Consider the following 56,716-nt stretch of genomic DNA (forward strand, 5'->3'; position numbering starts at 1 on the left):
GCCACCTCCGCCCGGTCCGCCCTCACGGCGCCCACCACTCCAGCGGGCCCCGGCCGCGCTGGCTCCCGGCTCCGGACCACTGAGCCACCCGGTTCCCGGGTTCCCGGCCTGCCGAGCCCACCCGGCCCCCGGTCCACCAGGCTCACCCAGTCCCCGGCTGACCGGTTCCACCCGGCCCCGGCCCGCCGAGTCGATCCGGCCCCGGGGCCACCGAGTCCACCTGGTCCCGGGCCGCTGGCCGGCCGGTCTCCGGCTCACCGCCTCCGCCCGGTCCGCCCTCACGGCGCCCACCACTCCAGCGGGCCCCGGCCGCGCCGGCTCCCGGCTCCGGACCACTGAGCCACCCGGTTCCCGGGTTCCCGGCCTGCCGAGCCCACCCGGCCCCCGGTCCACCAGGCTCACCCAGTCCCCGGCTGACCGGTTCCACCCGGCCCCGGCCCGCCGAGCCCACCCGGCCCCCGGTCCACCAAGCCCACTTGGCCCCAGGGACCCACCCGGCCCCCAGCCCCCCCCGAGCCCCCGGTCGCCGCTCTCCCAGACCCCACCCCCAACCCCCTCCCCACCCCCTTTGGAGAAAGCTCCGACAAACCCGGGACCCGGGCTTCGGTGACCTTGCCATTAGGCTGACCCCCGTGAAGGTCCTCGTCATCGGCGGCGGCGCCCGCGAACACGCCCTGTGCCGCTCCCTGTCCCTCGACCCCGACGTCACCGCGCTGTACTGCGCCCCCGGCAACGCCGGCATCGCCGAGGTGGCCGAGCTGCACCAGGTCGACGCGCTCGACGGTGCCGCCGTGGCCGGACTGGCCACCCGCCTCGGTGCCGAGCTGGTCGTCGTCGGCCCGGAGGCCCCGCTGGTCGCCGGTGTGGCCGACGCCGTCCGCGCGGCCGGCATCCCGGTGTTCGGCCCCTCCGGGGAGGCCGCCCGGATCGAGGGGTCCAAGGCCTTCGCCAAGGACGTCATGGCGGCGGCCGGGGTGCCGACCGCCCGCTCCTACGTCTGCACCAGCGCCGAGGAGGTCGCCGAGGCCCTGGACGCCTTCGGTGCCCCCTACGTCGTCAAGGACGACGGTCTCGCCGCCGGCAAGGGCGTGGTCGTCACCTCCGACATCGAGGCCGCCAAGGCGCACGCCGCCGGATGCGACCGGGTGGTGATCGAGGAGTTCCTGGACGGCCCCGAGGTGTCCCTCTTCGCCATCACCGACGGCGAGACGGTCGTACCGCTCCAGCCCGCCCAGGACTTCAAGCGCGCCCTGGACGGCGACGAGGGCCCCAACACCGGCGGCATGGGCGCGTACTCGCCGCTGCCGTGGGCCGACCCGAAGCTGGTCGACGAGGTGCTGCAGACCGTGCTCCAGCCGACGGTGGACGAGATGCACCGCCGCGGCACGCCCTTCTCCGGGCTGCTCTACGCCGGCCTCGCGATCACCTCGCGCGGGGTCCGGGTCATCGAGTTCAACGCCCGCTTCGGCGACCCCGAGACCCAGGTCGTGCTGGCCCGCCTGAAGACGCCGCTGGCCGGCGTGCTGATGGCCGCCGCCACCGGGCACCTGGCCGATCTGGCGCCGCTGCGCTGGAGCGAGGACGCGGCCGTCACCGTCGTCGTCGCCTCGCACAACTACCCCGGCACCCCCCGCACCGGCGACCCGATCACCGGGCTGGACGCGGTGGCCGCCGAGGACGCCCCGCACGCGTACGTGCTGCACGCCGGTACGACCCGGCAGGGCGACGCGGTCGTCAGCGCCGGCGGACGCGTGCTGTCCGTCACGGCCACCGGCAAGGACCTGGCCGAGGCGCGCGAGCGGGCCTACCGGGCGGTGGGCCGGATCGGCCTTGACGGCTCGCAGCACCGTACCGACATCGCGGCGAAGGCGGCGCAGTCCCCGGGCGACTGAGCCCGTAACCTTCTGACCTGCACGTATGCCACCCAGGCCCCGGATCCATAATCCGGGGCCTGATCTTTGCTGTCTGTCACCCAGCTCTGACCAAAGCCATTCCATCGAGTGAGCAATCGGCTATCCGGCTGACGGGGGACCAGGCCCCAACTAGGGTGCCGCGCAAGCGTTCCGGCACTTGGCCCACCGGCATTGCGATGTCAGTGGCGGGTGCCACAGTGGGGGAGTGGGCAACACCAGGACAGCACGCGAGCGGCAGGGAGGGGGCGAGATCGGCACGTGACCGGAATCGGTGTGGAGGCGGGCGCGCAGGCCGCGCGCTCCCGGGCCCTCGCCGTGCTGCGGGTCCGGAGCCGGGCGCTGGCCGTGGCGGTGCTGCCCGCGGGCGCCGCGGTGATCCTGCTGACCGGCGCCTCCACCGGCCATCTCGTCGGCCGGGGCTGGGACGCCGCCCGCTGGGCCGTGGGCGTGCCGGCGGTGCTGGTGCTGCTGGCCGCGGCCGGGGTCGGCCTGGTCGTGGCCCGGGCCCGCCCCGCCACCAGCCCCACGGTGCCGGTCCCGGAGGAGTCCGCCCCCGATCTGTACCGGATGGTGCGCGACCTGGCCGACCGCCTGGAGGTTCCGGCCCCGTCGGCCATAGCGCTCACCCCGGACTGCGACAGCTGGCTGGAGGACCGGGCGCACTCGGCGCACGGCCCGCCGCCACGCCCGGCATCCGGCGGGTCGGCGCGCCCGGCCCGCCCCCGGACCCCGACCCCGCCGGTCCTCGTCATCGGCTCGCCCTTCCTGTGGTGGATGCGCGTGGGCGAGCTGCGCGCGGTCCTCGCCCCGGTCGTCGCGGGTACGGGGCCCTCGGCGCACCCGGACATAGCGGCCGCCCGCCGCTTCGTGCGCGGGCTGGACGCGGCCGTGGCCGTCGCCTCCGCACCGGGCCGCCGGCCGCCGGTCCGCGGGCTGTGCGCGGCCGTCGGCTGGGTGGCCCGGCTGCTGCTGCGCGGCTGCCGGGAGCACGCGACGCAGATGGAGCGCGGGGTCGCGGCGGCGGCGGCCGAGCGCGCGCAGGCGGTCGACTACGGCCTGCGGATCGTCGCCCAGGAACAGGTCGGACTCGCCTACGCCGGCTGGGACCGGCTGCTGACCAGGGTCGCGCTGCCCGCCTGGCGCATGGGCCGGTGGCCGTCCCGGCTGGACGCGGGCGTGGTGGCGGCGCTCACCGAGCTGTCCCGCCGCGACCGGCTGGCCGAGGGCTTCACCTCCCGGCTCGGCGAGCGCCCGGCCTGCGATCTGCTGGAGGAGCCCGGCGCGGTGGACGAGGCCGCGTCCCTGCTCGCCGCCCGCCTCTTCCACGGCGGCCCCGCGACGCCGTGCTCCGACTGGGCGCCGGTGGACTGGCAGGCGTATCCGGAGGAGGTCGTGGACCGCACCTGGCGCGTCGACGCGGCCCGCCTGCACCGCGCCCTCGACGCGCTGGGCGTCCGCCCCTCCCGCCACTCCGGCACCCCCGATCCGGGCGGCCCCACCCTGGCCCGGGTCCTGGACCACCTCACCACCGCCGGCCCGGCCCCGGCCGGGCCCGCCCACCCGCACGAGCCCCTCCGGCAGGCCCCCGCCCCCCGAGCCTCCGACGACGGCGGGTACTCCCCGCAGGGGCCACCACCGTCCGACGACGTCACTCGCGCGGGTGGTGTGGGTGGGCGTGACATGGACGCCGACGGCGAGGCCGAGGCGGAGCCCGGCACCGACCGCAGCGTCGCCCTGGCCGCCCGTCTCACCGCCGAGCTGGCCCGCGAGGAGGCCCGCACCCAACGGGCCCGTACAGGCGCCGCCACCGCCCACCAGAGCCCCGACAGCGTGGCCTGGGCCCCCGGTGACTACGGCCTGCCGCCCTTCCCGCTCCAGCCCCACCGCACGGCCCGTGAGCTGCTCGCCGACCACGTCACGGCGATGGTGTGCTGCGCGGCCGTCGACACCGCGGGCGCGGTCCCCGCCCTGGACTGGCTGGACGGCCCCTCCCTGCTGCTGGGCGGCGAACGGGCCGCCGATCTCGCGCCCAAGGTGCTCACCCTGATCGAGGACGGGGACCCGGGCCCGCTGCGCGACTGGCTGACCGCCTTCGGCATACGCCCCGAGAAGCCCGTACGACTGGTGTGACGCCGCGGCGAAGGCCGTAAGCCAAGGCGTCACCGCGCGGCCGTCGGCGCCCAGCTCAGGGGCGTCGGCGCCGTACCCCCGCAGGCCGCTCCCGTAACGGAAAGGCGACTTCCACTTCAGGTCAATTCGCAACGAGTAGTGACCGGCCCCGTGCGTAATGTGATGTGCTGGGACCGACCACGCCTTTGGCAAGGGCGCGCGACATACGACAGCGCGGCCGAACACGGCGGAGCCACCGCACAGCGAGCCCAGACACGGGGGGATGAGGGAGGGGAGCGTCCATGGCCTCGGACCGCATTCGCCGCTGGGAGTCCGGAGCGCTCGCGCATGGCGTCACTGACCCCTTCGGCCAGGGCCCGGTGCCCTGGCTGCGTGGCAGTGAGCCGTACATCGACGACTTCGGCAAGGTGATGCCCTGGTACGTCGACGCCTGCCCGCAGGTGTCCGGGGGGACCGGCCGCCGTGCCACGGCCGCACGCGCCTCCTCCCCCGGGCCCCGCTCCGCCGACGACGTGCGCCTCCAGATCAAGGGCTTCACCTCCACCGGCGCGGTCGCGCCCGGCGAGGCGATCGACTTCCACATCACGGTCGACCCGCCGCAGGAGTTCGTCGTGGACATCTACCGCATCGGCCACTACGGCGGCGACGGCGCGGCGAAGATCACCACCAGCCCCCGGCTCTCCGGCATCGTCCAGCCCCCGCCGCTGACCGCCGACCGCACGGTCTCCTGCCACCACTGGTGGCTGTCCTGGCGCCTCCAGGTGCCCTCCTACTGGAGCATCGGCGCCTATGTGGCCGTCCTGACCACGCACGACGGCTACCGCTCCCACGTGCCCTTCACGGTCCGCGACAGCCACCCCGCCGATCTGCTCCTGCTGCTGCCCGACGTGACCTGGCAGGCGTACAACCTCTACCCGGAGGACGGCCACACCGGCGCCAGCCTCTACCACGCCTGGGACGAGGACGGCCGCCTCCTCGGCGAGGCCGACGCCGCCACCACCATCTCCTTCGACCGGCCGTACGCGGGCGCGGGCCTGCCCCTGCACGTCGGCCACGCCTACGACTTCATCCGCTGGGCCGAGCGCTACGGCTACGACCTCGCCTACGCCGACGCCCGCGACCTGCACGCCGGCCGGATCGACCCCACCCGCTACCGGGGCCTGGTCTTCCCGGGCCACGACGAGTACTGGTCGGCGCCGATGCGCCGGGCCGTCGAGGATGCCCGGGACCGGGGCACCTCGCTGGTCTTCCTCTCCGCCAACACCATGTACTGGCAGGTGGAGCTGGCGCCGTCCCCGTCCGGTGTCCCGGACCGGCTGCTGACCTGCCGCAAGCGCAAGGGCCCGGGGCGGCCGGTGCTCTGGCGCGAGATCGACCGGCCGGAACAGGAACTGATCGGCATCCAGTACGCGGGCCAGGTGCCCGAGCCGCACCCGCTGATCGTCCGCAACGGCGGCCACTGGCTGTGGGAGGCGACCGGCGCGCACGAGGGCGACGAGATCAAGGGCCTGGTCGCCGGCGAGGCGGACCGCTACTTCCCGCGCACCGCGCTGCCCGAGCACGACGAGCGGATCCTGCTCGCCCACTCCCCCTACACCGACGCCGACGGCGTCCGCCGGCACCAGGAGACATCCCTCTACCGCGCCCCCTCCGGCGCCTGGGTGTTCGCCTCCGGGACCTTCGCCTGGTCCCCGGCCCTGGACCGCCCCGGCCACGTGGACGCCCGGATCCAGCGGGCCACGGCGAACCTGCTGGACCGCATCTGCAAACGCGACTGACCCCCGGGCGCGCCCGTCCGGCCCCGTACGGGAGAATCGGGGCATTGGACAGAGCCACGGGGAGGAACCGTGTCCGGATTCGTAGAAAAGCCCGAGCCGATCCAGGTTCCGGGCCTGGTGCACCTGCACACCGGAAAGGTGCGCGACCTGTACCAGAACGAGGCGGGCGACCTCGTGATGGTCGCCAGCGACCGCATGTCCGCCTACGACTGGGTGCTGCCCACCGAGATCCCCGACAAGGGCCGGGTCCTCACCCAGCTCTCCCTGTGGTGGTTCGACCAGCTCCGCGACCTCGCCGAGAACCACGTCATCGGCACCGAGCTGCCCGAGGGCGCCCCGGCCGACTGGGCGGGCCGGACGCTGGTGTGCAAGTCCCTGAGGATGGTCCCGGTGGAGTGCGTGGCCCGCGGCTACCTCACCGGCTCCGGCCTCGCCGAGTACCAGCAGTCCCGTACGGTCTGCGGGCTCGCCCTCCCCGAGGGCCTCGTCGACGGCTCCGAGCTGCCCGCCCCGATCTTCACCCCGGCCACCAAGGCCGAGGTCGGCGAGCACGACGAGAACGTCTCCTACGAGGAGGTGGCCCGCCAGGTCGGCGCGGAGACCGCCGCCCAGCTGCGCCAGGCCACGCTCGCCGTGTACTCCCGGGCCCGGGACATCGCGAAGGACCGGGGGATCATCCTGGCCGACACCAAGTTCGAGTTCGGCTTCGACGGCGACACGCTCGTCCTCGCCGACGAGGTCCTCACCCCGGACAGCTCCCGCTTCTGGCCGGCCGACACCTGGCAGCCGGGCCGCGCCCAGCCGTCGTACGACAAGCAGTTCGTGCGCGACTGGCTGACCTCGCCGGCGTCCGGCTGGGACCGCCGGAGCGAGCAGCCCCCGCCGCCGCTGCCCGAGGAGGTCGTGGCCGCGACCCGGCAGAAGTACGTGGAGGCGTACGAGCGGCTGACCGGCACCCCCTGGTCGTAGCCCGGATACCCCCGGCGGAAGCCGGGGGTACGGAAGAAGCCCCCGGTGGGAACCGGGGGCTTCTGCATGGAGCGGACGACGAGGCTCGAACTCGCGACCTCAACCTTGGCAAGGTTGCGCTCTACCAACTGAGCTACGTCCGCGTTGCGCCGTGGCGCGAGAGCAACTATACCCAACCTCGCTCCCGTGCGAGACGCACCGCCGCATGCCGGTTCTCGGCGCCGAGTTTGGTGACGGCCGAGGAGAGGTAGTTCCGCACGGTCCCCGGCGACAGCGCGGCCCGCTCGGCGATCTCCGCGACCGGCGCCCCGTCGGCGGCCAGCTCCAGCACCTCGGCCTCCCGCGCGGTCAGCGGGGAGTCTCCGGCGGAGATCGCGTCGGCGGCCAACTCGGGGTCGACGTAACGGTTTCCCGCGTGCACGGTCCGGATGATCTCGGCGAGCCGCTGGGCGCTGACGGTCTTCGGGACGAACCCGCGCACACCGGCCGCGAGGGCCCGTTTCAGATGTCCGGGGCGGCCGTGCCCGGTGACGATCAGCACCCGGCAGCCGGGCAGTTCGGTGCGCAGGGATGTGGCGACCTTCACACCGTCGGCGCCCGGCATCTGCAGATCCAGGACGGCCACGTCGGGGGCGTGCGCCCGTGCCATGGCCAGCGCCTCGGGCCCGCTCGCCGCCTCCGCGACGACCATCAGGTCGACCTCCAGGGACAGCAGCGCGGCCAGGGCGCCCCGGATCAGATGCTCGTCGTCGGCCAGCAACAGCCGTACCGGTGCGCTCACGAGGTGACTCCTCTCACAGTGGTCAGGGGTATGTCCGCGACCAGCCGGAACCGGTCCCGGTCCGGGCCGGCGTGGCCCGCCTCCAAGGTCCCGCCCACGGCGGCCAGCCGTTCCCGCAGTCCGGCCAGTCCCGAGCCACTGCCGCTGCCGTCGGCCGACACGGCTCCGTCGTTCTCCACCGTCAGCACCGCCCGCCCCTCACGCACCGTCAGCCCCACCTGACACCGGCTCGCGTCCCCGTGCCGCAGCACGTTGGTGGCCGCCTCGCGCACCACCCAGCCGAGCGCGGACCGCACCTCGGCGGGCAGTCCGCCGGTCTCCGCGCGGACCTGGCAGTCGATCCCGGCCGCCGCCAGCACGCCCTGGGCCCCGGCGAGTTCGGCGGCGAGGTCGGCCTCCCGGTAGCCGCGCACGACGGCCCGCACCTCCCGCTGGGTCTCCTGCGCGATCCGCTGCACCTCGATCATCTGCTCCACCGCCTCCGGCCGCCCGCGCCGGGCCAGTTGCACGGCCAGCTCGCTCTTGAGGGAGATCACCGACAGGTTCCGGCCCACGACGTCGTGCAGGTCCCGGCCGAACCGCAGCCGCTCCTCGGCGACCGCGAGCCGGGCCTCCGTCTCGCGGGCGCGCTCCGCCTCCCACAGCACGGACAGGGTCCAGGAGCCGCACCGGTAGGCGAGCAGCGCGAACACCGCCATGAAGGCGGTGACCGCGGCGGTTCCCACCAGCCCGGCGACGGACCGGTCGGCGACCCCCACGACGGCCATGAGCAGTGCCGTGAGCACCGCCGCGTGCCGCAGGTACACCCGCACCGGGACGGTGAGGCCGTAGAGCATCCCGTACGGCAGCAGGGTGGCGCCGAGTGCCAGCCGGAGCGTCGGCCGGTCGGCTCCGCGTACGGCGGCGAGGGCCACGATCAGCGCCACGGCGAGGCCCAGCAGGACGGCCGGGACGCGGTGGGCGCCGGCCGGCAGCCGGGAACGCCCCAGATAGTGGTCGAGGGCGGGCCGGGTGAGCCGGTTCGCGGCGGCGCACTGCGCGGCGGCCACCAGCATCAGCGGGACGCCGAGGAGGAGGGTCGCGGGCCGGCCGTGGACGAGTGAGGGGGTCAGCGGCAGCATCAGCCAGCTCAGGATGAAGAACCAGGTGGTGACGTACCAGGTGACCACCGTGTACAGCTCCACCCGGTCCGCCTTGCCGCGCTCCCGCCAGTGCCGTTGCTGCCACCGCCGTATCGGCCCCACCACACGCCCCCGTTCCTCAGCGCCGGGGCTCCCACCGGAACCACCGCCGGACAGCGACCACCGCCACCACGGTCCAGGCCAGCGCGGTCGCGAGCGCGCCCAGTGCCTCGTAGGCGCTCAACTGGCCGGTCCAGCCGCCCCGGACGAGCCGGATGGCGGGGGACAGCGGGAGCAGCTCGCAGACGGAGGCGAGCGGTTCCGGCATGACCTCGGTGGGCACCATGATCCCCGAGCCGAGCATCGAACCGAACACCAAGGGCAGCGCGGTGACCTGACCGCTCTCCACGGTCCGGGTGACGGTGGCGGTGAGGGCGGCCAGCGCGGCGCTCAGCACCAGCCCGGCCACCAGCCCCAGCAGGGTCAGGTACGGCGCCTCGGGGGCCCCGGCGTCCAGCAGCGCCGCGCATCCGGCGCACAGCACCAGGGACTGCGCGAGGCCCACGGTCAGGGTGGGCAGGGCGGTGCCGACGAGGATCTCGGTGTCGGTCGGTTCGCCGGTGCGCAGCCGCTTCAGGACGAGTTCCTCGCGGCGGGCCACGTAGGCGTTGACGAGCGCGCTGTAGACGGCGAAGAGGAACGAGAAGCCGATCCCGGCGGTGAGCATGGCGGAGCCGATGCTGATGCCCTGCTTCTCCAGGTCCACGTGGTCCAGGGCCGGCCGCATGCTGAACGGCAGCAGGAGCGGCACCAGGAGCGCGGTGACGACGACCCCGCGGTTGCGGCCGAGCAGGGTCAGTTCGGCCCGGGCCAGCGCCCGCAGCCGGCGCACGGTGGGCGCGGTGAGGGGCGTGCTCATGCCGCCGCCACCTCCTCCCGCTTACCGGCGATCCCGAGGAACGCCTCCTCCAGGGAGGCCGAGCGCACGTCCAGCGCGCCCAGTTCGACCCCGGCCCGCTCGGCCCAGGTGAGGACGGCGGTGGCGGTCCGCTGGAGTTCGCGGGTGCGCAGCCGGACGGTCCGGCCGTCGTACTCGTGGTCCAGGACGCCGAGGGCGGCGAGCGGCGGCAGATCGCCGGGGAAGTAGCCGGGGGGAAGTTCGAAGGACATCCGGGAGGGGCGGCCGGCGGTGACCTCGGCCGGTGTGCCGGAGGCGGCGATCCGGCCCTCGTGCAGGATGGCGAGCCGGTCGGCCAGGTCCTCGGCCTCCTCCAGGTAGTGCGTGGTGAGCAGCACGGTGGTGCCCTGGTCGCGCAGTTCGCGCACCAGCGCCCAGGTGTCCCGGCGGCCCTCGGCGTCGAGTCCGGTGGTCGGCTCGTCGAGGAAGAGCACCTCCGGGTCGCCGAGCAGCGCCAGGGCCAGGTCGAGGCGGCGGCGCTCCCCGCCGGAGAGCTGCTTGACCCGTACGCCGTGCTTGTCCGCGAGCCCCACCCGTTCCAGCACCTCGGCCTCCGGCCGGGCCCCGGTGGTGCAGCCGGCCCACATCCGGGCGGTCTCCGCGACGGTCAGTTCGGCGGGGAAGCCGCCTTCCTGGAGCATCACGCCGGTGCGGGGCCGTACGGCGGCCCGCTCGCGGTAGGGGTCGTGGCCGAGCACCCGGATCCGGCCGCCCGCCGGTTCGGCCAGCCCCTCCAGCAGTTCGACCGTCGAGGTCTTCCCGGCGCCGTTGGTGCCGAGCAGGGCGAAGATCTCCCCGCGCGCCACGGAGAACCCGATTCCGCGTACGGCTTCGAACCCGCCCCCGTAGACACGCCTGAGGTCGGTGACCTCGATCACGTGCTCGTGTCCGTCGATGTTCATGACACCAGCGTCCGCGGGCCGCACCCGCGTCGGCAGTGCGCGATGTCATCGCCGCGCATGACAAATGTCAGCACCGGGCCGGAGCACGAAAAGACCCCGGTCCAGTGGACCGGGGTCTCATTCCCGAGCGGACGACGAGGCTCGAACTCGCGACCTCAACCTTGGCAAGGTTGCGCTCTACCAACTGAGCTACGTCCGCACTGCTCCCGATCGGCTCTCACCGACCGGTGCGAGCACCAGCCTACCTGATCCACCACAGTGGTCGTGTCGGCGGTGCGGAGCGGGTGACAGGAATCGCACACTGCGCCTTCCCCCTGGAAGGGGGATGTTCTGCTACTGAACTACACCCGCGTGTCCTCGGGATCCGGCCTGTCGGCCTCGCCCCTCGGCGTGACCCAGACATTAGCCGATCATCGGGGGGGTAGCGCAAGTCGGCTCCCTCCCGGTCCCGTTTGTCCCAAGTGTACGGCTTCCAGGGCCCGCTGACGGACCCTGGGAGCCGCCCCTTCGCGGGCTCACTGCGCGGCGGTGAACGCCTCGTAGACCTTCTTCGGGATGCGTCCCCGGGCCGGGACGTCCATCTTGTTGGCCTGGGCCCAGGCGCGGACGGCCGCCGGGTCGGGGGCGACCTCCGTCTGCTTGTACGCCTTGCCGGACCGCGACCGCTTGCGGCCGGCCTCGACGTACGGCGCGAGCGCCTTGCGCAGTTTCTTGGCGTTGGTTTCGTTCAGGTCGATCTCGTACGACTTGCCGTCGAGTCCGAAGGCGATCGTTTCCGCCGCTTCCGAGCCGTCGATGTCGTCAAAGAGAGTGACCACGACCTTTTGCGCCACGAATATCGGTCCCTTCGTGCGGCACGTCGTTACAGCTCAACGCCGATGACGTGCCGAGTATCGGCTATTGCCAATTCATTTGTACAGTGCCCGGCAATGAAATGTGAAGCCCGACTAAATCCGTCCGCGTGTCCGGGCGCAATAGGGGGCGGGCGGGCGACTGTGGAACTTTCCCAGAACTTTTCGCGGGTACGTGGCTTCGACACCCGATCGTGATGCGCCTCACGTACTTTCCTCCAACTCTACCCGCGTAGAAATTTTGTGCGGGTAGTCTGAAGGAACCTGCTCAGCACCACACACCGGGAGTGCCAGTGGCACGCGTCGTAGTCGACGTCATGCTCAAGCCGGAGATCCTCGACCCCCAGGGCCAGGCGGTCCAGCGTGCGCTGCCCCGCCTGGGATTCGAAGGGATCTCGGACGTACGTCAGGGAAAGCGTTTCGAACTGGAAGTTGACGGGCCGGTCGACGAGGCCGCCCTCGCCCGCATCCGCGATCTTGCGGAATCCTTCCTCGCCAACACCGTGATCGAGGACTTCACGGTCCGCGTCGACGAAGTCGCGGAGGCGGCCAAGTGACCGCTCGTATTGGCGTCGTCACTTTCCCGGGCAGCCTGGACGACCGGGACACCCAGCGCGCGATCCGCCTCGCGGGCGCCGAACCGGTCGCCCTGTGGCACAAGGACAAGGACCTCAAGCAGGTCGACGCCGTGGTGCTGCCCGGCGGCTTCTCCTACGGCGACTATCTGCGGGCCGGGGCCATCTCCCGGTTCTCGCCGGTGATGGACACCGTGATCGAGCAGGCGAAGGCCGGGCTGCCGGTCCTCGGCATCTGCAACGGCTTCCAGGTCCTCACCGAGGCCCACCTCCTCCCGGGCGCGATGCTCGGCAACGACCACCTCCACTTCATCTGCCGCGACCAGAAGCTGCGGGTGGAGAACGCGGAGACGGCCTGGACCGGCGACTACCGCGCCGGGCAGGAGATCCACATCCCGCTGAAGAACATGGACGGCCGGTACGTCGCCGACGAGTACACGCTCGACAAGCTGGAGGCGGAGGGCCGGGTCGTCTTCCGTTACTTGGACTTCAATCCGAACGGCTCGCTGCGGGACATCGCCGGCATCACCAACGAGGCCGGGAACGTCGTCGGCCTCATGCCGCACCCCGAGCACGCCGTCGAGCCGCTGATCGGTACCGGCCGTACCGACGGGCTCCCGTTCTTCACCTCGATCCTCAAGAAGCTGGTCAACGCATGAGCCGGACGCCTCTGGACACGGTCGAGCACGCGGCCGCGACCCCCGACGTCGAGCTGCCCTGGGCCGAACTCGGCCTGAAGAAGGACGAGTACGAGCGGGTGGTGGAGATCCTCGGCCGCCGCCCGACCGGCGCCGAACTCGCCATGTACTCGGTCATGTGGTCCGAGCACTGCTCGTACAAGTCCTCCAAGGTCCACCTGCGCCAGTTCGGCGAGAAGGCGCCCCAGTCGGACGCGCTGCTCGTCGGCATCGGCGAGAACGCGGGCGTGGTCGACGTCGGCCAGGGTTACGCCGTGACCTTCAAGGTCGAGTCGCACAACCACCCGTCGTACGTCGAGCCCTACCAGGGCGCGGCCACCGGTGTCGGCGGCATCGTCCGCGACATCATCGCGATGGGCGCCCGCCCGGTCGCGGTCGTGGACCCGCTGCGCTTCGGCGCCGCCGACCACCCCGACACCAAGCGCGTCCTGCCGGGCGTGGTCGCGGGCATCGGCGGCTACGGCAACTGCCTGGGCCTGCCCAACATCGGCGGCGAGGTCGTCTTCGACGCCTGCTACCAGGGCAACCCGCTGGTCAACGCCGGTGCCATCGGTGTGATGCGGCACGAGGACATCCACCTCGCCAAGGCCTCCGGCGCGGGCAACAAGGTCATCCTCTACGGCGCCCGGACCGGCGGCGACGGCATCGGCGGCGCGTCCATCCTCGCCTCCGAGACCTTCGACGACGCCAAGCCCTCCAAGCGCCCCGCCGTCCAGGTCGGCGACCCCTTCCAGGAGAAGCTCCTCATCGAGTGCACCCTGGAGGCGTTCAAGGAGAAGCTGGTCGTCGGCATCCAGGACCTCGGCGCGGCGGGCCTGTCCTGCGCGACGAGCGAGCTGGCGTCCAACGGCTCCGGCGGCATGCGCGTGACGCTGGACGACGTGCCGCTGCGCGACTCGACCCTGTCTCCTGAGGAGATCCTCATGAGCGAGTCGCAGGAGCGCATGTGCGCGGTCGTGGAGCCCGAGAAGGTCGGCCGCTTCCTGGAGATCTGCGAGAAGTGGGACGTCATCGCCACCGTCATCGGTGAGGTGACCGACGGCGACCGGCTGGAGATCTTCTGGCACGGCGAGAAGATCGTGGACGTCGACCCGCGCACGGTCGCGCACGACGGCCCGGTCTACGAGCGCCCGTACGCCCGCCCCGACTGGCAGGACGCCCTCCAGGCCGACGACGCGAACAAGCTGCCCCGCCCGGAGACGAGCGAGGAGCTGAAGGACCAGGTCCTGAAGCTGGTGGCGTCGCCGAACCAGGCGTCGAAGAAGTGGATCACGCAGCAGTACGACCACTTCGTGCAGGGCAACACCGTGCTGGCGCAGCCGGAGGACTCCGGCATGATCCGCGTCGACGAGGAGAGCGGTCTCGGCGTCGCGATCGCGACGGACGGCAACGGCCGCTATGCCAAGCTCGACCCGTACACGGGCGCGCAGCTGGCCCTCGCCGAGGCCTACCGGAACGTGGCCACCACGGGCGCCAAGCCGCTGGCCGTCTCCGACTGCCTGAACTTCGGCTCGCCCGAGGACCCGGCCGTGATGTGGCAGTTCGCCGAGGCGGTACGCGGTCTCGCCGACGGATGTCAGCAACTGGGTACCCCGGTGACCGGCGGCAACGTCTCGCTGTACAACCAGACCGGCGAGGCGGCGATCCACCCGACCCCGGTCGTGGCCGTCCTCGGCGTGATCGACGACGTGGCCCGCCGCACCCCGGTCGCCTTCCAGGAGGAGGGCCAGCTGATCTACCTCCTCGGCGACACCCGCGAGGAGTTCGGCGGCTCGGCCTGGTCCCAGGTGGTCCACGACCACCTCGGCGGCCTGCCCCCGGCGGTGGACCTGGAGCGGGAGCGGCTGCTGGCCGAGATCCTGATCTCCGCCTCCCGCGACGGCATGATCGACTCCGCGCACGACCTGTCCGACGGCGGTCTGATCCAGGCGGTCGTGGAGTCCGCGCTGCTCGGCGGCATCGGCGCCCGCCTGGTCGTCCCCGACGGCCTGGACGCCTTCACCTTCCTCCTCTCGGAGTCGGCCGGCCGCGCCATCGTCGCCGTCCCGCGCTCGGAGGAGATCCGCTTCACCGACATGTGCGGTGCCCGCGGTCTGCCGGCCACCCGCATCGGCGTGGTGGACGGCGACACGGTGGAGATCCAGGGCGAGTTCTCCCTCAGCCTGGAGGAACTCCGCAAGGCCCACGAGGAGACGATCCCGGCGCTGCTGGCGTAAGCGGCCGTCCGTCGGAAGGGTCCCGCCCGGACGAGCGCGTCCGGGCGGGACCCCGTCGGCTCAGCGCACGTAGTTCTCGAGGATCTCCGTGTCCAGCTCGATGCCCATCGGGCCGGGCAGGGCCACCTTCTCGCCGAACTTCGAGGTGTGGACGTCGCGGTAGCCGCCGATCCGCCGATCCGGCCCGCTGTGCACGGTGAGCGTGCAGGAGTCCCGGTCGATCAGGAGGTAGAGCGGGATCCCCGCCTGACCGTACGCGGTCGGCTTCTCGTGCCGGTCCCGCCGGTCGGTGTCCGAGTCGTACGAGGTGACCTCGACGGCCATCAGCACACCGGCCGGGTCGGCCCACTCGCCGGCCACCTTCTTGACTCCGATCCGTCCGTTGATGAACTCCAACGTGACGGTCTCGGGAGCGGTGGAGGCGATCTTCTCGAACTCCTGCACCGACATCTGAGACGTGCGCTCGGCCATAACCGTCATGTTCCACCCCCTTCCAGGCGCAGGCCAGTGTTGTCCGGTCCCGGCCTCGCCGAGGCGGGTTCCGACGTCGGCCACCCGCACGAGTGATCGACGGCAGAGACCCGCATAGGCTCGCCCCATGCCGACAGCCAGGAAACGTGCGCGTAGTTACGACCCCGCCAAGACCCGGGCCGCCGTGCTCGCTCAGCTCGGTCATGTGCGGGAGGCCGTGCGCGGGCTGGACGAGGAGCGGCTCGGGCTGCCCACCCGGCTCGGGGAGTGGACCGTGCGGGAGCTGGTCGCACACATCGGCATGGGCGTCACCGCCGTGCTGCGGGCCGCCGCCCGGCCGGCGCCGCCGAAGCAGGACGCCCAGCCGGCCGACTGGGTCTTCGCGGCGGCCGCCGACTCGGCCCCCATCGACGACGGCACGCGCCGGCTCGCCGTGGAGCGCCCGGACCTCGACGCCTACCTCGCCGAGGCCGAGGACGGTCTGCGCGCCCTGCTGGCCGGGCACCCCGCCGGCCGGCTGCTGGAGACCAGCGTGGGCGCCATGCGGCTGGACGACTACCTCGTCACCTCTACCGTCGAACTCGTCACCCACACCGACGACCTGAACGCCGCCGTCCCGGACCTCGCCGTGCCGTACGACCGGCAGGCCCTGGCCGCCGCCACCCGGCTGCTCGCCGACGCGCTGGCCGTCAAGGCGCCCGGCGGCTCCACCGAGGTGCGCGTGCCGCCGTACGCCGTCGTGCAGTGCGTGGAAGGGCCCCGGCACACCCGCGGCACCCCGCCCAACGTCGTGGAGACCGACCCGCTGACCTGGATCCGGCTCGCCACCGGCCGGCTGTCCTGGACGGACGCCGTGGCCGCGGCGCAGGTCAGCGCCAGCGGGGAGCGGGCCGACCTCGGAGGGCTGCTGCCGCTGCTCGGATAGCGGAACCGACAACCCTCCGGGTGCGTCGAAACGGTATGAAACGGCACAAGCAGTGGCTCGGTGCGGCGGCGATCCCCCTGGTGGTGGCCTGTGCCGCCGGGAAGGCGGACAGTGCTGCCATGGGCGCGAGCGAACCGGTGACCGGGGTGGAGTGGCGGGTCGAACGGGTCACCGTCGGCGGTGAGGACCTCACCGCTCCCGCCACCGGCTCCCCGCACCTGCGGATCGGCACCGACGGCAGCGCGGCCGGGAACCTCGGCTGCAACCGGTTCAGCGCCCGCGTCGGCGTGCACGGGGACCGGATCACCTTCGGGGCGCTGCGCACCACCAAGATGGCCTGTGACCCCGACCGGATGAGCTTCGAGCGGGCGCTCGCCAAGGCGCTCGACGGCCAGACCCTCACCGGCGCGGCCGAACACGGCGAACTCACCCTCACCACCGGTCACGGAGACCGCGTGCACCTCACCCGTGGCACTCCCGAATGATGTGCGACACCTCACTCATCGCGGCGGCGAATCGTTCGTAATCGCCTGACAGTGGCCGGGCCCGGGATCCGCCGACTCGTCGCCGCATACGGGATGACCTGCGGAAACGCGAAAACCGCCAACCTGATCGGGGTGGCCGGGCCGGTGGAGGGCACGTATCCCCAATTCGGACCAGTGGACGACCTCGCCTACACTCGGTGGCGTGCCACGTGGTGACGGTCGACTCAATCACGATCTGCTTCCCGGCGAAAAGGGCCCCCAGGACGCTTGCGGCGTCTTCGGCGTCTGGGCTCCGGGTGAAGAGGTCGCAAAGCTCACGTACTTCGGGCTCTACGCCCTCCAGCACCGGGGTCAGGAATCCGCGGGAATCGCGGTCAGCAATGGCTCCCAGATCCTCGTCTTCAAGGACATGGGCCTGGTCTCCCAGGTCTTCGACGAAACCTCGCTCGGTTCGCTCCAGGGTCACATCGCGGTCGGACACGCCCGCTACTCGACCACCGGCGCCTCCGTGTGGGAGAACGCCCAGCCGACGTTCCGTGCCACCGCGCACGGCTCCATCGCGCTCGGTCACAACGGCAACCTGGTCAACACGGCGCAGCTCGCCGAGATGGTCGCCGCCCTGCCCAACGACAACAACAGCCGCTCCACCCGGGTCGCGGCCACCAACGACACCGACCTGCTGACGGCCCTGCTGGCCGCCCAGGTCGACGAGGACGGCAAGCCGCTCACCGTCGAGGAAGCCGCCCACGCGGTGCTCCCGAAGGCGCGCGGTGCCTTCTCGCTCGTCTTCATGGACGAGCACACCCTCTACGCCGCCCGTGACCCGCAGGGCATCCGCCCGCTGGTCCTCGGCCGCCTGGAGCGCGGCTGGGTGGTCGCCTCCGAGACCGCCGCCCTGGACATCACCGGCGCCAGCTTCGTGCGCGAGATCGAGCCGGGCGAGTTCGTCGCCATCGACGAGAACGGCCTGCGCAGCTCGCGATTCGCGGAAGCGAAGCCCAAGGGCTGTGTCTTCGAGTATGTGTACCTGGCCCGCCCGGACACCGACATCGCCGGCCGCAACGTGTACCTCTCCCGGGTGGAGATGGGCCGCCGGCTGGCCAAGGAAGCCCCGGTCGAGGCCGACCTGGTCATAGCGACCCCGGAGTCCGGCACCCCGGCCGCCATCGGCTACGCGGAGGCATCCGGCATCCCCTTCGGTGCCGGCCTGGTCAAGAACGCCTACGTCGGCCGGACCTTCATCCAGCCCTCGCAGACCATCCGCCAGCTGGGCATCAGGCTGAAGCTGAACCCGCTGAAGGAAGTCATCAAGGGCAAGCGCCTGGTCGTCGTCGACGACTCGATCGTGCGCGGCAACACCCAGCGCGCCCTGGTCCGCATGCTCCGCGAGGCGGGCGCCGCCGAGGTCCACATCCGGATCTCCTCGCCGCCCGTGAAGTGGCCCTGCTTCTTCGGCATCGACTTCGCCACCCGCGCGGAGCTGATCGCCAACGGCATGAGCATCGAGGAGATCGGCACCAGCCTCGGCGCCGACTCCCTCGCCTACATCTCCCTCGACGGCATGATCGAGGCGACCACGATCGCCAAGCCGAACCTGTGCCGCGCCTGCTTCGACGGCGAGTACCCGATGGAGCTGCCGGACCCGGAGCTGCTCGGCAAGCAGCTGCTGGAGACCGAGCTGGCCGCCGGTCCCGCCGCCACGGCCGCGGCCGACGCGATCCGCCGCCCGTAACACCCCCCGCAGTACGACACGAAAGCTCTCACAGCCATGTCTGAGACAACTGGTGCCAGCTACGCAGCGGCGGGCGTCGACATCGAGGCGGGCGACCGCGCCGTCGAGCTCATGAAGGAATGGGTGAAGAAGACCCGGCGCCCCGAGGTGCTGGGCGGCCTCGGCGGCTTCGCCGGGCTCTTCGACGCCTCCGCCCTCAAGCGCTACGAACGCCCCCTGCTGGCCTCCGCCACGGACGGCGTCGGCACGAAGGTCGACATCGCCCGCCGCATGGGCGTCTACGACACCATCGGCCACGACCTGGTCGCCATGGTCATGGACGACATCGTGGTGTGCGGTGCCGAGCCGCTGTTCATGACCGACTACATCTGCGTCGGCAAGGTCCACCCCGAGCGGGTCGCGGCCATCGTCAAGGGCATCGCGGAGGGCTGCGTGCTGGCCGGCTGCGCCCTGGTGGGCGGCGAGACGGCCGAACACCCGGGTCTGCTGGGCGAGGACGACTTCGACGTCGCCGGGGCCGGTACGGGCGTTGTGGAGGCCGACCGGCTGCTGGGCGCCGATCGCATCCGCACGGGTGACGCGGTGATCGCGATGGCGTCCTCCGGGCTTCACTCGAACGGGTACTCCCTGGTCCGGCACGTCCTGCTGGACCGCGCCGGGCTGTCCCTGGAGTCGGAGATCGCGGAGCTGGGCCGCAGCCTCGGCGAGGAGCTGCTGGAGCCGACGAAGATCTACTCGCTGGACTGTCTGGCCCTCACCCGCACCGCCGAGGTGCACGCCTTCAGCCACATCACCGGCGGCGGGCTCGCGGCGAACCTGGCCCGGGTGATCCCGGACGGGCTGCACGCGGTGGTCGACCGCTCCACCTGGACCCCCGGCGCGATCTTCGACCTGGTCCAGAAGACCGGCAGCGTCGAGCGCCTGGAGCTGGAGAAGACCCTCAACATGGGCGTCGGCATGATGGCGATCGTCCCGCAGGAGTCGGCCGAGGTGGCCCTCGCGACCCTGGCCGACCGCGGTGTCGACGCCTGGGTGGCCGGCGAGATCACCGAGCGCGGCGAGAAGACGTCGGGCGCCGAACTGATCGGTGACTACGCGTAAGGCCGGGAGGCGGGGCCCCGGCCTCGCCACGGCAGCACAAAACCCGGTCCGGTGCTACGGCCCCGGACCGGGAAAGTGCGGTGAAGCCCGCTGCAAGCGTTACGCGCCGCGACGGTGCTGCTGAGGACCTTCGTCCTCGTCGTCGTCGTCCTCATAGAGGTCGGCGTACCGTGCATACAGGTCGTCGTCGTGCTCATCGTCCTCGAAACGGTCGCCGTTCGGCGACTGGTTCGACGTCGATGCGCCCAGCTCCTCGGCCAGGCGTGAGAGGTCCGTCCCACCGCTGTTGTACTTCAGCTGGCGGGCGACCTTCGTCTGCTTGGCCTTGGCCCGGCCGCGCCCCATGGCTCGACCCCCTCAACGACGGGGCTCGACGGCCCCAGAGTCTGACACGCGTTCATGTTCTGGAACGGACTCTCCGTGGAGAGGCCGGTCCGTAGGGCTTCCACGGTACCTGAGCCCGCGCCCATACGGTACGTCGCCCGCAGCACGCGCGTGTGCACAGGACCTTCGAGGCGCCCCGTCCTCGCTGGTCAGTGGCGATTTTAACCACTTATCGGGGAACGACCCGCCGGGGGAAGTGAGAGTTCTCTCGAAGTTCCCGCCGACGGGTACCGCTCATGTGTGCGAAACCGCTAGCGCGCGGTGCGGCCCACGCGGGCGTCGGCCATCCGCTGCTCGGCGATCCGGTCGGCCGCGGCGGCCGGCGGAATCCCGTCTTCCTTCGCACGTGCGAATATGGCCAGCGTGGTGTCGAAGATCTTCGACGCCTTCTCCTTGCACCGGTCGAAGTCGAACCCGTGCAGCTCGTCGGCCACCTGGATGACCCCGCCGGCGTTCACCACGTAGTCCGGCGCGTAGAGGATCCCGCGGTCGGCGAGGTCCTTCTCCACGCCCGGGTGGGCGAGCTGGTTGTTGGCCGCGCCGCACACCACCTTGGCGGTGAGCACCGGCACGGTGAGGTCGTTCAGCGCGCCGCCGAGCGCGCACGGCGCGTAGATGTCGAGGCCCTCGACCCGGATCAGCGCCTCGGTGCCGGCGACGGCCGTCACGCCCTCGGGGTGCTCGTCGAGGATCCGCCGGACGGCGTCCTCGCGCACATCGGTGATCACGACCTCGGCGCCCTCGTCCCGCAGGTGCCGCACCAGGTGGTGGCCGACCTTGCCGACGCCGGCGACGCCGATCTTGCGGCCGCGCAGCGAGGGGTCGCCCCACAGGTGCTGGGCGGAGGCGCGCATGCCCTGGTAGACGCCGAAGGCGGTGAGCACCGAGGAGTCGCCGGCCCCGCCGTTCTCGGGGGAGCGGCCGGTGGTCCAGCGGCACTCGCGGGCCACGACGTCCATGTCCGCGACGTAGGTGCCGACATCGCAGGCGGTGACGTAGCGCCCGCCGAGGGAGGCGACCATGCGCCCGTAGGCGAGCAGCAGGTCCTCGGTCTTGTCGCGCTCCGGGTCGCCGATGATCACGGCCTTGCCGCCGCCGTGGTCCAGACCGGCCATGGCGTTCTTGTACGACATCCCGCGCGCGAGGTTCAGTGCGTCGGCGACGGCCTCGGCCTCGTTCGCGTACGGGTAGAAGCGCGTGCCGCCGAGGGCGGGGCCCAGGGCGGTGGAGTGGATGGCGATCACGGCCTTGAGGCCGCTGGCGCGGTCCTGGCAGAGCACGACCTGCTCATGGCCGCCCTGGTCCGAGTGGAACAGGGTGTGCAGGACATCGGCAGGCGCGCCGGTTACGTCGGTCACTGTGGTGACTCCTGTGTACTAGCGGCGAGTGGGGTGGGTCCCCGTACGGGTGGCGGGGAGCCGTGGCATGAGCGTAGAGCCTCGGCCCCGTCACCATCCGCTCAGTGTTCAGGATCACTCTCCCGGGCCCGCCGCGCACGCATGTCCGTGGCACGATTTGCAGTGGTTTCGAGCCGGGCCCGATGGGGAGGGAGCAGGCGTGCCCAAGGTGTCCTCCGTGGTCGTCCCCTATGCCGCGTATCTGCGTGTGTACGAGCCGCTGGGCGCCTTCCCGGAGCCGGAGCGCGGCCACTGGGCGCGCTACGCCCGCCGCCCCGACCGCCCCTCCTACCAGGACGAACTGCGGCGCTCCCTGGCGGACTTGGTGGCTACCCCGCCGATCGCGGTGCCGGTGCACGAGAGCGGCGACGCCTTCGTGCTGGAGGTCGACGGGGTCGTCTGTGTGTGCCCCTGGCGGACCCGGCTGCGCGGCTGGCAGGCCCTGGACGACCTCGCGGAGGAGCTGCCCCCGCCGGTGCTGGACGCGGTGCTGCCGCCCCTGGTGCGCCGGCAGGCGGCCCAGGACTACGAGCGCTGGCTCGCCCGCAACCCCGACGCCCGCCCGTGGATCCGCACGGCGACCTGGCAGGTGCCGCTGAACTGGTTCGTGCTGGTCGCGGACGAGGAGCGGCGGTACGACAAGGGGACCGCCGACGTGCCGCCGGTGCTGCGCTACCGCACGCCGATGGTGCAGGCCCGGCGCCGGGTGGCACGGGCGCTGCGCACCCTGCGGGACACCGTCGAGGAGGGGCCGCTGGTCGACGGTGTGGTGGACGTCGGCCGCTGGCTGGAGGAGTTCCACCCGCGCTCGCTGGTGGAGCTGGACTACGGCGGGCTGGTGCACGTGCTGCCGGCGGGCGAGCTGGAGGACGACCACTCGGCGGCGGACGTCGCGACCGGCATCGAGGCGCTGCGTCGGGGGGACGAGGTGGCCGCCGGGGAGGCGTACGGGCGGCTGGTGGAGCGCTGGCGGGCGGTCAGGGACCTGCGTTCCGCGAACTGAGTGGCGTGCGTCACAGTCAAACCGGCACCGGAAGACGTACGTTCTACCTCGCTTGACCATCTGACGGGACGTTGGACTCGATCTGGACTTTTGTCCCAAGGGTGATGGACTGCACTTACAAGGCCCTTGCCCTGGATGCCACCCCTCGTGCCAAAATAGGACAAGGAGTCCGGGGAGGGCTCCGTCCGTCCAACTATGCTCCACTATGGCCGGAATCTCAGCATTGCACGCTTTGGGGGGTCCGGTGACTCCTGAACGCCACTGTGACTGATCGTCACAGTGGAGTGACTGTCCGCTATGGCATGGTCCATCGGCTTCCGTCGCTGATGAACACCTGGGAGGGCAATTCCATCGGTTTGGCCGACGCGGCTGGACAGATGGTGTAGTTGTAGTGCCGAGGACAAGCCGTTCGTCCTATAACCGACTCGACTCGCGTCCGCCATTTCGGGCAACGCGGGTCAAGGTGCAGAATTTAGAGGAAAGAACCGAGAAGGTTCGGTTCTCCCGAGGAGGCCGCTCATGACCGCTCGCACCCCTGATGCCGAGCCGCTGCTGACCCCCGCTGAGGTCGCCACCATGTTCCGCGTCGACCCCAAGACGGTCACGCGGTGGGCGAAGGCCGGCAAGCTCACGTCCATCCGCACGCTCGGTGGGCACCGCCGCTACCGCGAGGCGGAGGTCCGGGCGCTGCTGGCGGGCATCCCGCAGCAGCGCAGCGAGGCCTGAACAACCGCATAACCGGGCAAGACGGACGGTCCCCCAACTGTCCGAGGCGCCCGAAACCCTAGCTCCAAGCGACGCGGGTCCTGCCCCAACAGGCCCACGCCCAAGCCGATGAGAACGCCGTAGGCATACGGCACAGGGTGCGTCGTCGATCGCGCTGGACTCCGCCGGGTCCAGCGCGATCTTTTTTGTGCGCGGGCCGGGGCCGGGGACGGCGCTGGTGAGCGTCCTTGTCGGACTCTGGGGAGGCCTGTCGGAACGGCTGTGCGCGAGGTCGGGGCCGAGTGCAATTGCACATATTAAATTGACCCGTTGTAGGGAGGGGGTAAGTTCCCCTGTTTCCCAAACTCGTGCGGTGACTCCCGTCACACTGCGGGGCGCTTGCCGCTCGCGGTCCGCATGGGTTAAAGGGAAGCTCCGGTTCCAGATTCCCACGTCTGTACGGGTGTTGGGCCCGGCGGGGTCACCCGCGGCGGCGCCCCTCGCCCTCGGCGGTCTCCCGCTCGCCCTCCCGGCCCCGCGGGCCGGCGGCCATCGCCAGCCGCAGCAGGTGGTGGCAGACGGGACAGTGGCGGGTCAGATGCCGGTAGGACGAGGCGGCCGACAGGTGGGCCCTCAGAAGCGCCCGCGTCTCGTGCCTGACCGACGCCGCCATACGCCACCTCCAGGGGCCGCACAGGAGGAACGGGCCCTGCTCCCTGGGTACCGGCGGAATGACACGCCGTCAAGGCCGCACGCCGACACGGCAGAAGCGCACGCCGACGGGCAAAAGCGAAAGGGCCCCCTCGCGGGGGCCCTTCTCTTATGCGGTCCTGACGGGATTTGAACCCGCGGCCTCCACCTTGACAGGGTGGCGAGCACTCCAAACTGCTCCACAGGACCTTGCTCGCGGCGCTTGTTCGTGCGTTGCGCTGCGAGAAGGACTGTACAGGAGGGTGAGGGCTCCGGTCGAACTCACCCTCCGTGCCCGGGGCGCTACGGGGCCGCCGCGTCGATCGCCTTCACGATCCGCTTGTCCGAGACCGGGTACGCCGTGCCCAGCGCGTGGGCGAAATAGCTGACCCGCAGCTCCTCGATCATCCAGCGGATGTCCAGCACCTGCTGCGGCACCGGGCGGCCCTGCGGGAGCTGTTCCAGCAGCCAGGCGTACTCGTCCTGCATCTCGTGCACCTTCTCCATGCGCGTGGTGTCCCGCTGCACGTTCGTCGGCATCTGCTGCAGGCGCCGGTCGGCGGCCACCAGATAGCGCATCAGGTCGGGCAGGCGCCGTATGCCCGCCCAGGTGACGAAGCCGGGCTTCACGAGGGCGTCCAGCTGCTTGCGGACGTCCGTCAGGTTGGCGAGCAGCGCGGGGCTGCGTACGGCCTTCAGGCGCCGTTCACAGGCCTGCCAGGCGGCCAGCACCTGCTGCACCTGGGCGACCGTGCGGACCGTGGTGTCCACGATCTCCGCGCGCACCTTGTCGTACAGCTTCCGGTACGACTCCTCGTCCCACACCGGGCCGCCGAAGTCCGCGATCAGTTTGTCCGCCGCCGCCATCGCGCAGTCGTCGAACAGGGCCTGGATGGAGCCGTGCGGATTCGCGGACAGGGCCAGCTTCTGCTGGTTCGTCAGCTTCGCGGACGCGAACTTCGCCGGGTTCACCGGGATGTTGCGCAGGATCAGCCGGCGGGTGCCCTTCCACATGGCCTCCGCCTGCTCCGCCTCGGTGTCGAAGAGCCGCACCGAGACCGTGTCGCCGTCGTCCACCAGCGCCGGGTACGCCCGCACCGGCTGCCCGGCCCGGCGGGTCTCGAAGACCCGGTTGAGGGTGCCGATCGTCCAGTCGGTGAGGCCCTTGCGCTCCAGGGACTCGCCACCCTCGCGGGAGGCGGTCGCCGCCGCGGCCTGGGACAGGGCCTTGCGTGCCTTCGGCTTCAGCCGGAGCTTCAGCGCCTCGAGGTCCTTGTCCTCGGCGAGTTTGCGACGCCGCTCGTCGACGATCCGGAACGTGATCTTCAAATGGTCGGGGACCCTCGACCAGTCGAAGTCGTCCGCCTCGAAGGGCACGCCGACCATCCGCTTCAGCTCGCGGGCCATGGTGACGGTCAGCGGCTCCTGGAGGGGCACCGCCCGCTCCAGGAACGCCTTGGCGTAGTTCGGCGCCGGCACGTAGTTGCGGCGGATCGGCTTGGGCAGCGAGCGGATCAGCTCCGTCACCACCTCCTCGCGCAGGCCCGGGATCTGCCAGTCGAAGCCCTCGTCCGTGACCTGGTTGAGCACCTGGAGCGGGATGTGCACCGTCACGCCGTCGGCGTCCGCGCCCGGCTCGAACTGGTAGGTGACCCTGAACTTCAGGTTGCCCTGGCGCCAGGTGTCCGGGTAGTCGGCCTTGGTGACCGCCTCCGCCGACTCCCGGATGAGCATCTCCCGCTCGAAGTCCAGGAAGTCCGGCTGCTCGTGCCGCTTGTGCTTCCACCAGGAGTCGAAGTGCGCGCCGGACACGACGTGTTCGGGCACCCGCTGGTCGTAGAAGTCGAAGAGCGTGTCGTCGTCGACCACGATGTCCCGGCGCCGGGCGCGGTGTTCCAGCTCCTCGACCTCGCTGAGCAGCTTGCGGTTGTCGGCGAAGAACTTGTGGTGCGTGCGCCAGTCGCCCTCCACCAGCGCATTGCGGATGAACAGCTCGCGGGAGACCTCGGGGTCGATCCGGCCGTAGTTCACCTTCCGCTGTGCGACGATCGGCACGCCGTACAGCGTGACCTTCTCGTACGCCATCACGGCCGCCTGGTCCTTCTCCCAGTGCGGTTCGCTGTACGTCCGCTTCAGCAGGTGCCCGGCGAGGGGTTCGACCCACTCCGGCTCGATCTTGGCGTTGACCCGGGCCCAGAGCCTGGACGTCTCCACCAGCTCGGCGGACATCACGAACTTGGGCTGCTTCCTGAACAGCGCCGAGCCCGGGAAGATCGCGAACTTGGCGTTGCGGGCGCCCAGGTACTCGTTCTTGTTGCCGTCCTTGACGTCCTTCATCCCGATGTGGGACAGCAGGCCGGCCAGGAGGGAGACATGGACCCGGTCGGCCGGGGCGTCGTCCTCGTTGAGGTGGATGCCCATCTGCTTGGCGACCGTGCGCAGCTGGGTGTAGATGTCCTGCCATTCGCGGATGCGCAGGAAGTTCAGGTACTCCTGCTTGCACATCCGCCGGAAGGAGCTGGAGCCGCGCTCCTTCTGCTGTTCGCGGATGTAACGCCACAGGTTCAGATAGGCGAGGAAGTCGCTGGTCTCGTCCTTGAAGCGGGCGTGCTGCTGGTCGGCCTGGGCCTGCTTGTCGGCCGGGCGCTCGCGCGGGTCCTGGATGGACAGCGCGGCGGCGATCACCATGACCTCGCGGACGCAGCCGTTCTTGTCGGCCTCCAGGACCATCCGGGCCAGCCGCGGGTCGACCGGCAGCTGGGCCAGCTTGCGGCCGGTGTCCGTGAGCCGCTTGCGGGGGTCCTTCTGGGCCGGGTCCAGCGCGCCCAGCTCCTGGAGCAGCTGCACGCCGTCGCGGATGTTGCGGTGGTCCGGCGGGTCGATGAAGGGGAACTTCTCGATGTCGCCGAGGCCGGCCGCGGTCATCTGGAGGATGACGGAGGCGAGGTTCGTCCGCAGGATCTCGGCGTCCGTGAACTCCGGGCGGGCGAGGAAGTCCTCCTCGGAGTACAGCCGGATGCAGATGCCGTCGGACGTACGGCCGCAGCGGCCCTTGCGCTGGTTGGCGCTGGCCTGGCTGATCGGCTCGATGGGCAGCCGCTGGACCTTGGTGCGGTGGCTGTAGCGGCTGATCCGGGCGAAGCCGGGGTCGATGACGTACTTGATGCCCGGGACGGTGAGGGAGGTCTCGGCCACGTTGGTGGCCAGGACGATCCTGCGTCCGGTGTGCTGCTGGAAGACGCGGTGCTGCTCGGCGTGGGACAGCCGGGCGTACAGCGGCAGGACCTCGGTGAACCGGTACTTCTTCTTCTCCAGCGCGTCCGCCGTGTCCCGGATCTCCCGCTCGCCGGAGAGGAAGACCAGGATGTCGCCCGGTCCCTCGGCCATCAGCTCCTCGACGGCGTCGGTGATGGCGGTGATCTGGTCGCGGTCGGCGTCCTCGGACTCCTCCTCCAGCAGCGGCCGGTAGCGCACCTCCACGGGGTACGTCCGCCCGCTCACCTCGATGATCGGGGCGTCGCCGAAGTGCCGGGAGAAGCGCTCGGGGTCGATGGTCGCCGAGGTGATGACGACCTTCAGGTCCGGGCGCCTGGGCAGCAGCTGGGCCAGGTAGCCCAGCAGGAAGTCGATGTTGAGGGACCGCTCGTGGGCCTCGTCGATGATGATCGTGTCGTAGGCGCGCAGCTCGCGGTCGGTCTGGATCTCGGCGAGCAGGATGCCGTCCGTCATCAGCTTGACGAAGGTGGCGTCCGGGTTCACCTGGTCGGTGAAGCGGACCTTCCAGCCGACGGCCTCGCCGAGCGGGGTCCTCAGCTCCTCCGCGACCCGCTCGGCGACCGTCCGGGCGGCGATCCGGCGCGGCTGGGTGTGCCCGATCATGCCGCGCACGCCCCGGCCCAGCTCCATGCAGATCTTGGGGATCTGCGTGGTCTTGCCGGAGCCGGTCTCACCGGCCACGATCACGACCTGGTGGTCGCGGATGGCGTCCGCGATCGCGTCCTTCTTCTGGCTGACCGGCAGCTGCTCGGGGTAGGTGACGGCAGGCACGCGCGAGCGGCGTTCGGCCATCCGCTGCGCGGCGCGGTCGATCTCGGTCTCGATCTCGGCGATGACGGCGGCGCGGGCCTCCGGCTTGCGGATCTTGCGCGCGCCCTCCAGCCGCCGCCCGAGCCGGTGCGCGTCGCGCAGCGACAACTCGGTCAGACGGGGGGCGAGGGTGCCGAGGGCGGGGGCAGGATGCGTAGACATACGCGATCCAGGATCTCACCCGGGGCGAAAAACACGCGAACGATTTGACGGGGGCCGGTGTACGGGCCGGTTCATCGGGAGGCACCTCCCCCGACGGGATGCCAAAGTAACCGTTATGCCCGATTCGCAACGCTGGGTGGCGTTCCGGGAGTCCCCCTTCCTTCCCGCCACGGTCCTCGTCCTCATCCTCGCCGCCGCGGCCGGCCTCTTCGCCGGTTCGTACACGTACGCCATGGCCAACCCGACCCCGCACGGCATCCCCACGGCGGTCACCGGCCACTATGACGAACCTGCCGCCCGGCGGTTCATCGACGGCATGGAGGAGGCGCTGGACGCCTCGATGCGGCTGCACCCGTACGACAGCCGGGACGACGCGGTACGGGCCGTGGACGAGCAGAAGGTGTTCGCGGTGCTGGACGCGCCCGCCGGCGGCCGGACGATCACCCTGGACGTGTCCGGGGCGTCCGGCGCGACGGTCGCCCAGGTGCTCGGTCAGGCGGCGCGGCAGGTCGGCAAGGCCACCGGGACCACCGTGGCGGTCCGTGACCTCAAGCCCTTGCAGCCGGGCGACCCGCGCGGGCTGGCCATCTTCTACATCACCCTCGCCGCCGTGATCATCGGCTTCGTCGGCGCCATCCAGCTCAGCGTGCACGCGCGGGAGCTGAACCCGCTGGAGCGGATCGCCTACACCGTCGCCTACTCCGTGCTCGGCGGGTTCACGATCGCCGCGGTGACCGACTGGTGGCTGGGCGCGGTGCGGCTGCCGTTCGTCGAGTCGTGGGCCATCCTCGCCTACACGATGTTCACCTCCGGCATGGTGTTCACGATGTTCAACACCCTGTTCGGCCGGTGGGCCATGCTGCCGACCTGGGGCCTGATGGTGCTGCTGGGCAACCCGTCGTCCGGCGGCGCCGTCTCCTGGCCGCTGCTGCCGTCCCTGCTCGGCACGATCGGCCGCTGGCTGCCGCCCGGCGCCTCGGTGAACGCCCAGCACACCGCCGTGTACTTCCGGGGCCACCAGCACGCGTTCCCGTTCCTGGTGCTGGCGGGCTGGGCCGCGGTCTCCTGCGCGGTCTTCCTGATCTGGCGCCACCGCCACCCGGGCGGGCGCCCGGTCGGGCCGGCCGCGCGGGAGGACGGCGGGGCTTAGGAGGCGCCCTGGGCGGGCGGGGCCGCCGGGGTGGCTTCGGGGTTCCTGCGGGCCGCGCCGTCGCCCAGCGCGATCGCCTGGGCGGTGTTGGAGACCGCCTTGATGCCCAGGTAGGCCGTGGTCAGGCTGCTCACGGCGGTGAACGCGGCGGTGAGGATGCCGATGATCACTCCCTTGTCCCCGTCGAGCTGCCAGACGCCCACGATCGCGACCGTGGCGATCGCGAGATTGCTGACGATGACCGCGAACAGCCCGTACCGGGCCCGGATCTTCTCCAGGTCGGTGTCCCGTCCGGCTCTGTCCTCGTTCCGGCTCATGTTCTCTCCCCCCGTTCCCGCGCACCACGCGCGACGAGGCCGAACGTAGCGCCGGGCGGGCGCGGTGCCAAGGCGGTCACGGCGGGACGCCGGCCGGCCCGGGTCAGGGCCTTCCGGGCGGCCGGTGCCCGTCCGTGCCGTCGTCCAGGAGCGCGGCGACGGCACGGGGCGACCAGTGGCCTTCGGCGCCCGGGCAGGAGGCGACGTAGGAGGCGACCGCCTCGGTGTCCCACGCCCCGGCCGAGAGCAGCCCCGCGGCCAGGAAGCGGACGTAGGCGGCGGAGGGCGCGAGCCACGGCACGTCGTTCATCCCCCACGGCGCGGTGAACGTGAGCACCGGCAGGCCGTCCACCTGTCCGGCGCAGACGAGGGTTTCGTAGCGCCCGTCACCGAGGACGGCGCGCCCGCGGGTGAGCACCTCCACGAGGTCCAGGTCCCCGGCCGGCAATCGGTACATCTCCTGCGCCGCGATGTCGGCGAACTGCCCGCTCGTCACCAGATGCGCCCTGGCCAGCACCCGGCCGTCCGCATCCGGGTCGTAGAAGGCGCGCCCACCGCCCCAGACGGCGGACTCGGTGGCGAAGTACATCGCGCCGGTCAGCTCCACCGGGACCGACCGGGCCGGCATGGCGGGGTCGCGGCACCCCGGGTACTCCCTGCCCGCACCGGGCGGACGCCCGCCCTTGATGTAGGCGGCGAGCCGGTCCAGGTGGGTGTTGGAGCCGTACGAGGTGTACCAGACCCGCTCGGGAAACCGGTCGGGCGGCAGCGTGGGATCAATGCTCGGTAAGGCCTTCACCGTGGCGGGCTCCATGGGCGTACCGGGGGCATGGCGGGTCGGGCATGGCGGGTACGAAAGAGCCCCTCTCCGTGAACGGGGAGGGGCTCTGCCCTGGTCAGGGCGGTTGTGGCTGGGGCCGGGGTCGAACCGGCGACCTTCCGCTTTTCAGGCGGACGCTCGTACCAACTGAGCTACCCAGCCACGGTGTTTCACGTGAAACACCAGCGGTCCTGACGGGATTTGAACCCGCGGCCTCCACCTTGACAGGGTGGCGAGCACTCCAAACTGCTCCACAGGACCAAGCGTTGTGTGCAACAGTGTCGCACACGGTAATGCGTGCCCCCAACGGGATTCGAACCCGTGCTACCGCCTTGAAAGGGCGGCGTCCTAGGCCGCTAGACGATGAGGGCTATCGGCCCGCCTGGGCGCTTCTCAGCGCGTCGGGGACGTGAGAAGCATATGGGATGGCGAGGGGTATCGCCAAAACGGTTTACGGAGAGGTGCTGGGAGAGGCGTGCGAGGGGGAGCTTGAGGGAGCGGTGGCGCCGGGCTGGTTCTCGTCCACCAGATGGCGGCTGACCTCGGCCGTCGTCAGGCCCAGCCCCCCGAGTTCGATCGCGTCCCACGCCTGGAGCCGGCGGCTGTCCCGGTCGAAGTAGAGGATCGATGCCTGGATCGGGGCGGGGTGCTCGCGCTCCACCGCCCGCAGCCCGCTGCCGCCGGTGGAGCCCTCCCGCCGCAGCCGGGTGCCGTACGGCAGCATCTGCGTCCCCTCGTGGTGCAGATGCCCGCAGAGCACCAGCGGCACCTGGCCGTCGGTCTCCTTGGCGGCCGTCGGCTCGTGCGCCACCGCCACGTCCACCGGCGTCCCGGCCGCCTGCTGGTCGCGCAGGGCGCTGGCCAGCCGGGCGCCCGCCAGACGCTCGGCCGCCTCGCCGCCGGGCGCCGCCGAGCGGTCGGGGGTGAACTGCGGATCCCCCATGCCCGCGAACCGCAGGCCGCCCACCGTCACGGCCCGGCCGTCGTCCAGCACGCGCACGTTGCGCATGCGCTCCAGATAGCGCTGGGTGGTCCGGGAGTCGTGGTTGCCGCGCACCCACACATACGGCACGCCCAGGTCCCGGACCGGGTCCAGGAAGCCGTTCTCCGCCGCGGTGCCGTGATCCATCGTGTCCCCGGAGTCCACGATCACGTTCACCTGGTACTGCTTCACGAGCGAGCCGATGATCTTCCAGCTCGCCGGGTTGAGGTGGATGTCCGACACATGCAGGACCCGGATGGTGGTCGGGTCCGGGCGGTAGGCCGGAAGGGTGGACGTGGCGTCGTACAGCTTCGTCACGTTCGTCACCAGGCGCGCCAGCTCGTGCTGGTAGACGTCGAACTCCGTGACGATGCTGCGGGCGTTGCCGACCACGGACGGCGCCGAGGAGAGCAGTCCGGAGAACCTCGGCTCCAGGACCGACTTCGGGTTCCAGGTGGCGTACGCCGACGCGCCCGAGGCGGCCAGCAGCGCCAGGGCCAGCCCGCCGGCCGCCAGGGCCCGGCGCGGCCGGCGGTAGACGGCGAGACCGAGTGCGGTGGCCCCGAGGACCACGGCGACGCAGGAGCGCAGGGCCAGGTCCCGGGTGCCGTGCTCGACGCCCCGGACGATCTCGTCCTGGAGCCCGGAGATCCGCTCCGGGTGGTCGACCAGCGCCTGGGAGCGGGGTGGGTCCAGCCGGTCGACGTTCACGTCCAGGCGCAGCGGGGCCGCATGGCTGTCCAGGGAGAGCGCGCCCAGCGGGGACACGTCGATCCGCGTGCCGCCGGTGAGGGAGGGCCGCAGCGCCATCGTCGTGTCCACCGGGCCGACCGGGACCCGGACGGCGCCGACGACCAGCAGGCCGAGCCAGGCACCGGCCAGCACGACCGCGGCCAGGCCGAGGGCGTGCGCCCAGGGGCGGGGGCGGGCGGCGAGTTCGAGACGGGGGAGGGGTCGGGGGCGTACGCGGGGCGGTGTCCGGTTCGGCATGCTGCTCGGGGCTGCGACGGGGACGCGGGCTATTGATGCCGTATGCCCACGTCAAGGGGTGGATATGCGGCCGGGTTCCCGGACAATGGCACTGTGCTGGAGATGACGCGCGAGGAGTTCGAGGAACTGGTCGCCGAGGCGCTGGACCGGATCCCGCCGGAGCTGACGCGGCTGATGGACAACGTCGCGGTGTTCGTGGAGGACGAACCGCCCGCCGACGATCCCGAGCTGCTCGGGCTCTACGAGGGGACACCGCTGACCGAGCGCGGCGAGTGGTACGCGGGTGTCCTGCCGGACCGGATCACCGTCTACCGCGGGCCGACGCTCAGGATGTGCGCCAGCCGCGAGGACGTGATCGCGGAGACCGAGGTGACGGTGGTGCACGAGATCGCCCACCACTTCGGCATCGACGACGACCGGCTGCACGCCCTCGGGTACGGGTGAGCCGCGCGCCGCGCCGGGTGGCCGGCGGAGCGCGGGGCGCCCGGCGCGGGTGAACGTGGGGCGGCGGGTGCCGCCGTGCGCCCGGGGCGTGCGCGTGTCCTCTTGCGGGCGGCGGGAGTTGGGGAGGTTGACTTCCGTCCCCCGCCCCCGGAGGTGGCCGCCGTGCGCCCCTTGTCCGTACCCGTCCGTCTGGCCGCCACGGCACTGGCCGTCACCGCCGCCGCCGGCTGTGTGAACGTGGGCGACGGCGCGGGCCGGGCCCGCCCCTCCCACTCGGCGGGGCAGCCCGCCGGCGAGGCACCCGACGGCGGCCCGGCACAGGGCGTGGGCGGACCCGTCGAGGCGGGCGGGACCGGTGGCGGCGAACACGGTCACGGCGGCAGGGCGAAGCCGGGGGAGTCCGGCCCGGCGTCGCCCACCCCGTCGGGCAAGGGCAGCGCCTCGGGCGCACCGGACAAGCCGGGGAAACCGGGGAAGCGCGGCGAGCCGGAGGAGCCGGGAGGGACCGGCGCGCCCGGCGGCCCGGCGCCCACCAAGGCGCCGCCCACGCCCCCGGCCAGCTCCGCCCCGCCCCCGCCGCCGGCCACCACCGAGCCGCCGCCCGCCACGGAGCCGCCGTCGGCCGAGCCGTCCTCGTCGGCGCACGAGGAGACCGGGCCGCAGCTGGTCCAGCGGGAACCGGCGCCCGCGGCGGGCGTGGCGGTGTGACGCCTTCCGCTCCGCCGGTACCGGGCGAACCGCTGTGACGTGCGTCTACACCACTCGGTTTGCCTTCACGGGGGGTAGGTGCGTATGGTGGTAGATCGTTTGATCCCATTTGCCCGGCGCCACCACAGAGCGCGCCGTGTGGCGCGTACTCTCCTTTGCCGTGGCGGACCGCATCGAGGCGGTCGTGAGCGAATCACGGAGTTGACGGGCGCGTGCCGACGAGACTCCGGAAGGTTTCGCATTCGCATGTCCGTGTCCAGTACCGACCAGATCGTCATGTCCGAGAACGAGAACGAACTCGACGTGACGAACGAGGTCACCGAGGCCCCCGAGGCCGCTGACACCACCCCCCAGACCACCTTCGCCGACCTCGGCCTCCCCGAGGGCATCGTGCGCAAGCTCGCGCAGAACGGCGTGACGACCCCCTTCCCGATCCAGGCCGCGACCATCCCGGACGCCCTGGCCGGCAAGGACATCCTCGGCCGTGGCCGCACCGGCTCCGGCAAGACCCTCTCCTTCGGTCTGCCGACCCTGGCCCTGCTGGCCGAGGGCCGCACCGAGAAGAAGCGGCCCCGCGCCGTCATCCTCACCCCGACCCGCGAACTGGCCATGCAGGTCGCCGACGCCCTCCAGCCCTACGGCGACGTCCTCGGCCTGAAGATGAAGGTCGTCTGCGGCGGCACGTCCATGGGCAACCAGATCTACGCCCTCGAGCGCGGCGTGGACATCCTGGTCGCCACCCCGGGCCGGCTGCGCGACATCATCAACCGCGGCGCCTGCTCCCTGGAGGACGTGCGGATCGCCGTCCTCGACGAGGCCGACCAGATGTCCGACCTGGGCTTCCTGCCCGAGGTCACCGAGCTGCTCGACCAGGTCCCGGCCGGCGGCCAGCGCATGCTCTTCTCCGCCACGATGGAGAACGAGATCAAGACCCTGGTCGACCGCTACCTGACCGAGCCCGTCCTCCACGAGGTGGACGCGGCCCAGGGCGCGGTGACGACCATGTCGCACCACATCCTCATCGTGAAGCCCAAGGACAAGGCGCCGGTCACCGCCGCGATCGCCTCCCGCAAGGGCCGCACGATCATCTTCGTCCGCACCCAGCTGGGCGCCGACCGCGTCGCCGAGCAGCTGCGCGACGCCGGGGTGAAGGCCGACGCGCTGCACGGCGGCATGACCCAGGGCGCCCGCACGCGGACCCTGGCGGACTTCAAGGACGGGTACGTGAACGTGCTCGTCGCCACCGACGTCGCCGCCCGCGGCATCCACGTCGACGGCATCGACCTGGTCCTGAACGTGGACCCGGCCGGCGACCACAAGGACTACCTGCACCGGGCCGGCCGTACCGCCCGCGCGGGCCGTACCGGCACGGTCGTCTCGCTCTCCCTGCCGCACCAGCGGCGCCAGATCTTCCGCCTCATGGAGGACGCCGGCGTCGACGCGGCCCGCCACATCATCCAGGGCGGCGCCGCCTTCGACCCGGAGGTCGCCGAGATCACCGGCGCCCGCTCCATGACCGAGGTCCAGGCCGAGTCCGCCGCCAACGCCGCCCAGCAGGCCGAGCGCGAGGTCGCCCAGCTCACCAAGCAGCTGGAGCGCGCCCAGCGCCGCGCCACCGAGCTGCGCGAGGAGGCCGACCGGCTGGTGGCCCGGGTCGCCCGCGAGCGCGGCGAGGACCCGGAGACGGCGGTGGCCGAGGCCCAGGCGACGGCCGCGGAGCAGCTCGCCGTGGCCGAGGAGCCGGCGGAGCGCGAGACCGAGCGCGAGGAGCGCCCGGCGGCGGCACCGTACGAGCGCCGGGAGCGGCGCGGTTTCGAGCGCCGGGACGACCGTCGCGACGACCGCCGTGACGACCGGGGCGACCGCCGTTCGTTCGACCGCGACCGGGACCGCGACCGTGGTTTCGAGCGTCGTGACGACCGGGGTGGCCGTGGCTTCGAGCGTCGCGACGACCGTCGGGACGACCGGGGCGAGCGCCGTCCCTTCGACCGGGACCGTGGTTTCGAGCGTCGTGACGACCGTGGCGGCCGTGGGTTCGAGCGTCGTGACGACCGGGGTGGCCGTGGCTTCGAGCGCCGCGACGACCGTCCGGGCTTCCGCCGTGACGACCGTGGCGGGCACCGGGGCAGCGACCGTCCGTTCAACCGCGACCGCCGTGACGACCGTCCGGGCTTCCGCTCCGGCGGCCACGACCGCCCCTACGGCCGTCGTGACGACCACCGCGGCACCGGCGGCTCCTTCGGCCGCCGCGAGGACAAGCCGCGCTGGAAGCGCAACGGCTGACACCGAGTGAGCTGACACAAGGGCCCGTACGACTCCGGTCGTACGGGCCCTTCCTCGTCCCTGCCGAGTGGCGCATATCACAACAGCGGGCAGGGAATTGCTGGGGACATGGCAGACGACGCGCGTGTGACCGGACAGCGGGCGGCGCCCGGCCCGTCGGACGAGGAGCGGCTGGCCCAGCTCGGCTACACCCAGGTCCTCGCCCGCCGGATGTCGGCGTTCTCGAACTACGCCGTCTCCTTCACGATCATCTCGGTCCTCTCCGGTTGTCTGACCCTGTACCTCTTCGGCATGACCACGGGCGGCCCCGCCGTGATCACCTGGGGCTGGGTCGCGGTCGGCCTGATGACGCTGTCCGTGGGCCTGTCGATGGCCGAGATCTGCTCGGCGTACCCGACCTCGGCGGGCCTGTACTTCTGGGCCCACCGGCTGGCGCCCGCGCGGTCGGCGGCGGCCTGGGCGTGGTTCACGGGCTGGTTCAACGTCCTGGGCCAGGTGGCGGTGACCGCGGGCATCGACTTCGGCGCGGCCTCCTTCCTGGGCGCCTACCTGAACCTCCAGACCGGTTTCGAGGTGACCCCGGGCCGCACGGTGGCGCTGTTCGCGGCGATCCTCGTCCTGCACGGTCTGCTGAACACGTTCGGCGTCCGGATCGTGGCGTTCCTGAACGCGGTGAGCGTGTGGTGGCACGTCCTCGGGGTCGCGCTGATCACCGGCGCGCTGGCGCTGGTCCCCGACCACCACCAGCCGGCGTCCTTCGTCTTCACCCGCTTCGTCAACGAGACGGGCTGGGGCAGCGGCCCGTACGTGGTCCTGCTGGGGCTGCTGATGGCCCAGTACACCTTCACCGGCTACGACGCCTCCGCCCACATGACCGAGGAGACCCGGGACGCCGCCACGGCGGGCCCGAAGGGCATCGTCCGCTCGATCTGGACGTCCTGGATCGCCGGCTTCGTGCTCCTGCTGGGCTTCACCTTCGCCATCCAGTCCTACGACGCGGAACTCGCCTCTCCCACCGGCGCACCGCCCGCCCAGATCCTCCTGGACGCCCTCGGGGCCACCGCCGGCAAGCTGCTCCTGCTGGTGGTGATCGGCGCCCAGCTGTTCTGCGGCATGGCCTCCGTCACCGCCAACAGCCGTATGATCTACGCCTTTTCGCGGGACGGCGCGCTGCCGTTCTCCCGTGTCTGGCGCACGGTCGGTCCGCGTACCCGCACCCCCGTGGCGGCGGTCTGGCTGGCCGCGCTCGGCGCGCTGGCCCTCGGCCTGCCCTACCTGATCAACACGACGGCCTACGCGGCGGTGACGTCGATCGCGGTCATCGGCCTGTACATCGCCTACGTCATCCCGACCTTCCTGCGGGTCCGCAAGGGCGCCGCGTTCGAACGCGGCCCCTGGCACCTGGGCCGCTGGTCCGGGGCGATCGGGGTGGTCTCGGTGACCTGGGTGCTGGCGATCACGGTCCTGTTCATGCTGCCGCAGGTCTCCCCGGTCACCTGGAAGACCTTCAACTACGCCCCGGTCGCCGTCCTGGCCGTCCTCGGCTTCGCCACGGCCTGGTGGCTGGCGTCGGCCCGCCACTGGTTCCTGGCCCGCCGGCCGTCCCCCACACCGGCCGAAAAGTGACCAACGCGCTCGCCCCGTCCCCCCGCGACGCGGCCGTGTCCCCGATACCCGATCGGCGACACGGCCCCGTCCGGCTATGCTCGGACAAGCAACATCGCCCGGGCCCTTAGCTCAATTGGCAGAGCAGTGGACTTTTAATCCATTGGTTGTGGGTTCGAGTCCCACAGGGCCTACGGGAAGGACCCCAGCTCAGCGCGTGACTGAGCTGGGGTTCTGGCGTTTTACCCGCCTTCGAGATCGCTTGCCGGCCCGAGAACCAGACTCCCGTGCGGAACGCGCAACGGCCCCCGGCCGGGTCGGGGGCCCCAGCACCTTCGGCGGGTCGTCCCGGTGCCGGCGCGAGCCGCCCCGACATCGCCATCGGAACGGCGGTCCCCCCGGACGGCCGTACGGGCCGGCGCTGTCCGCGCCGGGCGAAGGGCGGGATCAGCAGTGGCGGGCGGGGCACGCCGACCGCCGACGCGTCAGGGCTTGCCGGCGGCCACTCACCGGAGCCCGCCGCGTGTGGCGTCCGGGTCCGGTCATGGCCGGGCGCGGTCGTCGGGAAAGCGTTGTGCCAGGCGCCGCCGGGCAGAAGTCTGCTCCCCGTGACCACAACAGAGGCTGCGAACACCGCACCGTCCCGGCTCGTCCGTTCCTTCGGCCAGCTCGCGGACCTGGACCCCGACCGACCGGTCGTGACCCTGTTCAGCGGCGGGCTGGACAGCTCCTATCTGCTGCTGCGCCTGCGCCGGATGGGGCTGCGCGAGGTGCACGCCGTGAGCGTGGACATCGGCGAGGACGAATCCGGCCCCTACAAACGCCTGGTGGCCGAGGCGCTCGGCGCACGGCTCCACCTGCTCGACCGACGCGCGGAGTTCGCTGACCGTTTCGTCGCACCGGCCATCGCCGCGCAGGCCGTGTACCTCGGCATCCACCCCGTCAGCTCCACGCTCAGCCGTCCGCTCATCGCGGAGACCGCGGTGCGGCTGGCCCGCTCGCTGGGCGCACAGGCCGTCCTGCACACCGCCAACCGCTCGCAGAACACCCTGCGCCGGCTCAACGGAGCGCTGGCGCTCCTGGGGTACGAGGGCGCGTACGGCAGCCCGTACGACCTCGACCCCGTCACCCGTGAGGACAAGCTGAATGCCCTGCGCGCCGCCGGGGTCGACCTGCTGGCCGGACGGATCGTGAGCGGCGACTCCAACCTGTGGTGCCGTGAGTTCGAGTCGGGCATCCTCGACGATCCCGAACGGCACGAGGTGCCGGAGGAGATGTACGCGTGGAGCCGGCCCACCGCCGCGCCGGGGGCCACCGAACTGCTCACCGTCACCGTCGAGAACGGCCGCCCAGTCGCACTGGACGGGGCCCGGCTGCCGCTCACCGAGCTGATCGAGCTGCTCAACCGGCGCGTGGGTGCCTACGGGCTGGGCCGCTACTCGGGCCTGGAGCACCTGGACCACGGCGAGAAGGTCCTGGAGATCCGCGAGATGCCGGCCGCCTGGCTGCTGCTGAGCACCTACCGGCACATCGAGAGCGCCTGCCTGGATGCCGGACTCGTCCTGGAGAAGCGGCACCTGGAGCAGCTGTGGGTGCGCGAGGCGCTGGAGGGCCGGTGGTTCGGCGAACTGCGGCTGGCCGCCCAGTCGTTCATCGACGCCTGCGCGTCCCGGACCAGCGGCAGCGTCACCTGGCGGCTGCACACGGGCGGTGCCGACACCCGGTCCATCACCGCCGGCCGGCCGCTGTACCTGCGGGACCGGGAGGAGTGGGAGGAGCTGGCGATCGCCGCCGAGTCGGCGCCGTTCGACGCTCCCGCCGTCCCCGCGCTGCTTCCCGCGACCGCCTGACCTCACCCGGTTTCACGACGTACGGAGTTGCACCCATGACCACCGCCCTCGCCCACCCCGCCGCCCTCGACGCCGTCGCCGCCCTGTCCGGGCCCGGCGGGCATCTGATGCCGTCGGCCGCGCTGTCCTCGCTGCTCGGTGTCGACGCCTCCGACTGGGCGCGGTTCGCCGCGCACTGGGACGAGCTGACCCTGGACACCTACATGGCCGACGGCGGCACCTACCGCTTCCGCCGCTACGGCCAGTTCGACCTGGATCCGGCCGCGGGGGAGCTGACGCTGCTGCCGCACGAGCCGTACCGGCAGGAGACCGACGTCAACCCGCTCAACGGCGGCGTCGAGCGGATCTTCGACCCGCTGACGGCGTCGTTCGTGGGCGACCCGCTGCTGCGCTCGGTGCTCGTCACGCTCGGCCGGATCTTCGGTTCCGCCCTCGGCCGGGACACGGAAGGCGCCCGGCGCTGGAACGTCAAGCTGCACCCGTACCGGATCAGCGCCGCCGACGGACAGGTGGGCCAGCCCGCTCCCGAGGGCCGGCACCGCGACGGGGTCACCTTCATCACCTCGCTGCTGATCGGCCGCACCAACGTCGTCGGCGGCGAGAGCGGGGTGTACGCCGACTCGGGCGCCCACCTGCTGACGACTACGCTGTCCGAGCCCGGTGACCTGCTGCTGGGCGACGACCGTCGCACGCTGCACTCGGTGACCCCGGTGCACCCGGTGGATCCCGCGCTGCCCGCACACCGTGACGTCCTGGTGATCGCGTACACGGCGCGCTGAGGGCCGACCCCCCGGCGCGCCGGGCGCCCGCCCCTTTCGCAGCACCGTCTTCGCAGCACCGTCGTCCCCAGTTCCGTAGAGGAGTGCCCATGACCGTCACCGCGGCCCGCAGCGGCAGGCTGACCGATCTTCCCGTCCTGCTGGTCGCGGTGGTGTGGGGCTCCAGCTATCTGGCCGCCAAGGGTGTCACCACGGAACGGACCGTGCTGGCCGTGCTGGTGCTGCGGTTCGCCGTGGCGCTGCCGGTGCTGGTCGCCGCGGGCTGGCGGCGGCTGCGCGGTCTGACCGCCGTGCAACTGCGTGGGGCCGGACTGCTGGGACTGATCCTCGCCGGGATCTTCCTGCTGGAGACGTACGGCGTGGTGCACACCTCGGCGACCAACGCCGGGCTGATCATCAGCCTCACCATGGTGTTCACTCCGCTGGCCGAGAGCCGGGTGCGCGGCACCCGGCTGCCGGGCGCCTTCATGGCAGCCGCCGGGCTGTCGGTGCTCGGCGTGGCGCTGCTCACCCAGGGCGCCGGTTTCAGCGCCCCGACCGGCGGCGACCTGCTGATGCTGGGCGCCGCCGTCGTCCGTACCGTGCATGTCCTGGCCATGTCCAGGATGGCGTCGGTACGCGGAGCGGACGCGCTGTCGCTGACCACCGTCCAGCTGGGCGGGGCGGTCGTCGTGTTCGCCGCGCTGGTGGCGCTGCCGGGCACCGGTGCCTCGCCCTGGGCGGCCGCGGCCGGCTTCGGCGCCGGGGACTGGCTCGGGCTGATCTATCTGTCCGCGTTCTGCACCCTGTTCGCGTTCTTCGTGCAGATGTGGGCGGTGCGCCGTACCTCTCCGTCCCGGGTGAGCCTGCTGCTCGGCACCGAGCCGGTGTGGGCCGCGGCGGTCGGCATCGCCGTCGGCGGGGACCGGCCCGGCTGGCTGGGCTTGCTCGGCGCTGTCCTGGTGCTCGCCGGCACGGCGTGGGGGAGGTCGGTGGCGGACCGGGAAACGGGAGCCGCGAACGCCACGGAGATGGCGGTCACAGGGACGGGAGCCGAGGCCACGGGTGCTGGGGCCCGTCCGGCGGAGCAGGTCGCGGACAGTGACGGCGCCTCACCAGCGCGGGTGAGCGGGGGCGATGGGGGTGCCCCCGCACGCCCTTGAGGCAGTGGGAGAGGGGGGCCGGGCCTTCGCGTCCGGGACAGGATCCGCCGGACAGGCCCTGAGGCCGCGGTGTGGGATCAGGCGTCCAGCCAGCCGAGCCGGACGGCACAGGCCCCGGCCTGGAAGCGGCTGGCGGCACCGAGGCGTTCGGTCAGCTCGGAGACGAGGCGGCGGATCGTGCGTTCGGAGACGCCGAGCTTGCGGGCCATGGCCTCGTCGGTGAGTCCGCCCGCGAGCATCCGCAGCAGTTCCAGGTGGCGTCCCTCGGGGCGCCACGCGCCGTCCGGCCCGGCCGCCGCGTCGGTCAGCACGTTCGCCGCCGCCCAGCAGTGCTCGAAGATCTCCCGGAACACTCCGACCAGCGTCTCTCCCCGGAGGATCACCGCAGTGATCTCACCGATGGCCGACGGCGGCGCCGGTACCAGCGCGGTCGAGCTGTCCACGACGATCAGCCGCAGCGGCAGCGTGTGCGCGGTGCGCACCTGCGCCCCGGCCGCGCTCAGCCGGCGCAGGTAGGACGCCATGTGCGGCACGGCCGCCGCGGAGCCCAGGTGGATCGTGCGCATGCGCACCCCGCGCCCGATCACCGCGAGGTCCCGCTCCAGGCCCGACTCGACCATCCGAGCGGGCAGCGCGCGTCCGGGGTGCAGCGACAGCACCTCCTCCTCGACACGCCGGGACACGTCCTCCAGCGCCGCCGAGACGTTCGCGGCACCGATCACCACCTCCATCCGCACCGGGAGCAACTCCCGTGCGTACACCGGCTGGAAGTCCGTGAGGATCCGCGTCAGCGCGGAGCGCGTACGCTGCACGGAGCTGAGCAGCCCGGCCGTGTGCTGCTCCTCCTCCACGAGGAGATTGCGCAGCGCGGTGTCGGGAGACAGCGCCGTCCATCCGTTCCCGCTGTCCGGGGATGGCACGAACAGCCGTAGTCTGTTGAGGAGTTGGAGGGTGTCGGCGAACTCCGCGTCGCTCCAGCCGCGCTCGCCGATCACGCTCTCGGGGTGCCAGTTCGCATCCTCCAACGCAATGCGATAGAGCTCCTGCGCACGCTCCTTCACATCCATCGGGCCCCTCCATGTCGTCCCTCGGCGCGACCGCCCCCGGGCCGGGTGCCCAGTGGATCCTAGGAACGTCCCTGCTCAGCTGGCCAGACAAGGTCCGGCATACGGACGCGGCGGGAGCCGGGCGAGCCGTCCGGGCCTGGCCATGGCCGGTCCCGGAACCAGCGGAGACATGGCGGTGGGTGACCGTTCCGGCACATGCTGACGGCACACCGCGTACTCGCACACCGCACCCCCAGCCCACCCCGATCCCGGAGGTTCGCCATGCCCGCTCCGTCCGCCGCGTCCGTCCTGTCCGCCGCGTCCGTCCGGCCTCGGCTCCGGCGTCGGTTCCGGCGTGTCGCCTCCGCCGTCGCCTTCGCCGCCCTGCTCGCGGGCGGCGCCTGCGTCGCAGGTGCGCCGGCGGCGGACACCACGGCCGTCGCCGCCGGCTCCGACTCCCTCATCTGGGGCTGACCGCCGTGTCCGTACCGGCCGTCGCCGTCGTCGCCCCGCTCACCGGGCCGCGAACGGCCGCGGGCACCGTCCTCCTCGCCGAGGTGGACCGGCTCCGTGGCGGCGCCCCGGGAACGGCCGACTGGCAGGTCTTCCACGAGTCACCCGGTGTCGCGCACACCGTGGTGGCCGGCGACTTCACGGCGGTCGTCGGCCACGCCGACCCGTCGGTCGCCGACGGCGCGCTGGAGGTCTACAGGCAGGCCGGACTGCCCTGTCTGCTGCCGCTGCTCCCCGGCCGCGCGCCCGCGCTGAGCTGGGGGCCCGACGAAACCCACCTCGCCCGCGCGCTGGCCGACGCCGCGCTCGCCCTCGCCGCGAGGGCGCTGACGGTGGCGTACGACGACGACCGGGACAGCACCGGACTGGCCGGGCTGTTCGCCGCGCGGGCACGGGCGACGGGGCTCGCCGTGCGGACCGGTGGGGGCACCGGTGACGTCCTCGCCCTGCTCGCCCCACAGCACCGGTTGCCGGCCCTCCTGCGCGCCCGGGAGGGGGAGTCGTGGCGGGCTGTGCTGGTGGTGGCGGACTGCGGGTTGCCGTCGTTCGACGCGCTCGTGACGGCAGCCGCGCGGCTGCCCGTGTGGGCCGTCCATGCCGAGCCGTGTCTGGTTCGCCGTACCCGGGCGGCCGTGGCCTCGCTGGCCGCCGCCCTGGCCGAGGACCCCTCGCTGCGGGGCGCCCGGCTCGCCTCGCGGGTCCTGTCCCGCTCGGCGCTCCTGATCGGTCCGGACGGCGGTGTGCTCGGCGGGGGGCGGCGCGTGTCACGGCTGTCCGCGGTGTGCCCGGTCCGGGCCGCGGCCCGGGAGGACGCCCTGACCGTCCCGCACACCCAGGCGGTCTGACTCCCGGCTCGGACGACCCGCACCCCGCCGGCCAGCGGCACGCCCGGCCGGTGGACGAGGCCGTCCGCCCCCGGTCACCCCGCCCGGTACGCCCGGAGGAACGCCGACACCCCGCCCGTGATCAGGCGGTCCTGTTCCGCGGGGGGCAGGGGCAGTACCCCGTAGTGGGTGAACTGGACGATCGTGTGGGAGATCAGGGCCATGAAGTGGCCCGCCGCCAGGGGCGCGTCGCCGTGCAGGTCGAGCAGGCCGGCGTCCTCCAGGCGGGCCAGCGCGTCGGTGAGCGCGCGGCCGACCGGTGCCGGTCCGGCCTCGTGCCAGGCCGTGAGGACCTCCGGCGGCACGTGGTCGGCCTCCGCGTGGATGTGGCGGACCAGCGCGAAGTGGTACGCGTAGTCGGCCATGAGCCGGATGAGCCCCCGGGCCAGTGAGACGAGGTCGCGTTCGAGGTCCTCGGGGCGCGGCGGGCGCTCGGGGTCCAGCGCGGCGCGCAGGCGGGCCAGTTGGGCGTCCCGGACCTCGCTCGACGTCCAGGTGACGACCGCCTGGAAGAGCTGTGCCTTGCCGCCGGGGAAGTGGTTGTAGAGCGTGCGCGTGGAGACCCCGGCCGCGGCGGCGAGCGCGTCGACCGAGGCGCGCGCGTAGCCCTCCCGGCCGAAGACCGCGCAGGCGGCGCTCGCGATGTCCTGCCGCTTGCGCAGCTTGCGCGGCGACACCTCGCCCTCCGCCCGCTCCCGCCGGGCCTCGTCCGTCCCGCCCATCCGTGCCTCCCTGGCTCCCGCGTGTCCGGCCCACCCTAACCGAAGTACAACGGTCGTTGTAATTTTTACAACGACCGTTGTACTTTGATGGCGGGGCGCTCGCCGGACGCGGTCGCCCGCCACCGCATCGCTCAGAGGGGGGACAGTCATGTCCGTCACCGATTCCGTCACCGGGGCCCGCGCCGCCGAGGACTCACCGCTCCGCGTCGCCGTGATCGTCGGCAGCGTGCGGGAGGGACGTCAGGGCCGCGCGGTCGCCGACTGGTTCCTCGCCACCGCCGCCGAGGCCGGCCCGGACCTCGCCTACGACGTGATCGACCTCGCCGAGGTGGACCTGCCGCTGGTGCTGCCGGGCTGGGGCGGTACGCCCGGACCCGGGGCCGCCGCCGCGCTGCGCGAGGTCTCGCCGCGGCTCGCCGCCGCCGACGCGTTCGTGGTCGTCACGCCCGAGTACAACCACAGCTTCCCGGCCGCCCTGAAGAACCTCCTGGACTGGCACTCACGCGAATGGCAGGCCAAGCCGGTCGGATTCGTGTCGTACGGCGGTCTCGGCGGCGGCCTGCGCGCGGTCGAGCAGCTCCGGCTGGTCTTCGCCGAACTGCACGCCGTGACCGTGCGCGACTCGGTCAGCCTGCACGGCCCCTGGTCCGGGCTCGGCGCGGACGGGACCCCGCGCGACGCCGAGGTGTGCGCGGGCGCCGCCAAGGGCATGCTGGGCCGGCTCGCCTGGTGGGGCCGGGCGCTGCGCGCCGCGCGCGCCGAGCACCCCTACGCGGCCTGAGGGGCGGCGGACGGATGAGTACCGTGCGCCCCGCGAAGTCCGGCCCGGCCCGCACCGAGGCGCCGGCCGCACCGCCCACCGCCCTCTACCGCGTCGTCATCGTCGTGGTCCTCGGCACCGTCATGTCCGTGCTCGACATGACGATCGTCAACGTTGCGCTGCGCCGACTGTCGGAGTCCTTCGGGGCCCCGCTGGAAACCATCCAGTGGACCGCGACCGCGTACACGCTCGCGCTCGCCGCCGTCATCCCGGTCGCCGCCTGGGCGATGGCCCGGATCGGGGCCAAGAGCACTTACGTGCTCGCGCTCGCCCTGTTCACGCTGGGCTCGCTGCTCGCCGCCTGCGCCTGGGACGCGACCAGCCTGATCGCGTTCCGCGCGGTGCAGGGGCTGGGCGGCGGACTGCTCCAGCCGGTCGGCATGGCGATGGGCATGCGGGTCGCCGACCGGGCCCGGCTCGGCCGCGCGATGGCCCTGCTGGGGCTGCCGATCCTGGTCGGCCCGGTCGCCGGTCCGGTGCTCGGCGGATGGCTGGTCGACGCCGCCTCCTGGCAGTGGATCTTCCTGATCAACCTGCCCGTCGGCGCCCTGGCCCTGTTCCTCGCGGCCCGCCTGCTGCCGAAGGACGCCCCGCGCGCCCCCGGCACCGGCCGGCCCCGGCTCGACCTCCCCGGTCTGCTGATGCTCTCGCCCGGCCTGGCCCTGCTCCTGTACGGCCTCTCGCGCGGCGGCGAGCGCGGGGACTTCACGGCCCCCGGCGCGCTGCTGCCGACGCTCGCCGGCGCGGTGCTCGCCGCGGCCTTCGTACGGCGGGCGCTCACCGTCCGCGCGCCGCTGCTGGACCTGCGGCTGCTGCGGGACCGTACCTTCGCCGCCGGCGTCGCCACGCTCGCCCCGTTCACCTGCGGTTACTTCGGCTCGATGCTGCTCGGCCCGCTGTACTGGCAGCAGGAGCGGGGCCTGAGCGCCACGGCGGCCGGGCTGCTCGGCGCGCCGGTCGGGCTCGTCGTCGGTACGACGATGCAGATCGCGGCGCGGCGGGTCGACCGGGTCGCCCCGCGCCTGCTGATCGCGGCGGGGTGCGCGGTGGGCGCCCTCGGCATGGCCCTGCTGGCCTGGCAGACCGGGACGCCCGGGGCCGCGCCGTGGCGGATCGTCGTCGCGGGCGTGGTGATGGGCGTGGGCGCCGGGATGACGCTGATGCCGGCGATGACCACCGCGAGCCGTGAGCTGCCCGCGGACCGGCTGGCCGGGGCGAGCACCGCGCTGAGCATCAACGCCCAGCTGGCCGCGTCGGTCGGGACGGCCCTGCTGTCCGTGCTGCTCGGGGCGGCCGGCCCGGACCCGGCCGGCTTCCGGCTCACCTACGCCGTGGCGGCGGCGCTGCTCGTCCTCGCGGTACCGGCCGCGCTCCGCCTCCCGGCCGGGCGACAGGGCTGAGCCCGGCTGTCCGTTCAGCCCGCCGTCAGCTCCGTGAGTTCGGCCAGCGGCAGGGTGTGCCGGGTCTGGAGGGCCTTGGCGCGCAGGTAGTGGATGTTGTGGGCGGTGGTGAAGACGCCGGTGGGCACGCGGTCCCGGACGGCGATGCCCAGCGCGCGCAACTGGTCCGCCTTGTCGGGGTTGTTGGACAGCAGGTCCAGCTCCGTGACGCCGAGGGCGGTGAGCATCTGGGCGGCGGCCGTGTAGTCGCGGGCGTCCTCCGGCAGGCCGAGGGCGGCGTTCGCCGCGTAGGTGTCGAGCCCGTCGTCCTGGAGGGCGTACGCGTCGAGCTTGTTGTAGAGGCCGATGCCCCGGCCCTCCTGGCGGAGGTACAGCAGGATCCCGCCGCGGTCGGTGATGCGCTCGACCGCCTCGCGCAGCTGCGGTCCGCAGTCGCAGCGGGCCGAGCCGAAGACGTCCCCGGTCAGGCACTCGGAGTGCAGCCGCACCAGCGGGACGGGGCCCGGGTCGCCCAGGACGACGGCGAGGTGCTCCCGGCCGTCGGCGAGGCCGTGGAAGGTGACGAGTTCCGCGTCGGCGCCGTAGCCGTCGGCGAACCGCAGCGGTACCCGGACTCGGGCGCGGGGGGTGGCGGTGGGGATGTCGGGCATGCGGATCCCTCCGGAGCATGTGCTTCAGATTTGAAGCAGTGGTACGCAGGGACCCTATCCCATGCTTAAAAGTTAAAGCAATTGACCTCGCCGAGGTCAGGAGCAGGACGACCGGCGCCGCCAGGGGACGTCGTCCGCCCCCGCCCCGGCCCCCTCGCCCTGCAAGCCCTGAGCGATCCCCGCGCAGATCTCCTCCAGCTGCCCCACCTGCTCCTCGGTGAGCCGGTCGAACAGCAGCGAACGGACGGTCTCGACGTGCCCGGGCGCCGTACGCTCCAGTACGGCCATCCCCTCGTCCGTCAGCACCGCGAGCGAGGCGCGCCTGTCGGCGGCACAGTTCTCCCGGCGCACCAGGCCGTCCCGCTCCAGCCGGTTCACCACGTACGTCAGCCGGCTGCGGGTGATCTTCAGCGCCTCGGCGAGGTCGGTCATGCGCAGCCGCCGGCCGGGGGCGTCGGAGAGGCCGGCCAGTACCGAGTAGAACAGGTGCGGCATGCCGCCCACCTGCTGGAGCTGCCGGTCGATCGCGTCCTCCAGAAGGCGGGAGGCGGCGATGTAGGCGCGCCAGGCGCGCTGCTCCTCGGGCGTGAGCCAGCGGGTCGTCATGCCGCCAGTGTAGGTTTGTTTAAAACTTGAACCAAGCCGTCCGCAGCCCCCGCCCCGCCCGCCTCCACAGGAAAGAGCGCCGATGCCCCTGCCGTACGTGCTGCTGTCCGCCGCCGTCTCCCTCGACGGCTACCTGGACGACACCGGCCCCGAGCGGCTGCTGCTGTCCGGCCCGGCCGACTTCGACCGGGTCGACGGGGTACGGGCCTCGGTCGACGCCATCCTGGTCGGCGCCGGCACGATCCGCGCCGACAACCCCCGCCTGCTGGTCAACTCGGCCGAGCGGCGCGCGGCCCGGCGCGCGGCGGGCCGCCCCGAGTACCCGCTGAAGGTCACCGTCACCGGCTCCGGCGACCTCGACCCGGCGGCGCACTTCTGGCACACCGGTGGCGGCAAGCTCGTCTTCGCCACCGACCGGGGCGCCGTACGGGCCGCGCGCCTCCTCGGGAACACCGCCGATGTCGTCCCGCTCGGCCCCGCCCTGGACTGGCGGGCCCTGCTGGAGCACCTGCACGACGTGCGCGGGGTGCGGCGGCTGATGGTCGAGGGCGGCGGCACGGTCCACACCCAGCTGCTCCAGCAGGGCCTGGCCGACGAACTCCAGCTGGTCCTCGCCCCGCTGTTCGTCGGCGATCCGGCGGCCCCGCGGCTGTTCGGGCCGGGCGCCTACCAGGGCGGACGCCTGCGCCTGCTGGAGACCCGCCGGATCGAGGACGTCGTCCTCATGCGGTACGCGCCCACGGCTCCCGGCTCCGGTGCGGACGCCACCGCCGCCGACCGCCACTGGCTGCGCACCGCCTGCGAACTGGCGGCCCTGTGCCCGCCGTCCCGGACGGCGTTCAGCGTGGGCGCGGTCGTGGTCGCCGCCGACGGCACGGAACTGGCCCGGGGGTATTCGCGCGAGGGCGACGACCCGGTGGTGCACGCGGAGGAGGCGGCGCTGGCGAAGACCGACCCGGCCGACCCGCGGCTGCCCGGCGCCACGGTCTACTCCAGCCTGGAGCCGTGCGCCCGCCGCGCCTCCCGGCCGGCGCCCTGTGCCGAGCTGATCCTGCGGGCCGGGGTGCGCCGGGTGGTCACCGCCTGGCGGGAGCCGGACACGTTCGTCGAGGCGGCCGACGGTACGGGCGTGCTGACGGCGGCGGGAGCGCGGGTCGTCGTCCTGCCGGAGCTGGAGGATCTGGCGAAGGCGCCGAACGCCCATCTGCCGGGCTGAGGACCGCCCCGGGTGAACCGCTCTGGGGGCGGATACACCCAGGGCCCGGAATCCTTGGGATTCCGGGCCCTGGGCCTTCAGTAGCGGGGACAGGATTTGAACCTGCGACCTCTGGGTTATGAGCCCAGCGAGCTACCGAGCTGCTCCACCCCGCGTCGTTGTGACTCCAGTGTACGCCATGTGCGGGATGCTTCGCACACCGGTTTCCGCGGGCCCCTCGGCGGGCCCCTCGGCGGGCCTCGCCGACGAGTGGTCGCGGGTGTCACACAGGGTGATCGGGTGAGCGCGCTCGCATAACAACTGAGTCACCATCAAAATCGTGAGTGACTGCTGACCGCTTCTGAGTGCCGGTCAAATTGCCCGTTCTGGCGGGATAGTTGCTGATAACTCCACCGGTAAAAACGTTAATGATCAAGGGGACCGGCTTGGAAAGTCACTGTCAGGTCTATTAACGTTCGATAACGCAGCGCGGTCGTCCCAGCCGTCACAAGAGACGGCTCCGTGCGCACGCGCCGAATCCCGCGAGGGAACCGGGGAACCACCACTTTGGGGTGAATCACGCGGATACCGCCGTGTACTCACGCGAGTCCACGACCGGATATACGCGCGTAGGAGACCTTCCTGCTCCGAACCCGTCAGCTAACCCGGTAGGCGGAGGAAGGAAAGGAGTACGCCCGCGTGGCGTCCAACCGGCCTGGCCCCGAAGCCCCGTCCATACCGGCACAGCGCGACACCGAGCCCGAGACCTTCGGCTACGGCGCCTACCGCGCCGACGAGGGCCCGTGGGAGGAGTGGAACCCCACCGAGGACTCCGTCGCCCCGGTCCGCGGCCGGCACCGGGTCGCCAAGCAGCGCGGCGGCTTCGCGCGCAGCTCCACCGTCCTCGGCGTCGGCGTCATGGCCGCGGTCGGCGCGGGCGGCATGGCCAGCGCCAACACCGGCAAGCCGCCGGTCTCCATCTCCATGCCGGACCTGCCCTCGGTCGGCTCCCTCTTCCAGGACGGCTCCGGCGACGACCGGACCGCCGAGGCCGCCACCACCACGCTCAGCACCGTCGCCGTGGCCTCCGACGCGAACCGGGACAGCGCCGACGCGGGCGAGGTGCTGCGCAACCGGATCATGGCGCAGGCCGAGCAGCAGCAGGGCCAGGCCGACAGCAAGGCCGCCGCGGCCGCGCTCGCCGCCGCCGAGAAGCAGACCGCCGAGGCCGCCGCCCAGGCCGAGCAGCAGGCCGCCGCCGAGGCCGCCGCCGCCAAGGAGAAGGCGGAGGCCGCGGCCGAGAAGGCGAAGGCCGAGGCGAAGCGGGCGGCCGAGGAGAAGCGGCTGGCCGAGCTGGCCAGGCAGTACGCGCTGCCCACCTCCGCCTACACGATCACCTCGACGTTCGGGCAGGCCGGCTCCATGTGGTCCTCCGGCCACCACACCGGACTGGACTTCGCCGCCCCCACCGGCACCCTGATCAAGGCCGTGCACAGCGGCACGATCACCGAGGCGGGCTGGGCCGGCGCCTACGGCTACCGCACCATCCTGACCCTGGACGACGGCACCGAGCTGTGGTTCTGCCACCAGTCCTCGATCAACGTCACGGCCGGCCAGAAGGTCGCCACCGGCGAGGTCATCGGCCGCGTCGGCGCCACCGGCAACGTCACCGGCCCGCACCTGCACCTGGAGGTCCACCCCGGCGGCGCGCCCACCGGCATCGACCCGATGGCGTGGCTGCGCGACAAGGGCCTCACCCCCTGACGGCCCCTTCCAAAAGGTCCGGAAATCGGCGCCGGCGGCGGGATGCGATCGCCCTCCGCCGGCGTTGACACGACGTATGACGTCACTTCGTAAACTCGGCTCCTCCGACCTCGAGGTCTTCCCGCTCGCCCTGGGCGGCAACGTCTTCGGCTGGACGGCCGACGAGCAGACCTCCTTCGCCGTCCTCGACGCCTACACCGCGGCCGGTGGCAACTTCGTCGACACCGCCGACGTGTACTCGGCCTGGGCCGAGGGCAACAAGGGCGGCGAGTCCGAGACCATCCTCGGCGCGTGGCTCAAGGCCCGCGGCAACCGCTCGGACGTGGTCGTCGCCACCAAGGTCAGCCAGCACCCCGAGTTCCAGGGCCTGTCCGCCGCGAACATCAAGGCCGCCGCCGACGCCTCGCTGCGCCGCCTGGGCACCGACTACATCGACCTCTACTACACCCACTTCGACCAGCCCGAGGTGCCGGTCGAGGAGATCATCGGCGCGCTGGACGAGCTGGTGAAGGCGGGCAAGGTCCGGCACATCGCCGCCTCCAACATCGGCGCCGAGCGCCTGCGCGCGTCCCTGGAGTTCTCCGACCGCGAGGGCCTGGCCCGCTACGTCGCCGTCCAGCCGCACTACAACCTGGTCTCCCGCGACACCTACGAGGGCCCGCTCCAGGAACTCGTCGCCGCCGAGGGCCTGTCCGCCGTCCCGTACTTCGCGCTCGCCTCGGGCTTCCTGACCGGCAAGTACCGGCCCGGCGCGACGGTGGACAGCGCCCGCGCCGACCGGGTGCAGGACTACGTGGCCTCCGAGCGCGGCCAGAAGGTCCTGGCGGCCCTGGACGAGGTCGCCGCCGCCCACGAGGCCCCGGTCGCCACGGTCGCCCTGGCCTGGCTGGCCGCCCAGCCGACGGTCACCGCCCCGATCGCCTCCGCCCGCACCCCGGAGCAGCTTCCGGCGCTGCTCGGCGTGGCGGAGCTGAAGCTGACGGACACGGAGGTCGCGAAGCTGACGGCGGCCTCCGCCTAGTACGGCTCACGGTGGCCCCCGCGGTCAGGGCCGGTACGGGGTGTCAGGTCCGGTACGGGTTGTAAGGGGAGTACGCCACCGCCGGGTATCCGTACGGCGCCGCCGGCCCGTACACCGGGGCCGGGGCGGCGGCCCGGCTCGCGTACTCCAGCGCCGGCCGGGCCACGTGCCGGCGCCGCCACAGCTCCGCCAGCAGCTCCCGCTCCCGTACGGCGAAGTCCGCCCCGGCCCTGCCCGTGCGCCCGCGCCGGCGCAGGAAGGCGAGCGAGGTGGCGTACCCCTCGTAGCGGGCCACCTCCCGGGCCGCCGGGCGGCCGTGGTGGTGCCGGGCGTAGTCCCGGGCCATCCGGCGCGCCCGCATCGACCCGAGCGCGAACGGCTCGCCCGGCCCCAGCCACCCGGCCAGCACATACGCCGGCAGCTCCGCGCGCACGGCGCGCAGCTCCCGCTGCCGGGTCCAGACCGCGAGCCAGGTCACCAGCCCGAACACGGGCACCATGAAACCGCCGTAGACGGCGAAGAACCCGTACTGCCCGAAGGTGGCCGAGCCGTTCCAGAAGGCGTGCATGCCCATCGCGAGCAGCAGCCCGCACACCGGCAGCAGGATCCGCCGCACCGGCCGGCGCTCGGCGGACAGCGCGGCGATGCCGAAGCCGATGCCGGTCAGGACGGTGAACAGGGGGTGCGCGAACGGGGACATGACGATGCGCACGAAGAACGTGGCGGCGGTCACGGAGGCGATGCCCCGGTCGCCGGTGAGCTGGTCGGTCCCGAAGGCCGTACCGAGGTAGAGGATGTTCTCGGTGAACGCGAACCCGGTGGCGGTGGTCCCCGCTATCACCACGCCGTCCACGATCCCGGTGAAGTCGCGTCTGCGGAAGAGGAAGACCAGCAGCACGGCGGCGGCCTTCGCGGACTCCTCCACGACCGGCGCTATCACCGTGGCGCCGAGGGTGTCGGCGCTCGCCGGGTCGGCGGTGGAGGTCGCGATCCACTCGGTGGCGAAGCTGTTGGCCACGATGGCTATCAGCGCCGCCGCGCAGGCCCCCCAGGCGAAGGAGAACACCAGGTTCCGCCAGGGGCCCGGCTCCACCCGGTCCAGCCACCGGAACGCGGCGAGCAGCCAGGGCACCGGCAGCACGGCCAGCCCGAGCCCGACGAGGAACCCGTCCGTGCCGGTCTGCCGCCGCACGAGCGCGAGGATGACCAGCCCGGACAGCGCCAGCAGCGTGCTCGGCGCCCCGTACCGCACCCACCTGCGCTGCCACCAGTGCGGGTGGCGGAGTCCTCCGTCGCCGGGGCTCGGAGGACGGGTCGGGAACGGAGGACTGGTGGCCACGGCATCGACCCTAACGGTGACGGGACGAGGGGCTGAGCGGATTATCGGCCCGGACGTCGAGTGGTCCGGGCCGTCCGGTCGGCTATCCGTCCTGGCGGTGCGGTACGCGTCGGAACAGCAGATCGTTCACGACGTGTCCCTTGTCCAGTCCCTGTCCCTCGAAACGGGTCAGCGGCCGGAACTCCGGACGCGGCGCGAAACCGCCGTCCGGCTGGGTGTTCTCGAAGTCGGGGTGCGCGGTGAGCACGTCCAGCATCTGCTCGGCGTACGGCTCCCAGTCCGTGGCGCAGTGCAGCAGCGCGCCGGGCCTCAGCCGGGTCGCGGCGAGCGTCAGGAACTCGGGCTGGATGAGCCGCCGCTTGTGGTGCCGCTTCTTGGGCCAGGGGTCGGGGAAGTAGACGCGCAGCCCGTCCAGCGAGTCCGGGCGGAGCATCTCCCGCAGCAGGATGATCGCGTCGCCGTTGCCCACCCGGACGTTGGTGAGGCCGCCCCGGGCGGCGAGGCCCAGCAGGTTGCCCTGGCCCGGGGTGTGCACGTCGACGGCCAGGATGTTGGTGTCCGGGTCGCCGGCGGCCATCCGCGCGGTGGCCTCGCCCATCCCGAACCCGATCTCCAGGACCACGGGACGGTCGTTCCCGAACAGCTCGGCCAGGTCGATCACCCGCTGCCCGTCGATGTCCAGCCCCCACTTGGGCCACAGCCGCTGCAAGGCGTCCGCCTGCCCGGCCGTCACCCGGCTGCGCCGTGGCTGGAAGCTCCGGATCCGCCGCTCGAAGTGCGAACCGGCGGGGTCCGCCTTGGGCCCGTCCGGGAAGCGCGGTTCGCCCTTGGCCCGGGTGTGCCGGGCGGGGTCACCGGGGGCGGGCGGGGCGGCGGGGGAGTTCAGGGAGTCAGACACAGTGAGCCCAATTTTACGGGTCCGGTTCCTGTGGATCCGGTCCCGCGGCCCGCGGCCGCGGGCCGGTCAGTCCGGTGTCCGGAGCATGGCCAGCGCCCGGCGTCCGATCTCGCGGCCGATGGGCAGCGAGGCGGTGGCCGCGGGCGAGGGCGCGTTCAGCACGTGCACCGCCCGCGCCCCCTCCCGGATCAGGAAGTCGTCCACCAGCGTCCCGTCCCGCAGCACCGCCTGCGCCCGCACCCCGGCCGGGGCCGGCACCAGGTCCCCGGCGTCCACGCCGGGCAGCAGTCTGCGCACCGCCTCCAGGAACGCCCCCTTGGACACCGAGCGGCGCAGCTCGCCCGCGCCGTACCGCCAGTGCCGCCGGGCGATCGCCCACGAGCCGGGCCAGGCCAGGGTCCCGGCCAGCTCCCGGGGCCGTACGACCCCCCAGCCGTACCCCTCGCGGGCCAGCGCCGGGACCGCGTTGGGGCCGATGTGCACGCCGCCGTCGACACCGCGGGTCAGATGCACCCCGAGGAACGGGAACGCCGGGTCCGGCACCGGATACACCAGTCCCCGCACCAGCTCGGGCCGGGCCAGCTCGTAGTACTCCCCGCGGAACGGCACGATCCGCACCCCCGGCTCGTCCCCGGTCAGCCGCGCCACCTCGTCGCAGCGCAGCCCGGCGCAGTTGACCAGCACCCGGGCGCGGACGACGGCTCCGGCCGCGGTGAGCACGGCCACGCCCCGCTCCGGCCGCCGGTCCACCCGGACCACCTTCGCGCCGTACCGGATCTCCGCGCCGGAGGCCCGGGCCAGCTCCCGCGCCACGGCCGCGTAGTCGCACACGCCGGTGGTGCCGACGTGTATGGCGGCCAGGCCGCGCACCTCCGGTTCGTACTCGGCGATCTGCGCCGGTCCCAGCTCGCGAACCGGGATGCCGTTCTCCCGGCCGCGCTGCACGAGCGCGTGCAGCCGTGGCAGCTCGGCGCGCTCGGTGGCGACGATCAGCTTCCCGGTGACGGCGTGCGCGATGCCGTACTCGGCGCAGAACTTCACCATCTCGGCGGCGCCCCGCACCGCGTACCGCGCCTTGAGGGAGCCCGGGCGGTAGTAGATCCCGCTGTGGATGACCCCGCTGTTGCGTCCCGTCTGGTGCCGGGCGGGCCCGTCCTCCTTCTCCAGCACCGTCACGCGGGTGCCCGGCGCCGCCCGCGTGATCGCGTACGCCGTCGAAAGCCCGACGATCCCCCCGCCGACCACGAGCACATCACAGTCGTACGCCCCGCCCAGCACCGAGCACCACCTCCACTCCCGATAGTGCACTGCGCCACTGACAGCGGCTTCAAACGCCCGGCCCGCGGCGTCCGCCGGCAGACGCGGAGGCGGTGCGGTCCTACGCCGGTGCCATCAGCAGCGGCCGGGCCCGCTCGCGCAGCTCCACCACCCGCGGCTCGTCCCCGTACGGCTCCAGCCGGTGCAGGAGGTCCTTCACGTACTCGGTGGTCCGCGCGGACGAGATCCGCCCCGCCACCTCCACGGCCCGCACCCCCTGCTCGCACGCCGCGTCGAGGTTCCCCGACTCGAGTTCGGCGACGGCGGAGACGACCAGGCGCAGCCCGTGCGACCGCACGAACTCCTCCGTCGGCTTCGACAGCGCCTGCTCGGTGAACCTCCGCACCTGACGGGGCGCCTTGAGATCGCGGTAGCACTCGGCGGCGTCCGCCGCGAACCGGTCGTATCCGTAGAAACCCAGCCAGGAGGGGTCGTTGTCGCCGGGGCGGGACCGCTCCAGCCAGCCCTCCGCCGCCTTCAGCGCCGCGCCCGCCGCCTGCGCGTCGCCCGCGCGCGCGTGTGCCCGCGCCTCGACCAGCCGGAAGAAACTCATGGTGCGGGCGGTGGCCAGCCCCCGGTTGCGCTCCAGCGCCGCCTGCGCGAGGTCCACCCCCTCGTCGCCGAAGCCCCGGTAGGTGGCCTGCAACGACATGGAGGCCAGCACATACCCCCCGAGGGGGACGTCGGCCGCCGCGCGCGCGAGGCGCAGCGCCTGGATGTAGTACCGCTGCGCGGCCTCCTGCTGCCCGGTGTCGAAGGCCATCCAGCCCGCGAGCCGGGTGAGTTCGGCGGAGGCGCCGAACAGGGCGCGGCCCACCTCGTCGGAGTACGAGCCGAGCAGCAGCGGTGCCGCCTCCACCCGCAGGCACTCCGGCACCATCGACGAACGCCAGTCCCCGCCGCCGTACTTGGAGTCCCAGCGCCGGGCGTCCTCGGCGGCCTCCCTGAGCTTGCGCACATCGCTGTGGCCGACTTTGAGCGGCGGGCCGGAGCCCTCGGCGGCGCTCGCCTCCCGCGCGACCGAACTGTCGGCGGGGGTTATCAGCCAGCGCGAGGCGGGCGTTGCGTATGCGCTCACCGCGAACGATCCGGCGAGGGACTGCCAGATGCCGCCGGAGCCGGCCCGGCGGCCGGCCAGGTCGAGGCGGTACAGCTCGGTCGCCGACTTCACCGCCTGTGCCACGTCCCGGGGGAAGGCGAGGCCCACCTCCGGCGCGGGATCCGCGTCCGCCAGGCCGATCTCGTGCAGCGGGACCGGGCGGCCGAGCTTCTGGCCGATGGCGGCGGCGATCAGATGCGGCGCCGCACCCTGCGGCACCATGCCCTTCGACACCCAGCGCGCCACGGACGTCTTGTCGTAGCGAAGCGTCAGACCGCGCTGGGCGCCAAGGTCGTTGACGCGCCGGGCGAGTCCGGCGTTGCTGATTCCCGCGAGGGC

At 72.5% G+C, this 56,716-nt stretch carries 49 protein-coding genes, 9 tRNA genes and 1 riboswitch (1 of these 59 running past the window's edge); of the genes, 29 read left to right on the top strand and 29 right to left on the bottom strand.

Annotated features, from left to right (window positions below):
• The first annotated feature begins 632 nt into the window (after nt 1-632).
• From purD to IE251_RS12130, 4 genes are all read left to right on the top strand, one after another.
• Nucleotides 633-1,892, top strand: a complete 1,260-nt coding sequence (gene purD, locus IE251_RS12115; RefSeq protein WP_189752867.1) for a phosphoribosylamine--glycine ligase — start codon at nt 633-635, stop codon at nt 1,890-1,892.
• Nucleotides 1,893-2,171: 279 nt separating this feature from the next.
• A complete protein-coding gene (locus IE251_RS12120) occupies nt 2,172-4,043 on the top strand; it encodes a M48 family metalloprotease (RefSeq protein WP_189752868.1) in 1,872 nt (623 codons plus the stop codon).
• 281 nt (nt 4,044-4,324) lie between these two features.
• On the top strand, nt 4,325-5,821 hold the full coding sequence (locus tag IE251_RS12125; RefSeq protein ID WP_189752869.1) for a N,N-dimethylformamidase beta subunit family domain-containing protein: 1,497 nt from the start codon (nt 4,325-4,327) through the stop codon (nt 5,819-5,821).
• A 69-nt stretch (nt 5,822-5,890) separates the two neighbouring features.
• Complete coding sequence (locus IE251_RS12130) at nt 5,891-6,790, top strand: phosphoribosylaminoimidazolesuccinocarboxamide synthase (protein ID WP_189752870.1); 900 nt, start codon at nt 5,891-5,893, stop codon at nt 6,788-6,790.
• Nucleotides 6,791-6,857: 67 nt separating this feature from the next.
• Here the strand turns inward: IE251_RS12130 and IE251_RS12135 are convergent.
• From IE251_RS12135 to IE251_RS12170, 8 genes are all read right to left on the bottom strand, one after another.
• A tRNA-Gly gene (locus IE251_RS12135) sits at nt 6,858-6,933 on the bottom strand.
• 23 nt (nt 6,934-6,956) lie between these two features.
• Entirely contained in the window at nt 6,957-7,571 is a 615-nt protein-coding gene (locus tag IE251_RS12140) for a response regulator transcription factor (protein WP_189752871.1), read from the bottom strand.
• The gene (locus IE251_RS12145) at nt 7,568-8,818 is read right to left on the bottom strand and encodes a sensor histidine kinase (protein WP_189752872.1); all 1,251 of its coding nucleotides are present in this window, start codon (nt 8,816-8,818) and stop codon (nt 7,568-7,570) included. Before IE251_RS12145 ends, IE251_RS12140 begins: the two co-directional genes overlap by 4 nt.
• A 13-nt stretch (nt 8,819-8,831) precedes the next feature.
• The gene (locus IE251_RS12150) at nt 8,832-9,611 is read right to left on the bottom strand and encodes an ABC transporter permease (protein ID WP_189752873.1); all 780 of its coding nucleotides are present in this window, start codon (nt 9,609-9,611) and stop codon (nt 8,832-8,834) included.
• Nucleotides 9,608-10,552 (bottom strand): ABC transporter ATP-binding protein, encoded by a 945-nt coding sequence (locus IE251_RS12155; RefSeq protein ID WP_189752874.1) that lies wholly within the window; start codon nt 10,550-10,552, stop codon nt 9,608-9,610. Before IE251_RS12155 ends, IE251_RS12150 begins: the two co-directional genes overlap by 4 nt.
• Nucleotides 10,553-10,678: 126 nt before the next feature.
• Nucleotides 10,679-10,751 (bottom strand) — tRNA-Gly (locus IE251_RS12160).
• 80 nt (nt 10,752-10,831) lie between these two features.
• Nucleotides 10,832-10,903 (bottom strand) — tRNA-Gly (locus tag IE251_RS12165).
• A gap of 164 nt (nt 10,904-11,067) precedes the next feature.
• A complete protein-coding gene (locus IE251_RS12170) occupies nt 11,068-11,385 on the bottom strand; it encodes a histone-like nucleoid-structuring protein Lsr2 (RefSeq protein ID WP_030619653.1) in 318 nt (105 codons plus the stop codon).
• A gap of 311 nt (nt 11,386-11,696) precedes the next feature.
• Here IE251_RS12170 and purS point away from each other — a divergent pair, with 311 nt between their 5' ends.
• Genes purS through purL form a run of 3 tightly spaced genes read left to right on the top strand, consistent with a single transcriptional unit; the run spans nt 11,697 to nt 14,892 of the window.
• Nucleotides 11,697-11,960 carry a phosphoribosylformylglycinamidine synthase subunit PurS gene (purS, locus tag IE251_RS12175; RefSeq protein WP_014673609.1) on the top strand — a complete coding sequence of 88 codons (264 nt, stop codon included), beginning with the start codon at nt 11,697-11,699 and terminating at the stop codon, nt 11,958-11,960.
• Entirely contained in the window at nt 11,957-12,637 is a 681-nt protein-coding gene (gene purQ / locus IE251_RS12180; protein ID WP_181793572.1) for a phosphoribosylformylglycinamidine synthase subunit PurQ, read from the top strand. Before purS ends, purQ begins: the two co-directional genes overlap by 4 nt.
• Entirely contained in the window at nt 12,634-14,892 is a 2,259-nt protein-coding gene (purL, locus tag IE251_RS12185; RefSeq protein WP_189752875.1) for a phosphoribosylformylglycinamidine synthase subunit PurL, read from the top strand. The genes purQ and purL overlap by 4 nt, the downstream gene beginning before the upstream one ends.
• 60 nt (nt 14,893-14,952) lie before the next feature.
• On the opposite strand, the gene IE251_RS12190 is transcribed toward purL, so the two are convergent.
• On the bottom strand, nt 14,953-15,372 hold the full coding sequence (locus IE251_RS12190) for a Uma2 family endonuclease (RefSeq protein ID WP_189752876.1): 420 nt from the start codon (nt 15,370-15,372) through the stop codon (nt 14,953-14,955).
• A 118-nt stretch (nt 15,373-15,490) separates the two neighbouring features.
• Here IE251_RS12190 and IE251_RS12195 point away from each other — a divergent pair, with 118 nt between their 5' ends.
• The 4 genes from IE251_RS12195 (at nt 15,491) to purM (ending at nt 19,606) form a co-directional block, all read left to right on the top strand.
• The gene (locus IE251_RS12195; RefSeq protein ID WP_189752877.1) at nt 15,491-16,288 is read left to right on the top strand and encodes a sterol carrier family protein; all 798 of its coding nucleotides are present in this window, start codon (nt 15,491-15,493) and stop codon (nt 16,286-16,288) included.
• Nucleotides 16,289-16,323: 35 nt separating this feature from the next.
• Nucleotides 16,324-16,773, top strand: coding sequence for an META domain-containing protein (locus IE251_RS12200; RefSeq protein ID WP_189752878.1), 450 nt, complete (start codon nt 16,324-16,326; stop codon nt 16,771-16,773).
• 202 nt (nt 16,774-16,975) lie between these two features.
• Nucleotides 16,976-18,505, top strand: coding sequence for an amidophosphoribosyltransferase (purF, locus tag IE251_RS12205; protein WP_030619667.1), 1,530 nt, complete (start codon nt 16,976-16,978; stop codon nt 18,503-18,505).
• Nucleotides 18,506-18,541: 36 nt separating this feature from the next.
• Nucleotides 18,542-19,606: a phosphoribosylformylglycinamidine cyclo-ligase gene (purM, locus tag IE251_RS12210; RefSeq protein WP_189752879.1), complete on the top strand. Its 1,065-nt coding sequence runs from the start codon at nt 18,542-18,544 to the stop codon at nt 19,604-19,606.
• 99 nt (nt 19,607-19,705) lie between these two features.
• On the opposite strand, the gene IE251_RS12215 is transcribed toward purM, so the two are convergent.
• Both IE251_RS12215 and IE251_RS12220 read right to left on the bottom strand, forming a co-directional pair.
• A complete protein-coding gene (locus IE251_RS12215) occupies nt 19,706-19,951 on the bottom strand; it encodes a DUF3073 domain-containing protein (RefSeq protein WP_189752880.1) in 246 nt (81 codons plus the stop codon).
• Between the two features lie 290 nt (nt 19,952-20,241).
• Complete coding sequence (locus IE251_RS12220; protein WP_189752881.1) at nt 20,242-21,348, bottom strand: Leu/Phe/Val dehydrogenase; 1,107 nt, start codon at nt 21,346-21,348, stop codon at nt 20,242-20,244.
• A 199-nt stretch (nt 21,349-21,547) separates the two neighbouring features.
• On the opposite strand from IE251_RS12220, the gene IE251_RS12225 reads away from it, so the two are divergent.
• Both IE251_RS12225 and bldC read left to right on the top strand, forming a co-directional pair.
• Complete coding sequence (locus IE251_RS12225; RefSeq protein WP_189752882.1) at nt 21,548-22,390, top strand: DUF8083 family protein; 843 nt, start codon at nt 21,548-21,550, stop codon at nt 22,388-22,390.
• 519 nt (nt 22,391-22,909) lie between these two features.
• Nucleotides 22,910-23,116 carry a developmental transcriptional regulator BldC gene (gene bldC / locus IE251_RS12230; RefSeq protein ID WP_003949541.1) on the top strand — a complete coding sequence of 69 codons (207 nt, stop codon included), beginning with the start codon at nt 22,910-22,912 and terminating at the stop codon, nt 23,114-23,116.
• Nucleotides 23,117-23,576: 460 nt separating this feature from the next.
• On the opposite strand, the gene IE251_RS12235 is transcribed toward bldC, so the two are convergent.
• The 3 genes from IE251_RS12235 to hrpA form a co-directional block, all read right to left on the bottom strand.
• Nucleotides 23,577-23,768, bottom strand: coding sequence for a DUF6274 family protein (locus IE251_RS12235; protein ID WP_189752883.1), 192 nt, complete (start codon nt 23,766-23,768; stop codon nt 23,577-23,579).
• Between the two features lie 152 nt (nt 23,769-23,920).
• A tRNA-Asp gene (locus tag IE251_RS12240) sits at nt 23,921-23,995 on the bottom strand.
• 93 nt (nt 23,996-24,088) lie between these two features.
• Nucleotides 24,089-28,033, bottom strand: a complete 3,945-nt coding sequence (gene hrpA, locus IE251_RS12245; RefSeq protein WP_189752884.1) for an ATP-dependent RNA helicase HrpA — start codon at nt 28,031-28,033, stop codon at nt 24,089-24,091.
• Between the two features lie 115 nt (nt 28,034-28,148).
• Between hrpA and IE251_RS12250 the strand changes: the two genes are divergently transcribed.
• On the top strand, nt 28,149-29,183 hold the full coding sequence (locus IE251_RS12250) for an ABC transporter permease (RefSeq protein ID WP_189752885.1): 1,035 nt from the start codon (nt 28,149-28,151) through the stop codon (nt 29,181-29,183).
• Here IE251_RS12250 and IE251_RS12255 read toward each other — a convergent pair.
• The 6 genes from IE251_RS12255 to IE251_RS12280 all read right to left on the bottom strand — a co-directional run bounded on the left by IE251_RS12255 (nt 29,180) and on the right by IE251_RS12280 (nt 32,292).
• Entirely contained in the window at nt 29,180-29,500 is a 321-nt protein-coding gene (locus IE251_RS12255; RefSeq protein ID WP_189752886.1) for a hypothetical protein, read from the bottom strand. The two genes, IE251_RS12250 and IE251_RS12255, sit on opposite strands and share 4 nt — an antisense overlap.
• 103 nt (nt 29,501-29,603) lie before the next feature.
• Entirely contained in the window at nt 29,604-30,299 is a 696-nt protein-coding gene (locus IE251_RS12260; RefSeq protein WP_189752887.1) for a histone deacetylase, read from the bottom strand.
• Nucleotides 30,300-30,408: 109 nt separating this feature from the next.
• Nucleotides 30,409-30,482: transfer RNA gene (locus IE251_RS12265), tRNA-Phe, on the bottom strand.
• A gap of 24 nt (nt 30,483-30,506) precedes the next feature.
• Nucleotides 30,507-30,581, bottom strand: a tRNA-Asp gene (locus IE251_RS12270).
• Between the two features lie 37 nt (nt 30,582-30,618).
• A tRNA-Glu gene (locus tag IE251_RS12275) sits at nt 30,619-30,691 on the bottom strand.
• A gap of 80 nt (nt 30,692-30,771) precedes the next feature.
• Nucleotides 30,772-32,292, bottom strand: a complete 1,521-nt coding sequence (locus IE251_RS12280; RefSeq protein ID WP_189752888.1) for a metallophosphoesterase family protein — start codon at nt 32,290-32,292, stop codon at nt 30,772-30,774.
• 93 nt (nt 32,293-32,385) lie between these two features.
• Between IE251_RS12280 and IE251_RS12285 the strand changes: the two genes are divergently transcribed.
• From IE251_RS12285 to IE251_RS12320, 8 genes are all read left to right on the top strand, one after another.
• Nucleotides 32,386-32,736 carry a metallopeptidase family protein gene (locus IE251_RS12285; protein ID WP_030619698.1) on the top strand — a complete coding sequence of 117 codons (351 nt, stop codon included), beginning with the start codon at nt 32,386-32,388 and terminating at the stop codon, nt 32,734-32,736.
• Between the two features lie 162 nt (nt 32,737-32,898).
• Nucleotides 32,899-33,444 (top strand): hypothetical protein, encoded by a 546-nt coding sequence (locus IE251_RS12290; protein WP_189752889.1) that lies wholly within the window; start codon nt 32,899-32,901, stop codon nt 33,442-33,444.
• Between the two features lie 246 nt (nt 33,445-33,690).
• A complete protein-coding gene (locus tag IE251_RS12295) occupies nt 33,691-35,727 on the top strand; it encodes a DEAD/DEAH box helicase (protein ID WP_189752890.1) in 2,037 nt (678 codons plus the stop codon).
• A gap of 108 nt (nt 35,728-35,835) precedes the next feature.
• Nucleotides 35,836-37,353 (top strand): amino acid permease, encoded by a 1,518-nt coding sequence (locus tag IE251_RS12300; RefSeq protein WP_189752891.1) that lies wholly within the window; start codon nt 35,836-35,838, stop codon nt 37,351-37,353.
• Between the two features lie 100 nt (nt 37,354-37,453).
• Nucleotides 37,454-37,526, top strand: a tRNA-Lys gene (locus tag IE251_RS12305).
• Nucleotides 37,527-37,940: 414 nt separating this feature from the next.
• Nucleotides 37,941-39,182, top strand: a complete 1,242-nt coding sequence (locus IE251_RS12310; RefSeq protein WP_189752892.1) for an argininosuccinate synthase-related protein — start codon at nt 37,941-37,943, stop codon at nt 39,180-39,182.
• Between the two features lie 35 nt (nt 39,183-39,217).
• The gene (locus IE251_RS12315) at nt 39,218-39,961 is read left to right on the top strand and encodes a 2OG-Fe dioxygenase family protein (protein WP_189752893.1); all 744 of its coding nucleotides are present in this window, start codon (nt 39,218-39,220) and stop codon (nt 39,959-39,961) included.
• 89 nt (nt 39,962-40,050) lie between these two features.
• On the top strand, nt 40,051-41,103 hold the full coding sequence (locus IE251_RS12320; RefSeq protein WP_189752894.1) for a DMT family transporter: 1,053 nt from the start codon (nt 40,051-40,053) through the stop codon (nt 41,101-41,103).
• A gap of 77 nt (nt 41,104-41,180) precedes the next feature.
• Here the strand turns inward: IE251_RS12320 and IE251_RS12325 are convergent, their stop codons facing one another.
• A complete protein-coding gene (locus IE251_RS12325) occupies nt 41,181-42,128 on the bottom strand; it encodes a helix-turn-helix transcriptional regulator (protein ID WP_229896708.1) in 948 nt (315 codons plus the stop codon).
• 303 nt (nt 42,129-42,431) lie between these two features.
• Here IE251_RS12325 and IE251_RS12330 point away from each other — a divergent pair, with 303 nt between their 5' ends.
• A complete protein-coding gene (locus IE251_RS12330; protein WP_189752896.1) occupies nt 42,432-42,623 on the top strand; it encodes a hypothetical protein in 192 nt (63 codons plus the stop codon).
• A gap of 5 nt (nt 42,624-42,628) precedes the next feature.
• Nucleotides 42,629-43,507 (top strand): hypothetical protein, encoded by an 879-nt coding sequence (locus IE251_RS12335; protein WP_189752897.1) that lies wholly within the window; start codon nt 42,629-42,631, stop codon nt 43,505-43,507.
• A gap of 74 nt (nt 43,508-43,581) precedes the next feature.
• Here the strand turns inward: IE251_RS12335 and IE251_RS12340 are convergent, their stop codons facing one another.
• Complete coding sequence (locus tag IE251_RS12340; RefSeq protein WP_189752898.1) at nt 43,582-44,268, bottom strand: TetR/AcrR family transcriptional regulator; 687 nt, start codon at nt 44,266-44,268, stop codon at nt 43,582-43,584.
• A 148-nt stretch (nt 44,269-44,416) separates the two neighbouring features.
• Here IE251_RS12340 and IE251_RS12345 point away from each other — a divergent pair, with 148 nt between their 5' ends.
• Together IE251_RS12345 and IE251_RS12350 are read left to right on the top strand one after the other, a co-directional pair.
• Nucleotides 44,417-45,049 carry an NADPH-dependent FMN reductase gene (locus IE251_RS12345; protein WP_189752899.1) on the top strand — a complete coding sequence of 211 codons (633 nt, stop codon included), beginning with the start codon at nt 44,417-44,419 and terminating at the stop codon, nt 45,047-45,049.
• A 14-nt stretch (nt 45,050-45,063) separates the two neighbouring features.
• Nucleotides 45,064-46,488: a DHA2 family efflux MFS transporter permease subunit gene (locus tag IE251_RS12350; RefSeq protein ID WP_189752900.1), complete on the top strand. Its 1,425-nt coding sequence runs from the start codon at nt 45,064-45,066 to the stop codon at nt 46,486-46,488.
• Between the two features lie 14 nt (nt 46,489-46,502).
• Here IE251_RS12350 and IE251_RS12355 read toward each other — a convergent pair whose 3' ends face one another.
• Both IE251_RS12355 and IE251_RS12360 read right to left on the bottom strand, forming a co-directional pair.
• A complete protein-coding gene (locus IE251_RS12355; protein WP_189752901.1) occupies nt 46,503-47,138 on the bottom strand; it encodes a GTP cyclohydrolase II in 636 nt (211 codons plus the stop codon).
• 96 nt (nt 47,139-47,234) lie between these two features.
• Complete coding sequence (locus tag IE251_RS12360) at nt 47,235-47,744, bottom strand: MarR family winged helix-turn-helix transcriptional regulator (RefSeq protein ID WP_189752902.1); 510 nt, start codon at nt 47,742-47,744, stop codon at nt 47,235-47,237.
• An 82-nt stretch (nt 47,745-47,826) separates the two neighbouring features.
• Between IE251_RS12360 and IE251_RS12365 the strand changes: the two genes are divergently transcribed.
• On the top strand, nt 47,827-48,960 hold the full coding sequence (locus IE251_RS12365; RefSeq protein WP_189752903.1) for a dihydrofolate reductase family protein: 1,134 nt from the start codon (nt 47,827-47,829) through the stop codon (nt 48,958-48,960).
• 81 nt (nt 48,961-49,041) lie between these two features.
• Here IE251_RS12365 and IE251_RS12370 read toward each other — a convergent pair.
• A tRNA-Met gene (locus IE251_RS12370) sits at nt 49,042-49,115 on the bottom strand.
• 345 nt (nt 49,116-49,460) lie between these two features.
• Nucleotides 49,461-49,629: riboswitch (cyclic di-AMP (ydaO/yuaA leader) on the top strand.
• A 9-nt stretch (nt 49,630-49,638) separates the two neighbouring features.
• Between IE251_RS12370 and IE251_RS12375 the strand changes: the two genes are divergently transcribed.
• Both IE251_RS12375 and IE251_RS12380 read left to right on the top strand, forming a co-directional pair.
• Nucleotides 49,639-50,703: a M23 family metallopeptidase gene (locus IE251_RS12375; protein WP_189752904.1), complete on the top strand. Its 1,065-nt coding sequence runs from the start codon at nt 49,639-49,641 to the stop codon at nt 50,701-50,703.
• A 76-nt stretch (nt 50,704-50,779) separates the two neighbouring features.
• Nucleotides 50,780-51,724 carry an aldo/keto reductase gene (locus tag IE251_RS12380; RefSeq protein ID WP_189752905.1) on the top strand — a complete coding sequence of 315 codons (945 nt, stop codon included), beginning with the start codon at nt 50,780-50,782 and terminating at the stop codon, nt 51,722-51,724.
• Nucleotides 51,725-51,767: 43 nt separating this feature from the next.
• Here the strand turns inward: IE251_RS12380 and IE251_RS12385 are convergent, their stop codons facing one another.
• The 4 genes from IE251_RS12385 to IE251_RS12400 form a co-directional block, all read right to left on the bottom strand.
• Nucleotides 51,768-53,063: a PrsW family intramembrane metalloprotease gene (locus IE251_RS12385; protein ID WP_189752906.1), complete on the bottom strand. Its 1,296-nt coding sequence runs from the start codon at nt 53,061-53,063 to the stop codon at nt 51,768-51,770.
• An 82-nt stretch (nt 53,064-53,145) separates the two neighbouring features.
• Nucleotides 53,146-53,961, bottom strand: coding sequence for a tRNA (guanosine(46)-N7)-methyltransferase TrmB (trmB, locus tag IE251_RS12390; RefSeq protein ID WP_189752907.1), 816 nt, complete (start codon nt 53,959-53,961; stop codon nt 53,146-53,148).
• Between the two features lie 66 nt (nt 53,962-54,027).
• Nucleotides 54,028-55,239: an L-2-hydroxyglutarate dehydrogenase gene (gene lhgD / locus IE251_RS12395; RefSeq protein ID WP_189752908.1), complete on the bottom strand. Its 1,212-nt coding sequence runs from the start codon at nt 55,237-55,239 to the stop codon at nt 54,028-54,030.
• A 100-nt stretch (nt 55,240-55,339) separates the two neighbouring features.
• Nucleotides 55,340-56,716: the 3' portion of an NsdA family TPR-like regulatory protein gene (locus IE251_RS12400; RefSeq protein ID WP_030792613.1), read on the bottom strand. It continues 48 nt past the right edge of the window; the window shows 1,377 of its 1,425 coding nt (coding positions 49-1,425); its start codon lies off the right edge, out of view; its stop codon occupies nt 55,340-55,342.

Source organism: Streptomyces eurythermus (genome assembly GCF_014649115.1).
In the GTDB taxonomy this organism is placed as follows: Bacteria; Actinomycetota; Actinomycetes; order Streptomycetales; family Streptomycetaceae; genus Streptomyces; species Streptomyces eurythermus.

Coding starts and splice junctions, on each gene's coding strand:
- hrpA (WP_189752884.1), bottom strand. CDS start 28,033: ATGTCTACGCATCCTGCCCCCGCCCTCGGCACCCTCGCCCCCCGTCTG.
- IE251_RS12280 (WP_189752888.1), bottom strand. CDS start 32,292: ATGCCGAACCGGACACCGCCCCGCGTACGCCCCCGACCCCTCCCCCGT.
- IE251_RS12345 (WP_189752899.1), top strand. CDS start 44,417: ATGTCCGTCACCGATTCCGTCACCGGGGCCCGCGCCGCCGAGGACTCA.
- IE251_RS12330 (WP_189752896.1), top strand. CDS start 42,432: ATGCCCGCTCCGTCCGCCGCGTCCGTCCTGTCCGCCGCGTCCGTCCGG.
- IE251_RS12295 (WP_189752890.1), top strand. CDS start 33,691: ATGTCCGTGTCCAGTACCGACCAGATCGTCATGTCCGAGAACGAGAAC.
- IE251_RS12365 (WP_189752903.1), top strand. CDS start 47,827: ATGCCCCTGCCGTACGTGCTGCTGTCCGCCGCCGTCTCCCTCGACGGC.
- IE251_RS12300 (WP_189752891.1), top strand. CDS start 35,836: ATGGCAGACGACGCGCGTGTGACCGGACAGCGGGCGGCGCCCGGCCCG.
- IE251_RS12125 (WP_189752869.1), top strand. CDS start 4,325: ATGGCCTCGGACCGCATTCGCCGCTGGGAGTCCGGAGCGCTCGCGCAT.
- purM (WP_189752879.1), top strand. CDS start 18,542: ATGTCTGAGACAACTGGTGCCAGCTACGCAGCGGCGGGCGTCGACATC.
- IE251_RS12150 (WP_189752873.1), bottom strand. CDS start 9,611: ATGAGCACGCCCCTCACCGCGCCCACCGTGCGCCGGCTGCGGGCGCTG.
- IE251_RS12350 (WP_189752900.1), top strand. CDS start 45,064: ATGAGTACCGTGCGCCCCGCGAAGTCCGGCCCGGCCCGCACCGAGGCG.
- IE251_RS12340 (WP_189752898.1), bottom strand. CDS start 44,268: ATGGGCGGGACGGACGAGGCCCGGCGGGAGCGGGCGGAGGGCGAGGTG.
- IE251_RS12255 (WP_189752886.1), bottom strand. CDS start 29,500: ATGAGCCGGAACGAGGACAGAGCCGGACGGGACACCGACCTGGAGAAG.
- bldC (WP_003949541.1), top strand. CDS start 22,910: ATGACCGCTCGCACCCCTGATGCCGAGCCGCTGCTGACCCCCGCTGAG.
- IE251_RS12190 (WP_189752876.1), bottom strand. CDS start 15,372: ATGACGGTTATGGCCGAGCGCACGTCTCAGATGTCGGTGCAGGAGTTC.
- IE251_RS12380 (WP_189752905.1), top strand. CDS start 50,780: ATGACGTCACTTCGTAAACTCGGCTCCTCCGACCTCGAGGTCTTCCCG.
- IE251_RS12215 (WP_189752880.1), bottom strand. CDS start 19,951: ATGGGGCGCGGCCGGGCCAAGGCCAAGCAGACGAAGGTCGCCCGCCAG.
- IE251_RS12155 (WP_189752874.1), bottom strand. CDS start 10,552: ATGAACATCGACGGACACGAGCACGTGATCGAGGTCACCGACCTCAGG.
- purL (WP_189752875.1), top strand. CDS start 12,634: ATGAGCCGGACGCCTCTGGACACGGTCGAGCACGCGGCCGCGACCCCC.
- IE251_RS12235 (WP_189752883.1), bottom strand. CDS start 23,768: ATGGCGGCGTCGGTCAGGCACGAGACGCGGGCGCTTCTGAGGGCCCAC.
- IE251_RS12355 (WP_189752901.1), bottom strand. CDS start 47,138: ATGCCCGACATCCCCACCGCCACCCCCCGCGCCCGAGTCCGGGTACCG.
- IE251_RS12360 (WP_189752902.1), bottom strand. CDS start 47,744: ATGACGACCCGCTGGCTCACGCCCGAGGAGCAGCGCGCCTGGCGCGCC.
- IE251_RS12320 (WP_189752894.1), top strand. CDS start 40,051: ATGACCGTCACCGCGGCCCGCAGCGGCAGGCTGACCGATCTTCCCGTC.
- IE251_RS12195 (WP_189752877.1), top strand. CDS start 15,491: ATGCCGACAGCCAGGAAACGTGCGCGTAGTTACGACCCCGCCAAGACC.
- IE251_RS12200 (WP_189752878.1), top strand. CDS start 16,324: ATGAAACGGCACAAGCAGTGGCTCGGTGCGGCGGCGATCCCCCTGGTG.
- IE251_RS12315 (WP_189752893.1), top strand. CDS start 39,218: ATGACCACCGCCCTCGCCCACCCCGCCGCCCTCGACGCCGTCGCCGCC.
- IE251_RS12250 (WP_189752885.1), top strand. CDS start 28,149: ATGCCCGATTCGCAACGCTGGGTGGCGTTCCGGGAGTCCCCCTTCCTT.